54 protein-coding genes (2 of these 54 cut by a window edge) are annotated in these 57,671 nt (G+C 75.5%); 33 read left to right on the top strand and 21 right to left on the bottom strand.

Annotation, left to right across the window (positions count from 1 at the left end; genetic code table 11):
* The 5 genes from BMW27_RS05025 to BMW27_RS05005 all read left to right on the top strand — a co-directional run.
* Nucleotides 1-179, top strand: partial view of a hypothetical protein gene (locus BMW27_RS05025; protein WP_091440180.1) — the 3' portion only. It extends 55 nt beyond the left edge of the window; the window shows 179 of its 234 coding nt (coding positions 56-234); its start codon lies off the left edge, out of view; it ends in the stop codon at nt 177-179.
* A 136-nt stretch (nt 180-315) separates the two neighbouring features.
* Complete coding sequence (locus BMW27_RS05020; protein ID WP_091440176.1) at nt 316-1,002, top strand: hypothetical protein; 687 nt, start codon at nt 316-318, stop codon at nt 1,000-1,002.
* A gap of 133 nt (nt 1,003-1,135) precedes the next feature.
* Complete coding sequence (def, locus tag BMW27_RS05015; RefSeq protein ID WP_091440172.1) at nt 1,136-1,669, top strand: peptide deformylase; 534 nt, start codon at nt 1,136-1,138, stop codon at nt 1,667-1,669.
* Complete coding sequence (gene fmt / locus BMW27_RS05010; RefSeq protein WP_245743314.1) at nt 1,636-2,604, top strand: methionyl-tRNA formyltransferase; 969 nt, start codon at nt 1,636-1,638, stop codon at nt 2,602-2,604. Before def ends, fmt begins: the two co-directional genes overlap by 34 nt.
* On the top strand, nt 2,601-3,983 hold the full coding sequence (locus BMW27_RS05005; RefSeq protein WP_091440169.1) for an RsmB/NOP family class I SAM-dependent RNA methyltransferase: 1,383 nt from the start codon (nt 2,601-2,603) through the stop codon (nt 3,981-3,983). The genes fmt and BMW27_RS05005 overlap by 4 nt, the downstream gene beginning before the upstream one ends.
* 16 nt (nt 3,984-3,999) lie before the next feature.
* Here BMW27_RS05005 and BMW27_RS05000 read toward each other — a convergent pair whose 3' ends face one another.
* Genes BMW27_RS05000 through BMW27_RS04990 form a run of 3 tightly spaced genes read right to left on the bottom strand, consistent with a single transcriptional unit; the run spans nt 4,000 to nt 6,832 of the window.
* On the bottom strand, nt 4,000-4,926 hold the full coding sequence (locus tag BMW27_RS05000; protein WP_091440163.1) for a hypothetical protein: 927 nt from the start codon (nt 4,924-4,926) through the stop codon (nt 4,000-4,002).
* Nucleotides 4,923-5,570, bottom strand: coding sequence for a response regulator (locus tag BMW27_RS04995; RefSeq protein WP_091440160.1), 648 nt, complete (start codon nt 5,568-5,570; stop codon nt 4,923-4,925). The genes BMW27_RS05000 and BMW27_RS04995 overlap by 4 nt, the downstream gene beginning before the upstream one ends.
* The gene (locus BMW27_RS04990; protein WP_175486373.1) at nt 5,567-6,832 is read right to left on the bottom strand and encodes a sensor histidine kinase; all 1,266 of its coding nucleotides are present in this window, start codon (nt 6,830-6,832) and stop codon (nt 5,567-5,569) included. Before BMW27_RS04990 ends, BMW27_RS04995 begins: the two co-directional genes overlap by 4 nt.
* A gap of 263 nt (nt 6,833-7,095) precedes the next feature.
* On the opposite strand from BMW27_RS04990, the gene BMW27_RS04985 reads away from it, so the two are divergent.
* The 8 genes from BMW27_RS04985 (at nt 7,096) to hisG (ending at nt 13,433) form a co-directional block, all read left to right on the top strand.
* Nucleotides 7,096-7,785, top strand: a complete 690-nt coding sequence (locus BMW27_RS04985) for a DUF1775 domain-containing protein (RefSeq protein ID WP_139206829.1) — start codon at nt 7,096-7,098, stop codon at nt 7,783-7,785.
* 25 nt (nt 7,786-7,810) lie between these two features.
* Complete coding sequence (gene rpe / locus BMW27_RS04980) at nt 7,811-8,485, top strand: ribulose-phosphate 3-epimerase (protein WP_091440152.1); 675 nt, start codon at nt 7,811-7,813, stop codon at nt 8,483-8,485.
* Complete coding sequence (gene ribD / locus BMW27_RS04975; RefSeq protein WP_217638043.1) at nt 8,482-9,558, top strand: bifunctional diaminohydroxyphosphoribosylaminopyrimidine deaminase/5-amino-6-(5-phosphoribosylamino)uracil reductase RibD; 1,077 nt, start codon at nt 8,482-8,484, stop codon at nt 9,556-9,558. Before rpe ends, ribD begins: the two co-directional genes overlap by 4 nt.
* Before the next feature lie 2 nt (nt 9,559-9,560).
* Nucleotides 9,561-10,187, top strand: coding sequence for a riboflavin synthase (locus BMW27_RS04970; RefSeq protein ID WP_091440150.1), 627 nt, complete (start codon nt 9,561-9,563; stop codon nt 10,185-10,187).
* Between the two features lie 73 nt (nt 10,188-10,260).
* Nucleotides 10,261-11,568, top strand: a complete 1,308-nt coding sequence (locus BMW27_RS04965; protein ID WP_091440147.1) for a bifunctional 3,4-dihydroxy-2-butanone-4-phosphate synthase/GTP cyclohydrolase II — start codon at nt 10,261-10,263, stop codon at nt 11,566-11,568.
* Nucleotides 11,569-11,641: 73 nt separating this feature from the next.
* On the top strand, nt 11,642-12,166 hold the full coding sequence (gene ribH / locus BMW27_RS04960) for a 6,7-dimethyl-8-ribityllumazine synthase (protein WP_091440146.1): 525 nt from the start codon (nt 11,642-11,644) through the stop codon (nt 12,164-12,166).
* Nucleotides 12,163-12,426, top strand: a complete 264-nt coding sequence (locus BMW27_RS04955; protein ID WP_091440142.1) for a phosphoribosyl-ATP diphosphatase — start codon at nt 12,163-12,165, stop codon at nt 12,424-12,426. The genes ribH and BMW27_RS04955 overlap by 4 nt, the downstream gene beginning before the upstream one ends.
* A gap of 140 nt (nt 12,427-12,566) precedes the next feature.
* Nucleotides 12,567-13,433 carry an ATP phosphoribosyltransferase gene (gene hisG / locus BMW27_RS04950; RefSeq protein ID WP_091440139.1) on the top strand — a complete coding sequence of 289 codons (867 nt, stop codon included), beginning with the start codon at nt 12,567-12,569 and terminating at the stop codon, nt 13,431-13,433.
* A gap of 351 nt (nt 13,434-13,784) precedes the next feature.
* On the opposite strand, the gene BMW27_RS04945 is transcribed toward hisG, so the two are convergent.
* Entirely contained in the window at nt 13,785-14,630 is an 846-nt protein-coding gene (locus tag BMW27_RS04945; protein ID WP_245743313.1) for an oxamate carbamoyltransferase subunit AllH family protein, read from the bottom strand.
* 528 nt (nt 14,631-15,158) lie between these two features.
* Here BMW27_RS04945 and BMW27_RS04940 point away from each other — a divergent pair.
* The 3 genes from BMW27_RS04940 (at nt 15,159) to BMW27_RS04930 (ending at nt 18,608) form a co-directional block, all read left to right on the top strand.
* Nucleotides 15,159-17,015, top strand: a complete 1,857-nt coding sequence (locus BMW27_RS04940; protein ID WP_091440131.1) for a PucR family transcriptional regulator — start codon at nt 15,159-15,161, stop codon at nt 17,013-17,015.
* A 7-nt stretch (nt 17,016-17,022) separates the two neighbouring features.
* Nucleotides 17,023-17,766 carry a DUF5995 family protein gene (locus BMW27_RS04935; protein WP_091440127.1) on the top strand — a complete coding sequence of 248 codons (744 nt, stop codon included), beginning with the start codon at nt 17,023-17,025 and terminating at the stop codon, nt 17,764-17,766.
* A gap of 83 nt (nt 17,767-17,849) precedes the next feature.
* Nucleotides 17,850-18,608: an SDR family NAD(P)-dependent oxidoreductase gene (locus tag BMW27_RS04930; RefSeq protein ID WP_091440124.1), complete on the top strand. Its 759-nt coding sequence runs from the start codon at nt 17,850-17,852 to the stop codon at nt 18,606-18,608.
* 73 nt (nt 18,609-18,681) lie between these two features.
* On the opposite strand, the gene BMW27_RS04925 is transcribed toward BMW27_RS04930, so the two are convergent.
* On the bottom strand, nt 18,682-19,410 hold the full coding sequence (locus BMW27_RS04925; protein WP_091440120.1) for a GNAT family N-acetyltransferase: 729 nt from the start codon (nt 19,408-19,410) through the stop codon (nt 18,682-18,684).
* Nucleotides 19,411-19,419: 9 nt separating this feature from the next.
* Nucleotides 19,420-20,991 carry a helix-turn-helix domain-containing protein gene (locus tag BMW27_RS04920; protein ID WP_245743312.1) on the bottom strand — a complete coding sequence of 524 codons (1,572 nt, stop codon included), beginning with the start codon at nt 20,989-20,991 and terminating at the stop codon, nt 19,420-19,422.
* A 79-nt stretch (nt 20,992-21,070) separates the two neighbouring features.
* Between BMW27_RS04920 and BMW27_RS04915 the strand changes: the two genes are divergently transcribed.
* Nucleotides 21,071-21,820, top strand: a complete 750-nt coding sequence (locus BMW27_RS04915) for an SDR family oxidoreductase (RefSeq protein ID WP_091440115.1) — start codon at nt 21,071-21,073, stop codon at nt 21,818-21,820.
* A gap of 202 nt (nt 21,821-22,022) precedes the next feature.
* Nucleotides 22,023-22,937, top strand: a complete 915-nt coding sequence (locus BMW27_RS04910) for a DMT family transporter (RefSeq protein WP_217638042.1) — start codon at nt 22,023-22,025, stop codon at nt 22,935-22,937.
* 52 nt (nt 22,938-22,989) lie between these two features.
* Here BMW27_RS04910 and BMW27_RS04905 read toward each other — a convergent pair whose 3' ends face one another.
* Complete coding sequence (locus BMW27_RS04905) at nt 22,990-23,868, bottom strand: universal stress protein (protein ID WP_091440111.1); 879 nt, start codon at nt 23,866-23,868, stop codon at nt 22,990-22,992.
* Between the two features lie 126 nt (nt 23,869-23,994).
* Here BMW27_RS04905 and BMW27_RS04900 point away from each other — a divergent pair, with 126 nt between their 5' ends.
* Entirely contained in the window at nt 23,995-25,002 is a 1,008-nt protein-coding gene (locus BMW27_RS04900) for an Acg family FMN-binding oxidoreductase (protein ID WP_091440108.1), read from the top strand.
* A gap of 85 nt (nt 25,003-25,087) precedes the next feature.
* Here BMW27_RS04900 and BMW27_RS04895 read toward each other — a convergent pair whose 3' ends face one another.
* From BMW27_RS04895 to BMW27_RS04880, 4 genes are all read right to left on the bottom strand, one after another.
* Nucleotides 25,088-25,891 (bottom strand): DUF998 domain-containing protein, encoded by an 804-nt coding sequence (locus tag BMW27_RS04895; protein ID WP_091440106.1) that lies wholly within the window; start codon nt 25,889-25,891, stop codon nt 25,088-25,090.
* The gene (locus tag BMW27_RS04890; protein ID WP_091440103.1) at nt 25,879-26,313 is read right to left on the bottom strand and encodes an EVE domain-containing protein; all 435 of its coding nucleotides are present in this window, start codon (nt 26,311-26,313) and stop codon (nt 25,879-25,881) included. Before BMW27_RS04890 ends, BMW27_RS04895 begins: the two co-directional genes overlap by 13 nt.
* A 23-nt stretch (nt 26,314-26,336) precedes the next feature.
* Nucleotides 26,337-26,534, bottom strand: coding sequence for a hypothetical protein (locus BMW27_RS04885; RefSeq protein ID WP_012949134.1), 198 nt, complete (start codon nt 26,532-26,534; stop codon nt 26,337-26,339).
* A 73-nt stretch (nt 26,535-26,607) separates the two neighbouring features.
* Nucleotides 26,608-26,913 (bottom strand): hypothetical protein, encoded by a 306-nt coding sequence (locus BMW27_RS04880; protein ID WP_245743311.1) that lies wholly within the window; start codon nt 26,911-26,913, stop codon nt 26,608-26,610.
* 250 nt (nt 26,914-27,163) lie between these two features.
* On the opposite strand from BMW27_RS04880, the gene BMW27_RS04875 reads away from it, so the two are divergent.
* The gene (locus BMW27_RS04875; RefSeq protein ID WP_139206828.1) at nt 27,164-29,446 is read left to right on the top strand and encodes an ExeM/NucH family extracellular endonuclease; all 2,283 of its coding nucleotides are present in this window, start codon (nt 27,164-27,166) and stop codon (nt 29,444-29,446) included.
* A gap of 152 nt (nt 29,447-29,598) precedes the next feature.
* On the opposite strand, the gene malQ is transcribed toward BMW27_RS04875, so the two are convergent.
* Nucleotides 29,599-31,431 carry a 4-alpha-glucanotransferase gene (malQ, locus tag BMW27_RS04870; RefSeq protein ID WP_091440094.1) on the bottom strand — a complete coding sequence of 611 codons (1,833 nt, stop codon included), beginning with the start codon at nt 31,429-31,431 and terminating at the stop codon, nt 29,599-29,601.
* Nucleotides 31,432-31,635: 204 nt separating this feature from the next.
* Here malQ and BMW27_RS04865 point away from each other — a divergent pair, with 204 nt between their 5' ends.
* Nucleotides 31,636-32,622: a tripartite tricarboxylate transporter substrate binding protein gene (locus tag BMW27_RS04865; RefSeq protein ID WP_091440091.1), complete on the top strand. Its 987-nt coding sequence runs from the start codon at nt 31,636-31,638 to the stop codon at nt 32,620-32,622.
* Between the two features lie 24 nt (nt 32,623-32,646).
* On the opposite strand, the gene BMW27_RS04860 is transcribed toward BMW27_RS04865, so the two are convergent.
* Nucleotides 32,647-33,561 carry a LysR substrate-binding domain-containing protein gene (locus BMW27_RS04860; protein ID WP_091440089.1) on the bottom strand — a complete coding sequence of 305 codons (915 nt, stop codon included), beginning with the start codon at nt 33,559-33,561 and terminating at the stop codon, nt 32,647-32,649.
* Nucleotides 33,562-33,680: 119 nt separating this feature from the next.
* Between BMW27_RS04860 and BMW27_RS04855 the strand changes: the two genes are divergently transcribed.
* The 12 genes from BMW27_RS04855 (at nt 33,681) to BMW27_RS04805 (ending at nt 46,610) form a co-directional block, all read left to right on the top strand.
* Nucleotides 33,681-34,181: a tripartite tricarboxylate transporter TctB family protein gene (locus tag BMW27_RS04855; RefSeq protein ID WP_091440085.1), complete on the top strand. Its 501-nt coding sequence runs from the start codon at nt 33,681-33,683 to the stop codon at nt 34,179-34,181.
* Nucleotides 34,178-35,788 carry a tripartite tricarboxylate transporter permease gene (locus BMW27_RS04850; protein ID WP_091440082.1) on the top strand — a complete coding sequence of 537 codons (1,611 nt, stop codon included), beginning with the start codon at nt 34,178-34,180 and terminating at the stop codon, nt 35,786-35,788. Before BMW27_RS04855 ends, BMW27_RS04850 begins: the two co-directional genes overlap by 4 nt.
* Nucleotides 35,785-36,753, top strand: a complete 969-nt coding sequence (locus BMW27_RS04845) for a Bug family tripartite tricarboxylate transporter substrate binding protein (protein WP_091440079.1) — start codon at nt 35,785-35,787, stop codon at nt 36,751-36,753. The genes BMW27_RS04850 and BMW27_RS04845 overlap by 4 nt, the downstream gene beginning before the upstream one ends.
* Entirely contained in the window at nt 36,734-38,428 is a 1,695-nt protein-coding gene (locus BMW27_RS04840) for a thiamine pyrophosphate-binding protein (RefSeq protein ID WP_091440076.1), read from the top strand. Before BMW27_RS04845 ends, BMW27_RS04840 begins: the two co-directional genes overlap by 20 nt.
* On the top strand, nt 38,425-39,090 hold the full coding sequence (locus BMW27_RS04835) for a 3-oxoacid CoA-transferase subunit A (RefSeq protein WP_091440072.1): 666 nt from the start codon (nt 38,425-38,427) through the stop codon (nt 39,088-39,090). Before BMW27_RS04840 ends, BMW27_RS04835 begins: the two co-directional genes overlap by 4 nt.
* The gene (locus tag BMW27_RS04830) at nt 39,087-39,785 is read left to right on the top strand and encodes a 3-oxoacid CoA-transferase subunit B (RefSeq protein WP_281244741.1); all 699 of its coding nucleotides are present in this window, start codon (nt 39,087-39,089) and stop codon (nt 39,783-39,785) included. The genes BMW27_RS04835 and BMW27_RS04830 overlap by 4 nt, the downstream gene beginning before the upstream one ends.
* Before the next feature lie 28 nt (nt 39,786-39,813).
* Complete coding sequence (locus BMW27_RS04825) at nt 39,814-40,794, top strand: tripartite tricarboxylate transporter substrate binding protein (RefSeq protein ID WP_091440065.1); 981 nt, start codon at nt 39,814-39,816, stop codon at nt 40,792-40,794.
* Between the two features lie 65 nt (nt 40,795-40,859).
* Entirely contained in the window at nt 40,860-41,498 is a 639-nt protein-coding gene (locus tag BMW27_RS23230) for a hypothetical protein (protein ID WP_175486372.1), read from the top strand.
* 74 nt (nt 41,499-41,572) lie between these two features.
* On the top strand, nt 41,573-43,123 hold the full coding sequence (locus BMW27_RS04820; RefSeq protein WP_175486371.1) for a putative bifunctional diguanylate cyclase/phosphodiesterase: 1,551 nt from the start codon (nt 41,573-41,575) through the stop codon (nt 43,121-43,123).
* 226 nt (nt 43,124-43,349) lie between these two features.
* Nucleotides 43,350-44,399 carry a TIGR03885 family FMN-dependent LLM class oxidoreductase gene (locus BMW27_RS04815; RefSeq protein ID WP_091440058.1) on the top strand — a complete coding sequence of 350 codons (1,050 nt, stop codon included), beginning with the start codon at nt 43,350-43,352 and terminating at the stop codon, nt 44,397-44,399.
* Nucleotides 44,396-44,929 (top strand): GNAT family N-acetyltransferase, encoded by a 534-nt coding sequence (locus BMW27_RS04810; protein ID WP_091440055.1) that lies wholly within the window; start codon nt 44,396-44,398, stop codon nt 44,927-44,929. The genes BMW27_RS04815 and BMW27_RS04810 overlap by 4 nt, the downstream gene beginning before the upstream one ends.
* A gap of 10 nt (nt 44,930-44,939) precedes the next feature.
* Entirely contained in the window at nt 44,940-46,610 is a 1,671-nt protein-coding gene (locus BMW27_RS04805; RefSeq protein WP_091440052.1) for an alpha-amylase family protein, read from the top strand.
* Here the strand turns inward: BMW27_RS04805 and BMW27_RS04800 are convergent.
* The 8 genes from BMW27_RS04800 to sbnA all read right to left on the bottom strand — a co-directional run.
* Nucleotides 46,556-47,290, bottom strand: a complete 735-nt coding sequence (locus BMW27_RS04800) for a 4'-phosphopantetheinyl transferase family protein (RefSeq protein WP_091440049.1) — start codon at nt 47,288-47,290, stop codon at nt 46,556-46,558. The two genes, BMW27_RS04805 and BMW27_RS04800, sit on opposite strands and share 55 nt — an antisense overlap.
* A gap of 78 nt (nt 47,291-47,368) precedes the next feature.
* Complete coding sequence (locus BMW27_RS04795) at nt 47,369-48,583, bottom strand: DUF418 domain-containing protein (protein WP_091440047.1); 1,215 nt, start codon at nt 48,581-48,583, stop codon at nt 47,369-47,371.
* Nucleotides 48,580-49,737 carry a pyridoxal-phosphate dependent enzyme gene (locus tag BMW27_RS04790; protein ID WP_175486370.1) on the bottom strand — a complete coding sequence of 386 codons (1,158 nt, stop codon included), beginning with the start codon at nt 49,735-49,737 and terminating at the stop codon, nt 48,580-48,582. The genes BMW27_RS04795 and BMW27_RS04790 overlap by 4 nt, the downstream gene beginning before the upstream one ends.
* A gap of 19 nt (nt 49,738-49,756) precedes the next feature.
* Entirely contained in the window at nt 49,757-50,791 is a 1,035-nt protein-coding gene (sbnB, locus tag BMW27_RS04785; protein ID WP_091440042.1) for a 2,3-diaminopropionate biosynthesis protein SbnB, read from the bottom strand.
* Nucleotides 50,792-50,823: 32 nt separating this feature from the next.
* Nucleotides 50,824-51,810: a TauD/TfdA family dioxygenase gene (locus tag BMW27_RS04780; protein WP_091440039.1), complete on the bottom strand. Its 987-nt coding sequence runs from the start codon at nt 51,808-51,810 to the stop codon at nt 50,824-50,826.
* Nucleotides 51,810-54,335, bottom strand: coding sequence for a non-ribosomal peptide synthetase (locus BMW27_RS04775; RefSeq protein WP_091440035.1), 2,526 nt, complete (start codon nt 54,333-54,335; stop codon nt 51,810-51,812). Before BMW27_RS04775 ends, BMW27_RS04780 begins: the two co-directional genes overlap by 1 nt.
* On the bottom strand, nt 54,332-57,502 hold the full coding sequence (locus BMW27_RS04770) for a Pls/PosA family non-ribosomal peptide synthetase (RefSeq protein WP_245743310.1): 3,171 nt from the start codon (nt 57,500-57,502) through the stop codon (nt 54,332-54,334). Before BMW27_RS04770 ends, BMW27_RS04775 begins: the two co-directional genes overlap by 4 nt.
* A gap of 1 nt (nt 57,503) precedes the next feature.
* A protein-coding gene (gene sbnA, locus BMW27_RS04765; RefSeq protein ID WP_091440032.1) for a 2,3-diaminopropionate biosynthesis protein SbnA crosses the window boundary here: on the bottom strand, nt 57,504-57,671 show its final stretch. 924 nt of this gene lie beyond the right edge of the window; only the last 168 of its 1,092 coding nucleotides appear in the window; the start codon falls outside the window, past its right edge; it ends in the stop codon at nt 57,504-57,506.

Here is a 57,671-nt window from a genome sequence, read left to right as displayed (position 1 = left end):
GCTCCGCGGACGACCCCGGTGACCTGCGCCGCTGGCTGCGCCGCATCGTGCTCGGTCTGGTCCTGCTGGTCGCCGTCTTGACCATCACGGTGTCGATCAGCCGGTGCGGCCCCGACGACGGGCCCAGCGGCGGGGAGCCGCAGGGGCTGCAGGTGGTGACCTCGACCTCATCCGGCTGACCCGGTTTACGTCGTAAACGAGGTCGGGTAGGTGGGCGGGGCCCCGATCCGGGGCCTGTGACGAGACGCAACCGCCCGAGCCCCAGGTGCTCGGTGGAGGTCGTCCGCGCGGACGACCTGAACCGAGGAGCACCGAGTGAGTGAGTCACGCACGCCGTCGACCGGACCCGGCCAGCAGCAGGGGGCCACGCCCGTGGGCGGTGCCACCCGCGGTGGCCGGCGCCGGCGGGGTCTGCTGTTCGGAGCGCTGCTGCTGGCCGCGCTCGTCGTCCTGGCGCTGCTGCTGAGCCAGTGCAGCGGCAGCGACCCCGAGGCGGGCTCCGACCCCGCGGCACAGACCTCGCAGAGCGCCGGGACCCCGTCCGGGCCGGCGTCCTCGAGCCCGTCGTCCGGCTCGGCCGCGCCGAGCTCGTCGGGCGCCCCCGCCGGCGGGTCCGCGGCCGGCGGCTCGGTCGAGACGGCCGACGGCCGGTCGGTGCTGGCGCTGGCCGCCGGCCCCGACGCCGGCACCGCGCTGGGCGGTCTTGCCGACCAGCCGGTGACCGCGACCGGCGCCCGGGTGCTCTCCGTCCCGGCCGACGAGGGCTTCTGGCTCGGTGCGTCGGACGCCGAGCGGGTGTGGGTGCAGCTGACCGGCGAGGCCGGCGAGTCCCCGTACCAGGTGCGCGAGGGCGACCTCGTCGACCTCGAGGGTGCCGTGGTCACGCACGACGCGGGCTTCCCCGCGGAGGTCGGCGTCGACGACGCCGAGGGCGCCCAGCAGCTGGCCGAGCAGGCTGCTCACCTCACGGTGGCCAAGTCCTCGGTGCGGCTCTCCGCCTGAGGGAGGACCCCCGTCCGCCCCACGCTCCGGAGAAGGGCCCCCTGCGCGTCACCGCTCGCGAACCTCGCGACGGGACCCGGCAGGGGGCCATCGGGCGCGGGGACGCCCTGGGAGGGGCCTCTAGGATCGACCGGTGAGCGTGACCCCCATCCGGCTGCTGGGCGACCCGGTGCTGCGCACCCCTGCCGCTCCGGTCGTGGACTTCGACCAGGAGCTGCGCCGGCTGGTCGCCGACCTCACCGACACCATGTTCGCCGCCGGCGGCGCGGGGCTGGCCGCCCCGCAGATCGGGATCGGGCTGCGGGTCTTCACCTGGTACGTCGACGGCGAGGTCGGCCACCTGGTGAACCCGGAGGTGACGCCGGTGGGGGAGGAGACCGAGGAGGGCCCGGAGGGCTGCCTGTCCATCCCCGGATACACCTTCGACTGCCGCCGGCACCTGTACGTCGCGGCCACCGGGTTCGACCTGCACGGCGAGCCGGTGCGGGTCGAGGGGTCGCACCTGCTGGCCCGCGCCGTGCAGCACGAGGTCGACCACCTCGACGGTGTGCTGTTCGTCGACCGGCTGGACGCCGAGGCCCGCGCCGCCGCGCTCGCGGCCATCGGCGAGGCCGAGTGGGCCGGCGCCGGCGCGTGGGTCCCCCGCGTGGAGGTGAGCCCCCACTGAGGCTCCTGTTCGCCGGGACGCCGGAGGTCGCCGTCCCCTCGCTGGAACTGCTGCTCGCCTCCGACCACGAGGTCGTCGCCGTCCTCACCCGGCCCGACGCCCGGTCCGGCCGCGGCCGGAAGGTGAGCCGCTCCCCGGTCGCCGAACGCGCCGACGCCGCCGGCGTCCCGGTGCTGCAGCCACGCTCCCCGCGCGAGCCGGAGTTCCTCCAGCGGCTCACCGAGCTGGCCGTGGACAGCGCGCCGGTCGTCGCCTACGGCGCCCTGGTGCCGCAGGCGGCGCTGGACCTGCCGCGGCACGGCTGGGTCAACCTGCACTTCTCGCTGCTGCCGGCCTGGCGCGGCGCCGCACCGGTGCAGCACGCGATCATGGCCGGCGACGAGGTGACCGGCGCCTCGACCTTCCGGCTGGAGGCGGGCCTGGACACCGGCCCGGTCTACGGCGTGGTCACCGAGCCGATCGCGCCGCGGGACACCGCCGGCGACCTGCTGGGCCGGCTCGCGGTCAGCGGCGCGCGCCTGCTGCTGGCCACCCTCGACGGCATCCAGGCCGGCACGCTGCAGCCGGAACCGCAGCCGGCCGAGGGGGTCAGCCTCGCACCGCGCATCGAGCCGGCCGACGCCCGCGTCGACTGGTCGCTGCCGGCCCACGTCGTCGACCGGCGGGTCCGCGGGGTCACCCCCGCGCCCGGCGGGTGGACGACGTGGCGCGGCGACCGGCTCCGGCTGGGTCCGGTCGAGCCGCTGCCCACGTCCCTCGGCCTGACGCCCGGCGAGGTCTCGGCCGGCTCCACCGGTGTGCTGGTCGGGACCGGCCGGGGCGCGGTTCGGCTCGGCGACGTGCAGCCGGCCGGCAAGCGGCTGCTGCCGGCGCCCGACTGGGCCCGCGGGGCACGGCCGGCGCCGGGCGAGCGGCTCGGCGGCGACCCCTCGTGAGTGCTCCCCGGCGCGGCAACCGGCGTCCGCCGTCCCGCCGCTCCCGGCCGGTGCTCGACGGTGCGCGGCTGACCGCCTTCGACGTCCTCGACGGTGTCTCCGGCCGCGGCGCCTACGCCAACCTGCTGCTGCCGCAGCTGCTGCGCGAGCGCGCCGCCGACCTCGGCGAGCGCGACGCCGCGTTCGCCACCCAGCTGGCCTACGGCACCCTGCGCGCCACCGGCACCCTCGACGCGGTGCTGGCTCCGCTGGTCTCGCGGCCGCTGGCCGAGCTCGACCCGCGGGTGCTCGACCTGCTGCGGTTGGGCGCCCACCAGCTGCTGGACCTGCGGGTGCCCGCGCACGCCGCCGTCGACACGACCGTGGCGCTGACCCGGGCGATCGTCGGCACCGGCGCCTCCGGGCTGGTCAACGCGGTGCTGCGCAAGGTGGCCGCGGGTGGCGACCGCGCGGCCTGGGTCGAGCGGCTCGGCGGGGACGGTGACCAGCGGCTGGCCCTGGTCACCGACCACCCGCGCTGGATCGTCGAGGCCTGGCGCGACGCGCTGGGCGACGAGGCCGAGCTCGAGCCCGCGCTGCTGGCCGACGACGCCGCGCCCGAGGTGCACCTGGTCGCCCGGCGGGTGCCCCGCGAGCAGCTCGCCGCGGAGTCCGGCGGGCAGCCCGGTCCGTGGTCGCCGTACGCCGTCCGGCTCGGGGGCGGTGACCCCGCCCGCGTCCCCTCGGTGCGCGCGGGCCGGGCCGCGGTGCAGGACGAGGGCAGCCAGCTGGCGGCCCTGCTGCTGGCCCGCGCGCCGCTCGAGGGGCCGGACGCCGCCTGGCTCGACGTCTGCGCCGGCCCCGGCGGCAAGGCCGGCCTGCTGGCCGCCGTCCGGCCGGAGGGGGTGCGGCTCACCGCGGCCGACCGAGCGCCGCACCGCGCCGAGCTCGTCCGCCAGGCGCTGCGCGACGAGGACGACGTCGAGGTGCTGGTCGCCGACGGGCGGACGCCGCCGTGGGCGCCGGGCTCCTTCGACCGCGTGCTGCTCGACGCCCCCTGCACCGGCCTGGGAGCGCTGCGCCGCCGCCCCGAGGTGCGCTGGCGGCGCACCGCGGACGACGTCCCGCCGCTGGTCGAGCTGCAGACGGCGCTGCTGGACGGCGCACTGGCCTCGGTCCGCACGGGCGGCGTGGTGGCCTACGTGACCTGCTCGCCGCACAACGACGAGACGGTCGCCGTGGTCGACGCCGCCGCCGGGCGGGACGACGTCGAGGTGCTGCCGGTCGCGCCGCTGTTCCCCGAGGTGCCGGGGCTGGCGCGTGGCGACCACGGGCAGCTGTGGCCGCACCGGCACGGCACCGACGCGATGTTCATGGCCCTGCTCCGCCGCACCCGCTGAGCGGGCCGGCGCGCGCTCAGTCGGCGGCAGTGCCCGACGAGTCCCCCTTCGCCATCGCCTTGGCCTTCGTCTTGCCCTTCCCCTCTGCCTCGGCCGTCGGGGTCGGGGTCGCACCGGGGGAGGGCGCGGCCGTGCCGCCGGAGTCGTGGTCCTCGTCGGCCTTGCCGTAGCCGTAGTCGTCGTGGTCGCTGCCGCTGCCGCTGCTCCAGCCGTCGTCCCCGTCCCCGTCCCCGTCCCCGTCGTCGTCCGGCTGCGACGAGGGTGAGGGAGTGGCGGTCGTGGCGAGCGCCTGCGGTGTCGCCGGTGCGGGGGCCGGTGCCGGTGTCGCGGGTGCCGGTGCGAGGGTGGGTGCCGGCTCCGCCTCGGCGGGCGTTCCGCTCGCCGTCGCGGGGTCCTCCGTGGCACCGGTCGGCTCCGCCGCGACGGGCGCCGGCGCGGCAGGGGCCGCGGTCGCCGGCCGGCGGAGCGGCGGAGCGGTCGCCGACACCGCGTCGGACGGCGGCTGGGCGGAGGACGGGCCGCCCGCGGGCGGCGCCGCCGTGAACGGCTCGGAGGGCGCTCCCGACCGCCGCTGCGACTGGTCCGGCGGTCTGCGCTCCGGCAGCACCGCGGCCGGTCCGTCCTCCGGTGGCGGAGGCGCTGCTGCGCCCACCTCCGGCGCCGGGTCGACCGGCTGCGTCCCGCCGTCCTCACCCTCCTCGATGGCCGGCCGGGCCGGCGCGCCCGGCGCGCCGAGCAGGGAGAACCCGGCCCAGGCCCCGGTGAGCGTGGCCGTGCCGATGGCGGCCAGCACGGCGATGGCCCCGGCGACCAGGGCCAGCCGCTCGGACCACCGCCGCCGGACCGGTCTCCTGGTCGCGGCGTAGTGCAGCAGGACCGGGCGCCGCTGCGGGTCCGAAGGCAGCCCATCGCGCCCGGGCCGGTGCCGGCCGGCGCCGGTCATCCCGTCGTCCGGTGGGGGGGCTCGTTCGGGCGCAGGCGGCGCTCGGCCCACAGCGCCGCCTGGGTGCGGTCGGTGGCGCCGATGCGCTGCAGGATGCGGGTGACGTGGGTCTTCACCGTGGCCTCGCTGATCCGCAGCCGCCGGGCGATCACCTTGTTGGGCAGGCCCTGGCGGACCAGCTCCAGCACCTCCTTCTCGCGGTCGGTGAGCAGGTCGCCCTGACCGCGGTCGCGCAGGTCGGCGAGCACGGCGGCGGTCACCATCGGGTCGACCGGTGCCCCGCCCGCGGCGATGCACCGCACCGCGTCGAGGATCGACTCGCCGTCCTGGTACTTGAGCAGGTAGCCGTCGGCGCCGGCGACCAGGGCGGGCAGCACCAGGTCGGGCTCGCCGAAGGAGGTGAGCACCAGCACCGGGGTCCGGTGGCCGCGCTCCCGCAGGACGCGGATCACCGTCACGCCGTCCCGGCCCGGCATGGACAGGTCCAGCAGCAGCACGTCGGGGTCCAGCTGCTCGACCAGCTCCAGGGCGCTGTCGCCGTCCCCGACCGCGCCGACGCACTCCAGCCCGTCGGCGGCGGCCAGCAGGCTGGAGATGCCCCGCCGCACGACGGCGTGGTCGTCGACCACCAGCACCCGGATCACCGTGCCGCTCCGGCGGGCACGGCGGTGGCCAACGGCACGGTCGCGACCAGCCGCGTGCCCTCGCCCGGGGCGCTGGACAGCGTCAGCGAGCCGCCGGCGTCCACCAGCAGCTCCCCGAGCGCCCGCAGCCCGACGTGCCCGGCCGCGGCCCGCTCGGCGAGCCGGCTCTCGTCGAATCCCTGCCCGTCGTCCTCGATCTGCATCGTGGCGACCCCCTGGTCCTGCGTGACGGCGACCTCGACCGAGGTCGCGCGGCTGTGCGTGACGACGTTGCGCAGCGCCTCCTGGGCGCAGCGGTAGAGCAGTGCGGCCGTCGACCCGGGCAGGTCCCGGGCGTCGTCGGCGTGCACGGTGACCCGGATGCCGGAGCGGGTGAGCTCCTGGGCGAGCAGCTGCAGCGCCGGGAGCAGCCCGCCGCGGAAGCCGCCCCGGGCCGGGATGAGCGCGACGAGCAGGGAACGCAGGTCCTCGACCGTCTGCCGCACCCCCTGCGCGGTCCGCTCCAGCAGCTCGGCGTCCTCGGCGTTGCGGGGTGCGCCGCGCATCTGCGCGGCGTCGATCTCGAAGGCGAGGGCGGTGAGGTCCTGGACGGTGTGGTCGTGCACCTCGCCGGCGATCCGGCGCCGCTCGGCGTCCGAGGCGTCCACGGCCGCCCGGAGCAGCGCGTCCTCCGACTGCCGGGACCGGCGCAGCTTCGAGGCCAGCCGCCAGGCCAGCGGCACCTGGAGCACCTGCAGCAGCGCCAGGGCGCCCAGCGCGGCCGGCGCGAACCGCATCCAGGTGCGCTGCGCGAGGTCGGTCACCTCGGTGTAGCTCTCGTGGAACTCGACCAGCAGCGGGGTGCCGTGCACGTCCGACACCCCGACCCAGGCCACCAGCACCCGGCCGCTGCTGCGACCGGCGACCACGCCCGGGTCCCCCGGGTCGGCCGCCAGCGAGGTCACCGAGCCGGTCCGCAGGGCGCGTCGCGCGTCGTCCGGCAGCGCGTCCGTCCGGCCGACGACGCTGCTGTCGTCGGCCCAGAGCACCTGCCCGCTGCTGGAGCGCACCCGGACGGCGACCACCGGGCCGGCCTTCACCAGCGCGTCGACGTGGGTGCGCAGGTCCGCGGTCGGGTCGGGGGGCAGGCCCGGGTCACCGTCCAGGGCCGGGGTGAGCGTGGCGGCGGTGACGCGGGCGAGGTTCTCGAACGACCGCGTGCCCTGTTCCACACCGGCCCGGCGGGCGAGCACCCCGGTGAGCAGGGCCAGCGCGAGCGTCACCGCGAGGCCGGCACAGGTGAACCAGGCAACGGAAACGGCGACCGAGGCGCCCCGTCGCGCTCGGTGTCCCGCCGTCCGCCTTCTCAGCCGGCCCACGGTGAGCACCATAGGGAGGAGCAGTTCCGTATCGGGGGTCTCGGAGCGCGGTGCGGTGTCGAGCAGACCAAGTGGGTGGGCGCGCACGGTGGACCGGCACGGACGGCGATGCCCCGGCCACCGTGCGGGACGGGAACCAGGGGCGTCCGGCCGACGACCACTGCACCGTGACCAGTCGCTGCCCGGCCGCGCGCCGGACCACCGCCGCCGTCCTGATGGGGGCCGTCCTGTTCGCCGCAGGCACGGGGACGGCGGCCGCCCACGTCCACGTGGACGCGCCCGGGGCCGTGGCCGGGACCGGGCCGGTCACGCTGGAGTTCTCCGCCGCCTCCGAGGCCGGCGCGGGCATCACCGCGATGCGCACCCGGCTGCCCGCGGGCATCGCCCCGGCCGGCGTCTCGCTGGCCTCGGGGCCGTCCGGTTGGACGCTGACCCCCACGGCCCAGGGGTTCGAGGTCGGCGGGCCCGCGCTGCCCTCCGGGGAGGATGCCGAGTACGCGGTGACCGTGGCGGGCCTGCCCGCGGGGGTGACCGAGCTGGCCTTCCCGACGGTGCAGGTCTACGCCGACGGCACCGAGGACGCCTGGATCGAGCAGGAGGTGCCCGGCGGGCCGGAGCCGGAGCTGCCGGCGCCGGTGCTCACCGTCGCCCCGGGGGTGCCGGCGCCCCAAACGCCGGCACCCGCGTCCCCGACGGTGGTGGCCGAGCCGACGGCACCCACCGCGTCGGCCCCGGCGGTCGCCGCGGCGGCCGACGAGGGCACCGGCAGCGGCCGGCTGCTGGCGGTCGCGGCCGTCGCCGGGCTCGCCGCCGTGGCCGGTGGCCTCTGGTACCGCCGCTCCGGCGCGGGACGGTGATCACCCCCGCCTAGACTCGGCGGACGTGTCCCGCAGCCCCCTGATCGCGCCCAGCCTCCTGTCGGCGGACTTCGCCCGGCTGGCCGAGGAGTCACAGCGGGTCGCCGACGCCGACTGGCTGCACTTCGACGTCATGGACGCGCACTTCGTGCCGAACCTGACCTTCGGGCTGCCGGTCATGCAGGCGGTCCGGGCGGTCAGCCCCGTGCCGCTGGACTGCCACCTGATGATCGAGGCCCCCGAGCGGTGGGCACCGGGCTACGCGGAGGCCGGCGCACGCAACGTCACGGTGCACGCCGAGGCCTGCGAGGGCGACCCGCGTGCCGTCGCCCGTGACCTGCGCGCCGCCGGGTCGCTGGCGGGCCTGGCGCTCAAGCCCGGCACCCCCCTGGAGGAGTACCTCGACGTGCTCCCGGTGTTCGACACCCTGCTCGTCATGACCGTGGAACCAGGCTTCGGCGGCCAGCGGTTCCTCGCCGAGACGCTGCCCAAGGTGCGCCGCGCGCGCGAGCTGGTCGACACCGGCCACCTCACGCTGCTGGTCGAGGTCGACGGCGGGATCAACACCGACACCATCGAGCAGGCCGCCGCGGCCGGCGCCGACGTGTTCGTCGCGGGGTCGGCCGTCTACGGCGCCGACGACCCGGCGCGCGCGATCGCGGGCCTGCGCGCCCAGGCCGCTGCGGCGCGGCAGGGGTGACCGCCTCCGCGGCCGAGCTCTCCGCCATGGCCCGGGCACGCGAGCTGGGCGCGAGCGTCCTCGGCACCACCAGCCCCAACCCCGCCGTCGGCGCGGTCGTGCTCGCCGCCGACGGGACGCCGGTGGGAGAGGGCGCGACGGCACCGCCCGGCGGCCCGCACGCGGAGGTCCGGGCGCTGGAGCAGGCCGGCGCGCGGGCCCGGGGCGGCACCGCCGTCGTCACCCTCGAGCCGTGCGCGCACACCGGCCGCACCGGGCCCTGCGCCGACGCGCTGCTCGCCGCGGGCGTCGCCCGCGTGGTGGTCGCCGTTCCCGAGCCCACGCAGCTGGCCGGGGGCGGCGCCGCGCGGCTGCGCGCCGCCGGCGTCGAGGTCGAGCTGGGCGTGGCGCAGCAGGCCGCCGAGGAGGGCGCGCTGGGCGCGTGGCTGACCGGCGTGCGCGAGGGGCGCCCGTTCGTCGTCTGGAAGGTCGCCGGCACCCTCGACGGGCGGGTCGCCGCCGCCGACGGCAGCAGCCGCTGGGTCACCGGCCCGGACGCCCGCGCCGCCGTCCACCGGCTGCGGGCCAGCTGTGACGCGGTCGTCATCGGCTCGGGGACGGCGCTGGCCGACGATCCGCAGCTGACGGTCCGGAACGCCGACGGCCGGGACGCCGCCCGTCAGCCGCTGCGCGTGGTCCTCGACCGCCGCGGCCGCCTGCCGAGGACGGCCCGGGTGCTCGACGGCGCCGCTTCCACGCTGGTCAGCACCGCCGCCTCACCGCGGGAACTGCTCGGCGAGCTGTTCGCCCGCGACGTGCGCCGGGTGCTGCTCGAGGGCGGCCCGACGCTGGCTGCCGCCTTCCTGCGCGACGGCCTGGTGGACGAGGCGGTGGTGCACCTGGCGCCCAAGCTGCTCGGCGCCGGTGCCCCCCTCGTCGGTGACCTGGGAATCACCGGGATCGGGAACGCGCTGACCCTCACGGTCACCGGCCTCACCCAGCTGGGCGGGGACGTGGAGATCCGGCTGCGGCCCAACCGGCACACTGGGGACCGGCGCGTCGCGGACCACCACGGCGCGACCGGAGGGAGTTGAGCGTGTTCACCGGCATCGTCGAGGAGATCGGCACCCTGCTGGCCCGCGAGGGGCTCGGAGAGGCGGGCGGCGAGGCGACGGCCGCCCGGCTGCGCATCCGGGCGCGCACGGCGCTGGAGGGCGTGGCCCTGGGCGACTCGATCGCCGTCAACGGCGTCTGCCTCACCGTCACCGGATCGGACGGTGAGGAGTGGACCACCGACGTCATGGCCGAGACCCTCCGCCGGAGCAGCCTGGGCGCCCTGGGCGCCGGCGACCCGGTCAACCTGGAGCGCGCCGTCACCCCGCACACCCGGCTCGGCGGGCACCTCGTCCAGGGCCACGTCGACGGCGTGGGCACCGTCCTCACCCGCACCCCCGGCGAGCACTGGGAGGTCGTGCGGGTCGGGCTGCCGCCCGGGCTGGCGCGCTACGTCGTGGAGAAGGGCTCGATCACCGTCGACGGCGTCTCGCTCACCGTCAGCGCCGTCAGCGCCGCCGACGACCCCGAGCCGTGGCTCGAGGTCAGCCTCATCCCCACCACCCTGCGGGAGACCACGCTGGGTGCCGTTCCTCCCGGGAGCCCGGTCAACCTGGAGGTCGACGTGATCGCCAAGTACGTGGAACGCCTGTTGGGAGCACGCACGTGAACGAGCCGGTGAGCTCGGGCAGGGACACCGCACCCGTGGGCACGGAGCCGACGAGCGCCAGCGAGGAGGGTTCGTGACCGCCACCATCCGCCTCGACACCGTCGAGGACGCCATCGCCGCGGTCAAGAGCGGCCGCCCGGTCGTCGTGATGGACGACGAGGACCGCGAGAACGAGGGCGACCTGATCTTCGCCTCCGAGCTGGCCACCCCCGAGCTCGTCGCGTTCATGGTCCGCTACACCTCGGGCTACATCTGCGTGGCCGTCTCCGAGGAGGACGCCGACCGGCTGGACCTGCCGCCGATGTTCCGCGTCAACCAGGACCGTCGCGGCACCGCCTACACCGTCACGGTCGACGCCCGCGAGGGCGTGACGACCGGCATCTCCGCCGCCGACCGCGCACACACCATCCGGCTGCTGGCCTCGGCGGAGACCGACTCCACCGACCTGGCCCGCCCCGGGCACATCGTGCCGCTGCGCGCCCGCGACGGCGGCGTGCTGCGCCGGCCCGGCCACACCGAGGCCGCGGTCGACCTCGCGGTGCTCGCCGGGCTGCGCCCCTCGGGGACGCTGTGCGAGGTGGTCAGCGAGAAGGACCCGGTCGGCATGGCCCGCGGCGACGAGCTGCGGGTCTTCGCCGACGAGCACGACCTGTGCCTGATCTCCATCGCCGACCTCATCGCCTACCGGAAGCGCTTCGACAAGCTCGTCGAGCGGGTGGCCGAGGCGACCGTGCCGCTGGCCCCGGGCACCTTCACCGCCGTCGGCTACCGCAGCTCCTACGACGAGCGCGAGCACGTCGCCTTCGTCTACGGCGACATCGGCGACGGCGAGGACGTGCTGGTCCGCGTGCACTCCGAGTGCCTCACCGGCGACGTGTTCGGCTCGCTGCGCTGCGACTGCGGCCCCCAGTTGCAGGCCGCGCTGGCCGCGGTGGCGCAGGAGGGCCGCGGGATCGTGCTGTACATCCGCGGGCACGAGGGCCGGGGCATCGGCCTGCTGCACAAGCTGCAGGCCTACCAGCTGCAGGACAGCGGCATCGACACCGTCGACGCCAACCTCGACCTGGGCCTGCCCGCCGACGCACGCGACTACGGCACCGGCGCGCAGATCCTCGTCGACCTGGGCGTGCACACCATGCGGTTGCTCACCAACAACCCGGCCAAGCGGGCAGGGCTGGAGGGTTACGGGCTGCGGGTGACCGGCCGGGTACCGCTGCCCAGCCACGTCACCGCGGAGAACCTCGCCTACCTGCGCACCAAGCGCGACCGGATGGGGCACCTGCTGGACATCATCGAGCCGGAGACCGAGTCCGGCCCGGCCGACGCCGCGACCGTGCCCGGCACCGACGTCCCGCTGCGCCAGACGGAGCAGCAGCTGTGAGCGTCGCGGGTGCACCGATGGGCACGGCAGCGGTCCCGCGGACGCGGCCGGCGGGCGCCGGCGAGGAGGCCAGGTGAGCGGGAAGGGCGCACCGGAGGCGCAGGCGGTCGACGCCACCGGGCTGACGATCGGCGTCGTCGCCACCACCTGGCACGCCGAGATCACCGGTGCGCTGCTGGACCGCGCGGTCGCCGCGGCGGTCGCCAGTGGGATCCCGTCGCCGACCGTCGTCCGGGTCCCGGGCGCCGTCGAGCTGCCGGTGGTCGCCCAGGCGCTGACCGAGCGGCACGACGCCGTCGTCGCCCTGGGCGTGGTCATCCGTGGTGGCACGCCGCACTTCGAGTACGTCTGCGACGCGGTCACCGCCGGGCTCACGCGGGTCGCCCTCGACGCCGGCAAGCCCGTCGGCAACGGCGTCCTCACCTGCGACACCGAGGAGCAGGCGCGCGACCGCGCCGGCCTGCCCGGCTCGGCGGAGGACAAGGGCTGGGAGGCGGCCGTGGCCGCCCTGGCCACCGCCCTCACCCTGCGCCGCCTGCGCGGGGCCGCCGGGCCCACCGGCTTCTCGATCCGACCGGCCGACGGGAGCCGCGCGTGAAGACCTTCGACCAGCTGTTCGCCGAGCTCTCGGCCAAGGTCGCCGCCGGCGACCCGGCGTCGGGAACGGTCACGGCCGTCCGCGACGGTGTCCACGCCGCGGGCAAGAAGGTCGTCGAGGAGGCCGCCGAGTCCTGGATGGCCGCCGAACACGAGGGCGCCGAGCGCACCGCCGAGGAGGTCAGCCAGCTCCTCTACCGGGTACAGGTCCTCATGCTGGCCCGCGGGCTGACCCTGGACGACGTCTACACCCACCTCTGAAGAAGGACCCTCCTGCCCCCACCGTGGAAGGACCCCGTCCCGCCCACCCCTCGCACCCTCGGGGTGAGCCTCCGGACGGAGCCAGCGGCGGGACCCTCCAGGAGGGCCGGCAGTCCACCACCGAACGAAGGAGTCCCTCCGTGCTGCGCATCGCCGTGCCCAACAAGGGGGTCCTGAGCGAGCCCGCGGCCGCCATGCTCACCGAGAGCGGTTACCGGCAGCGCCGCAGCACCAAGGACCTCGCCGTCTACGACCCCGACAGCGACACCGAGTTCTTCTACCTGCGGCCCCGCGACATCGCCGTCTACGTCGCCGCCGGCACCCTCGACGTCGGCATCACCGGCCGGGACATGCTGCTGGAGACGGCGCCGGCCGTCGGCGAGGGCGCCGCCGCGGTGGAGGTCATGCCGCTGGGCTTCGGCCGCTCCTCGTTCCGCTTCGCCGCCCCGCTGGAGTCCGCCATCGAGACCGTCCCGCAGCTGGCGGGCAAGCGGATCGCCACGGCCTACCCGGTGCTCCTGCAGCGGTACCTCGACGAGCAGCGCATCCCGGCGTCGGTCGTCAAGCTGGACGGCGCGGTCGAGACCGCCTGCCGGCTCGGTGTCGCCGACGCCGTCTGCGACGTGGTCGAGACCGGGACGACGCTGCGCGCGGCCGGGTTGCACATCATCGGTGAGCCGGTGCTCAGCAGCGAGGCCATCCTGGTCCGGCGGGCCGGGGCCGAGGAGATCCCGGCGGTGGCGCAGCTGCGCCGTCGGCTGCGCGGGGTCCTGGTCGCGCGGCAGTACGTGTTGCTCGACTACGACTGCCCCAACGACCTGCTGGAGAAGGCGACCGCGCTGACCCCGGGTCTCGAGGGGCCGACGGTCAGCCCGCTGCAGACCGAGGGCTGGTCGGCGGTGCGGGCGATGGTCGCCCAGAACGACACCAACCGGGTGATGGACGAGCTGTGGGAGCTCGGCGCCCGCGCCATCCTGGTCACCAGCATCCACGCCTGCCGGCTGTGACACTGCGGTCCTACCGGACCACACCGCGGCCAGGAACCGTGCCCCACGGCCGCTGAGCCCAGGACTCCGGTCCCTGCTCGGGGGAGCCTCCGGCCCCCCGCTCCCAGGGACCGGTACCGCGACTCGGGTCCGGCGGTGACCATCGGCGGCTGGTGGCCGCTGCCGGCCTGCCGGCCAGCCGCTCGCCGGTGTCCACGGGCCCGGACCGCCCATGACGTGCGGGAGCCCCCGTCCGCCTGGACGGGGGCTCCCGCACGTTCCCTCGGTCGGCCCCGTCCGGAGGCTCGCCGCCCGCCCCGTCCAGGGCACCGCCCTGAGCGGAGCGAGAGGCTGGGAGGACGGGGTCCTTCGTCAGCGGGGGCGCATGGTCCGGTCGACGAGGTCGATCGCGGTGCACAGTCCCAGCGCCATGGCCCGGCCGCTGGTGGCGCCGGTGGCCAGCAGCCCGTCGATCGCCGGGGCCAGCGGCCGCTCACCGACCAGCCCGTGCAGCACCGCGGCGTACTCGGCGCTGACCCGCCCGGCAGCGGCGTGCCGCAGCAGCGCCCGCGACAGCTCCGTCGTCCGGCCGGCGGCCAGTGCGGAGACCGCGGCGGAGAACCGCTCGGCGGCGGGGTGCCCCAGCAGCACCAGGCCCGCCATCGTCCCGGCCATCACGTCGTCCCCGGCCGGGGTGAGACCCGGGCCCAGGCCGATCAGCCGGGTGGCCGTGCGCAGCGCGGCGTCCAGGTCGGCCCGGCGCACGGCACCGCGCAGGGCGGCCAGCGGACCACCGGGACCGGCCGGCAGGCCCGGGAGGGTGAAGGCGCTGTGCGGCACGCCCTCGCCGTAGAGGGCGTTGCGCAGCTGCCGCACGCCCTCGGGCAGCAGGGCCGGCCGCGGGCGCGGCAGCCGGGGGCGCGGGTCCCACCAGGCGGCGGCGCTGACGGCCAGGTCGCCGACGACGATGCGCCCGCCGCCGACCTCGGCCGGCGCGTCGGGTGGCAGCGCCACCAGCGGGCGGCCGTTGCTCGGGCGGAAGAGCACGCATGCCAGCGGGAGACGCGCGGCGTCGTTGGTGAGGACGCCGACGACGTCGCCACCGCGCTCGGTGGGCACCTGGAGGTAGACGGCAGCGGGGACGCTGAACAGGACGCGTGCGGGGCGGACCGGGCCGCGCAGGAGGTCGGCGACACCGGTGCTCGCGGAGGCGGGCACGGCGGTGGCGGCACGGGCCGGGGGAGCGGTGCGCGCGGTCGCCTGGGCGGACTCGCGTGGCAGGGGGATGGTCGGGAGTCCGGCCCGCGCGGCGTGGCCGCGCGGGGGCGTCTGAGCCCCAGGGCGGCTCCCGCCCGGGCCTGCGGTCTGGTCGATGGTGCGCATGGCGACCTCTCACGCTGGGGACCACGGGAGGCGCCGTCGGCTCGAGACCCCCCGCCCAGGCCCTGCCCCAACCGCTGGAGGGGCTGGGCGGCACCCTGGGAGGGAACCGGCCTACCATCCACCGGGCGGGGTGGAACCGGGTCTCGAACCTAAGCGGCGCGTCGCACGCCCAAGTATGGCGGATGTCGCCAAGAATGGGATGTCGCGTCCAGGCACTCCTGACAGAGGGCCGGGGTGTAGCCGTGTGCATCAGCAACCGAAAAGGTGTATGTCGTGACCCAGCGTGAAGCCTCGGTCGTCGCCCCCACGCTGGGTGAGGGCGCGGTTCCACCTCGGCGTCACCTGTCGACAGCGGAGGCGTCGGTGAGCGAGAGCCGCGGTGAGCGGCCCAGCTGGCAGGAGCGGCTTGGTCTGACCCTGGCCGAGGCGCTCCGGCTGCCCGGCCTGGCGGGGACCGAGGTCGTCGCCGGGGGTGGGGGACTGGACCGCGTCGTCCGCTACATGGTGGTCGACGACCCCGCCGACCCGCTGGCCGTCGCCGGCCCCGACGTCCTCGTCGTGCTCGGCGCGCGGCTGCCGCCGGCCGACGCCGCCAACTGCCGCGCCCTGGTCGAGCGGCTGGACTCCATGGGCACCGCGGCGCTGGCCTACCGCCAGACCGAGGGCCCCCCGCCCGTGCCGGCCGACGTGCTGACCGAGGCCGACCGCCGGGCGCTGCCGGTGCTCGCGCTGCCGGCCGGGGTCCGGATGGGCGAGGTCCTCTCCGAGGTGCTCGGCGCCGTCATCGGCAAGCAGAGCGAGGCGCTGGCGCTGTCCAACCGCATGCACGACCAGTTCATCGACGTCGCGCTCAGCGGCGGCGGACTGGCCGAGGTCACCGAGCAGCTCGCGCACTCCCTGGAGGGCGCCGCCGTCCTGGGGCTGGGGCCCGACCGGGAGATCGTCACCAGCGCCGGTCCGACCGAGGACGTCGCGGAGATCAGCGACTGGCTGTGGCTGCTGGACGCCGAGGCCGAGGACGAGATGGCGATGATGGCGCCGTCCCGCCGGCTCTCGGGCCTGCGCGCCGACCAGATCGTCGTCACCCCGGCCGACGTGCTCGCCGACGCCGACCTCTCACCGGCCGACGGGATCCTGCTGGTCCCCGGGCACCACGAGCTGCCCGGCGGGGTGGGGGAGTACGCGGTCGCCCCGATCATGGCCGGCGACCAGCGGCACGGCTGGCTGGTGGCGGTCCACCGGAGCGGGCCGATGCTGGTCGGCGCCGGTGCGGTGCTGGAGCGGGCGGCGGTCGTCTCGGCGCTGTCGGTCATCCGCCAGCAGGCGGTGCACTCCGTCGAGCTGCGCTTCCAGGGCGACCTCGTGCGCCGGCTGGTCGCCGGGGCCCTGCGGCACACCGAGCGGGCGCTGGCGCAGACCCGCTCCTTCGGCTGGCGGCTCGACGGCCCGGTCGTCGTCCTGGTGACCGCCACCGAGACCGCCGCCGACCCGCAGGCCGACCCGACCCGGGCCCTCGACGTCCTCGACCGGCTGGCCGACGGCTGGCGCGCCGCCCTGGAGACCGAGGTCTCCGGCGCGGCGGTGGCCGGCCTGTCGACCGAGATCGTCACCGTGCTGCCCCTCGACGGGCGCACGCCGGAGGAGATCACCTCGCTGGTGACCGCGGTGACCGGGCGGGTCAACGCCCGGGTGCGCCGCGTCGGGCGGGTGCTCGGCACCGGCATCGGTCGCCCGGCCGGCTCGCTGTCGGCGCTGGGCGAGGCGCACCAGCAGGCCTCCCGGGCCCTCGGCGTCGGTCAGGAGATCCACGGGCCGCAGGCGGTCACCCACTTCGACCAGCTCGGCGTCTTCCGGCTGCTGTCGCTGATCCCGGACAGCACCGAGTTGCGCAACTACGTCGACGAGGTGCTGGGCACCCTCGCCGACGCCGGCGACCCCGACTCCGCGGACCTGCGCGAGACGCTGCGGGTGCTGCTGGAGACCAACCTCAACGTCGCGGAGTCCGCCCGGCGGCTGCACTTCCACTACAACACGATGCGGTACCGGATCGGCAAGCTCGAGCGGCTGCTCGGCCCCTTCACCAGCGACCCGACGCTGCGGCTGAACCTGCTGCTGGCCCTGCACGCGGCCCGGATGCGCGGCCTGGACCAGCCGCACCGCCCACCGGTGGACGCCGCGATGACGCTGCCCCCGGACGACGGCCTCGACGCGCTCATCTGACCGCGCCGTGGGGAGGAGCGTCGCGGCGCTGGTCGCGCACATGGAGGAGCAGCTCGGGTCGCTGGAGGCCGAGCGCGACCCGGGCCGCTTCTTCCTCGGCGTCTACCTGCGCACGACCGTCGCGGTCGGGGCGGCGATCGACGCGGGCGCCTTCGAGGACCCGGCCTGGGTCGAGGAGTGGGACGTCGACTTCGCCGGCCTGTACCTCGACGCGCTGACCGCGCACCGCCGCGACCCGGCGTCCGCGCCCCGGCCGTGGCGGCTGGCCTTCGGCGCCCGGCCGGAGCTCCCGCCGGAGGCGCACGTGCTGCTCGGCATGAACGCGCACATCAACCTCGACCTGCCGCAGTCGCTGGTGCGGGTGATCCCGCCGGCCGAGTTCGACGACCCGGCGACGTCGGACCTCCGCCGGCGCGACCACGAGCGGATCGACCGGGTGCTCGCCTCCCGGGTCGCCGCCGAGGACGCCGAGCTGCACCGCGCCGGGGGACGGCGGACCCGCCTGGACCGGCTGCTGGCGCCGGTGAACCGGACCGCCAGCCAGGTCTTCCTGCGCGAGTCGCGGCGGAAGGTGTGGGCCAACGCCCGGCACCTCGACGCTGCACGCCGCCGGGGACCGGAGGAGTACGCCCGGCGGCTGGCCGAGCTGGAGACCGTCGCCGCGGCCGGGGTCGACGACCTGCTGCGGCCCGGGCCGGTGCTGGTGCGGCTCGCCGTCCGCGGTTTCGGCGTCACCCTGCCGCCGGGCTGAGCCGCCCCGCGCTGCCGGGACCAGCGGCATCGGCGAGGCTGGGAGGACGGCCGCGCCCGGCGGCCACTGGAGGAGGTCGTCGCATGACCGAGGTCGCCCGCCCGCTGTCCGGCAAGGTCGCGCTGGTCACCGGCGCGTCGTCGGGGATCGGGGAGGCCACCGCCGTGGCCCTGGCCGAGGCCGGTGCCGCCGTCGCCATCGGGGCGCGCCGACGGGACCGGCTCGACGACCTCGCCGCGCGGCTCTCCGACGCCGGCGGGGAGGTCGTCCCCCTCGACCTCGACGTCACCGACGAGGCGTCCTGCCGCGACGCGGTCGCCCGCACCCGGGCCGAGCTCGGCGGGCTCGACGTCCTGGTGAACAACGCCGGTGTGATGCTGCTGGGCACGATCGTCGGCGCCGATCCCGAGGACTGGCGACGCATGCTCGACACCAACGTGCTCGGCGTGATGTACCCGACGCACGCCGCGATCGACGGGATGCTCGAGCAGGGCTCGGGCGACATCGTGAACATCTCCAGCACCGCCGGCCGTACCGCCCGTGCCGGCGCCGGCGTCTACAACGCCAGCAAGTGGGCGGTGAACGCCTTCAGCGAGTCGCTGCGCCAGGAGGTGACCGCCCGGGGCGTGCGGATCTCCCTGGTCGAGCCGGGCGCCGTCGAGACCGAGCTGCGCTCGCACATCACCCAGCCCGAGGCGAAGGCGGCCGCGCTGGCGCACTCCGAGGGCATGCGGTCGCTGCGGCCCGAGGACGTCGCCCGCGCGATCGTCTACGTGGTCACCCAGCCGCCGCACGTGGCGGTCAACGAGGTGCTGGTGCGCCCCACCGACCAGGAGCGCTGAAGACGCGGGGTCCCAGCCGACCTCCCGGGTCCCGCCGCGCGCTCCGGAGTCGCGGGGAGCAGGGGGTCCTTCGTCAGCCGACCGGCGGGATCGGCGTGCGGACGGCGTAGAGGACGTCGTCGCGCTCGGGCACGAAGCCGAGACGGGCCGCGACCGCCAGGCTGGCCCGGTTGTCGGGGCTCGTCGTCCAGGTCGGTGTGCGACCCCGGGAACGGACGTCGGCCACCACCGCAGCGGCGCACGCCGTCGACAGGCCGCGGCCCCGGGCTCCCGGTTCGGTGGCGACGCCGAGGTCCTCGAACCGCCGGCCGACCAGGAACGGGCACGCGACGGAGACCGGCCGGTCGCCGTCGAACGCGGCCCACGCCCACCCGGACGCCGCGAGCCCGGCCGCGCCGCCCCAGGTTGCGCAGATCCAGGCGATCGAGGGGGAGAGCCCGGCCAGTGCCGGCGCGTCGCCCGCTCCCAGCCGCCGGACCGCGGCGACCGAGGGCGGTGGCTCCGCCGTGGGTGGCAGGACAGCGATCACCCGCGGCCAGATCGCGGTGCCCGGGTCGATGCCGCGCAGCGTCGGCAGCCACTCGGGTGGCGCCTCGACGAACCCGGCCAGCCCGTCGACCTCGCGCGGCACCCCACGCAGCGCGACGTTGCCGCCCGACTCGGCCATGACGGTCCGCGGCGCGGGCCACCGGTCGACCCGGCAGACCCCCACGCCGGTGTGCGCGATGTGCTGCTGGACCGGCGGGCCGGGCCGCTCGGGCTCGAAGAAGCCCGCCACGTCGGCTGCGGCGACCTCGAGCACGGCGACGGCCTAGTCGTGGAAGACCTCGATGCGGGCGCCCATCTCCACCAGCCGCTCGTAGAGCTGCTCGTAGCCGCGGGCGATGATGTCGACGTTGCGCAGCACCGACGTCCCCTTGGCCGCGAGCATCGCCAGCAGGATGCACACCGCCGGGCGCAGCGCCGGCGGGCAGACCACCTCGGCACTGGACCAGTGGGTCGGGCCGGTCACCAGCACCCGGTGCGGGTCGAGCAGCCGGACGTCGGCGCCCAGCCGGGTCAGGTCGGACAGGTGGATGGCCCGGTTGTCGTATACCCAGTCGTGGATCAGCGTCGAGCCGGTGGCCGCGGCCGCGATGACGGCGAAGAACGGCAGGTTGTCGATGTTGAGGCCCGGGAAGGGCATCGGGTGGATCTTGTCGATCGGCGCCTTGAGCCGGGACGGCGAGATGGTGACGTCGACCAGCCGGGTGTGCCCGTTGTCGGCCCGGTACTCCGGCGACAGGCTGTAGCGCAGCCCCATCTCGGCGAGGGTGGCCAGCTCCACCTCGAGGAAGTCGATCGGCGCCCGGCACACGGTCAGCTCCGAGTCGGTGACGATGCCGGCGGTCAGCAGGCTCATCGCCTCGACCGGGTCCTCGCTGATCGTGTAGTCGACGTCGGCGTCGAGCACCGGCCTCCCGTGCACGACGAGGGTGGTGGTGCCGAGCCCCTCGACGCCGACGCCGAGCAGCTGCAGGTACAGGCAGAGGTCCTGGACCATGTAGTTGGAGCTGGCGTTGCGGATGGTCGTCGTCCCGTCGGTGCGCGCCGCGGCCAGCAGCGCGTTCTCGGTGACGGTGTCGCCCCGCTCGGTGAGCACGATGGTGCGGTCCGCCGTGCCGGGCGCGGTGACGACCGCGTGGTACTGCCCGCCGCGGGCCTCGACCTCCAGGCCGAAGGGGCGCAGCGCGATCATGTGCGGCTCGACGGTGCGGGTGCCCAGGTCGCAGCCGCCGGCGTAGGGCAGGTCGAACTCCGGCGCCCGGTGCAGCAGCGGGCCGAGGAACATGATGATGCTGCGGGTCCGGCGGGCGGCGTCGGCGTCGATGCCGGCGAGGTCCAGCTGCTCGGGGACGACGAGGGTGAGGTCGCGGCCGGCCGCGTCCCAGGTGGCCGAGACGCCGATCGAGCGCAGCACGTCGAGGATCCGCTCGACCTCCACGATCCGGGCCACGTTGCGCAACGTCGTCCGGCCGCGGTTGAGCAGGGCTGCGCACAGCAGCGCGACGGCGGCGTTCTTGGAGGACTTCACGACCACGCTGCCGCGCAGCGGCACGCCGCCGGAGACCCGCAGGTGGGTGGGGCCGGCCGGACCGACGCTGAACAGCTCGCGCTCGAGGGCCTCGGAGAGCCGGCCGAGCAGCTCGAGGGTGAGGTTCTGCCCGCCCTGCTCGATGCGCGCGACGGCGCTCTGGCTGGTGCCCAGCCGCTCGGCGAGCTGCTGCTGGGTGAGCCCGCGGTGCCGCCGGGCGTCGCGGACGAGCATGCCGATGCGCTGCATCGCGGTGGCCTCGAGCGCCGGGGTGCCGGCGCTGTCGGTGGTGGGATCGGTGACCGTCACGAGCAGTCACGGTATCTCGCATGTGAGATCACGCGGTCCTGGCGCGCCGGGACGGAACGGTCCGGCCAGACTGCCGGGCATGGACGTTCTCGTGACGGGAGGGACGGGGCCGCTCGGTCGGCTGGTCGTCGAGCGCCTGCAGGACGACGGCCACCGCGTGCGGCAGATGTCGCGGCGGGGGACCGGCCCGGGCGGGGTGCGCGGCGACCTGGCGACCGGCCGCGACCTGCCGGCGGCGCTGGCGGGTGCGGAGGTCGTCGTGCACACGGCCACGGGCGTCCGCGACCGCGCCTACTGGGAGGTCGACGTCGCAGGCACCCGGCGGCTGGTGCAGGCGGTCGACCGGGACCGGTTGCGCCACCTCGTCTTCGTCTCGATCGTCGGCGTCGACCGCATCCCCTACGGCTACTACCACGCCAAGTACGCCGCCGAGCAGGTGCTGCTGGCCTCGGGGCTGCCGGTGACGCTGCTGCGGATCACCCAGTTCCACGACTTCGTCGACCAGCTGCTGGAGACCGCCCGGCGCGGTCCGCTGCTGCCGGTGCCGATGAGCTGGCGGCTGCAGCCGGTCGACGTCGCCGAGGCCGCTGCCCACACCGCCGAGGTCGCGGTCGGGTCGCCGGCCGGGGGCGTCGTCGAGTTCGGCGGGCCGGAGGAGCTCACCGCGGCGGAGGTCGCGCGGGCGTGGGTCGCCGCCCGCGAGCCGGGCACCCACGTGGTGGCCACCCCGGTGCCCGGCCGGCTGTCGACCGCGGTCCGGGACGGCGCTGCGCTGCCCACCCGGGGCCCGCGCGGGCGGCGCACCTACGCCGAGCACCTGCGCGGCTGAGGAAGGAGCTCCCCGGCCCGGCCCCCTCGCGGGGCCCGCCGCGAGCTCGCGACAGGTGGGGAGGGGGGGTCGCCGTCCTCCCCGCCCCTCGCGAGCTCAGGGCGGGGCCCGGAACGGGGCCGTTCCTGCCGGATACCGCAACGGGGAGGACGACGTCCGGAACCCGCCGGGCAGGGCCGGTGCGCCGACCTAGGGTCGCTGCGTGCCCCCCCGCTCCGCCGTCCCCGTGCTGGCCGCCGTCGTCGTCACCGTGCTGGCCTGGGCGTCGGCCTTCATCGCCATCCGTGCCGTCGGCGCCGACCTCTCGCCGGGGCCGCTGGCGCTGGGCCGGCTGCTGGTGGGCACCGCGGTGCTCGGGGTGCTGCTGGGCGTGACCCGGGGTCCGTGGGTGGCGCCCACCGGGCGCGAGTGGCGGCTGCTCGCGGTCTGCGGGGTCGGCTGGTTCGGCGTCTACAACGTCGCGCTCAACGCAGCCGAGCAGCACCTGGACGCCGGGACGACGGCGATGCTGGTCAACGTCGGGCCCATCCTCATCGCCGTCCTGGCCGGGCTGTGGCTGGGAGAGGGGCTGCCGCGCCGGCTGGCCGCCGGCCTGGCGGTCGCCTTCGCCGGCGTGCTGCTGATCGGCGTGTCCACCCGTGGTGCTGATGCCGACGTCGGAGGCGTGGTGCTCTGCCTGGTCGCTGCCGTCACGTACGCGGTCGGCGTCGTGGCGCAGAAGCCGGTGCTGCGCCGGCTCCCCCCGCTGCAGGTCACGTTCACCGCGTGCGCCTCCGGCACGCTGTGCTGCCTGCCGTGGGCGGGGTCGCTCGCCGCGGAGCTGGGGCAGGCGCCGCCCGGGTCGGTCGCCGGCCTGGTCTACCTGGGCGCAGTGCCGACCGCGCTGGCGTTCAGCACGTGGGCGTACGCCCTGGCGCGGACCGATGCGGGGCGGCTCGGCGTCACCACCTACCTCGTGCCGCCACTGGTGGTGCTCATGGGCTGGCTGTTGCTCGGCGAGGTGCCGCCGGCCCTGGCCGTCGTCGGCGGCGGAGTGTGCCTGGCCGGGGTGGCGCTGTCCCGCCGCCGCTCGCCGGTGCGCCGGCCGCAGCTGCAGCGGGCCGGCGCGGGCGCCTGAGCGCGACCCCCCACCGCTCGCGGGCTCGCGGCGGGAGCCTGCGGGGGCCGGCTCAGCTCGCGGGACGGGTGGGCACGACGAGCACCGGCCGGTGCGCGCAGTGCAGCAGCGCGCGCGCCACGTGCCCGACGAGGGTGTCCCGGGCGCCGCCCCGGCCGCGGCTGCCCACGACGAGGACGGCTGCGCCACGGCGCGCGGCCTCGTCGGCCAGCGTCGAGGCCGTCGCCCGCGGCTTGCCGGCGCGCCCGGAGCAGCGGACGGTGACCAGCTCGGTGCCCTCGACGCCCGTCGGGGCGGGGGAGTTCGCCTGCTCCTCGACGGCGAGCAGCAGCCGCTTCCGGTGCGGGAAGAGCGTGGTGGCGGCGTTGAGCGCCCGCTGGGCGTGGTCGGAGCCGTCGGTGCCGACGACGACCGGCCCGGAGGCGGCGGCCGTCCACTCGACGGTGGTCAGGGGGTGCGGGACGACGAGCACCGGCACCGGGCTGACGTGCACGACCAGCTCCGAGACGCTGCCCATGGAGGCGCGCATGCCGCTCATCCCGCGGGAGCCGACGACCATCAGGTCGGCGTCCAGCTCCTCGGCGGTGCGGGCGAACTGGTAGCCGTCACCGCCGAAGGTGCGCTTGACCAGCGCCTCGGCCTCCCAGCCCGCGGCCCGCGCGAGCTTCACGCCGTTGCCGGCCAGCCGTTCGGCCTCGGCCCTGCCCTCGCTCTCCAGCAGCCGGCCCAGCGCCTCGGCGTTGGCAGCGCGCTCCATGACGCGGTGCCGCAGCTCGGGGGAGGTGAACGGCGGCTCCCACAGGTTCAGGATCGAGGCGGTGGCCGAGGGCAGCAGCGTGGCGGCCGCCTCGATCGCGTTCACCGCACTGGGTGACCCGTCGTAGCCGACGAGGACGCGCGGGCTCCGGACGCCGGTGTCAGGTGAGCTCATGGCGCGCATCGTCCTCCGGCGGCGCCGGGATCGGGAGGGGCTCGGGACCGTCGACCTGTGGCCGCTGATCCGCTAGGCAGGGGACGGGCCGCGGTGGTCGTCGGCCCCGGGCGAGGAGGAGCGGGGATGGACCAGCAGCAGTGGACGGCGGTGGTGGCCGCCGCCACCCGGGCACCGTCGGTGCACAACACCCAGCCGTGGCGCTTCACCGCCGTCGCCGACCGGCTGGACCTGCACCGGGACCGCGAGCGGGCGCTGCCGGTGCTCGACCCGACCGGCCGGCAGCAGGTGATCAGCTGCGGCGTGGCCGCGGAGTTCGCCGCCGTCGCGCTGCGCGGCACGGGCGTCGAGGCGGACGTCGAGCTGCTGCCCACGCCGGAGGACCCCGACCACCTGGCCACCGTGCGCGCCGGGTCGACCTGCGACGTCACGCCCGCGGACACGGCGCTGGCCGAGGCGATCGCCCGCCGGCACACCGAGCGGGCGCCGTTCCTGCCGCGCGCCGTCCCGGACGAGGTGGTCGAGCGGTTGGCGGCCGACGCCGGGCGGCTCGGCGTCTGGCTGAAGGCGGTCACCGGCTCCGAGGAGGAGGTCGCCACCGCCTTCCTCGTCTCCCGTGCCGAGGAGCTGGAGCGCAGCGACCCCGGCTACCTCGCCGAGCTCGAGCGGTGGCTGCGGACCGACCCGGCCGCGGTGGACGGCATCCCGGTCGGCGCGGTCCCCGAGGAGGACCCGGCGACGCGGCCGTCGAACTGGCTCGTCCGCGACTTCGTGGCCGGCAGCCGCGCTCCGCGGACCTTCCTGCCGCCCGGCGACCCGGCGGCGCCACCGCCGGAGGTGGAGCGTCCCACCGTCGTCCTGCTGGGGACCGACGGCGACGACGCGACGGCCTGGCTGCTCGCCGGGCGGGCACTGGGCCGGCTGCTGCTGACCGCGACGACGGAGGGCCTGGCGGCCTCGCCGCTGACCCAGGCGCTGGACTGGCCGGTCACCCGCACCCGGATGCGCGCCCGGCTCTCGCTCATCGGCCATCCGCAGATGCTGCTGCGCATGGGCTACCCGTCGACCCAGGGCGGCAGCGTCTCGGGACGGCGCCCGGTCGGCGACGTGCTCCGGTTCGAGCCCGCACGCTGAGAGGAGGACCCCGTCCTGCCCACCCTGCGCAGGCCCGGGACGGGGCGGCAGGACCCTGCACGGGGTGAGGAGGGGGTGTCCTCCCTCAGGTGCGGCGGCGGGAGGCGGCCCAGGGGTCCTCGGGGTCGAAGTCGTCGTCCGGCTCGGCGTCGGACGGGGCGCGCTGTGGCCGGGCGGGGTCGGGCAGGCCGACCGCGGCCTCCAGCGCCGCGTCCCGCTCGCGGGCGCGCTCGGCGCGTCCGGCCCGCTCCCCGGCGCGCAGCTCGCGGCGGGACGGACGCGGCTCGGCCTGCGGGCGCCGGCCGAGCGCCCAGAGCCCGGCGCCGGCCAGCGCCAGCCCGATCGGGACCGGGTAGGCCGACGCGCGCTCGGTCCCGCCCTCGCCGAGGAACGACGTGATGCCGAGGGCGAAGAAGACGGTCATCGCGGTGCTCAGCAGGCCCAGCAGCGCCAGCGCCGTCCCCAGGGCCTCCGAGCGCGGCCGGACCGCGTAGGCCAGGGCGAGCAGCGCGAGGCCCCCGCCGAGCAGGTGCAGCCCGGCGCCGGCCTGGTGCAGGTCCTCCTGCCCGTCGAGCGGGAAGAACCCGACGAGCACCACGCCGACCGCGGCCGCGGTGAGGGAGGCGGCGGCCGTCCGGCCGCCGAGGCCGGCCAGGGCCGGGCGCAGCAGGGCGGCGCCCGCGCCGATCAGCAGGCCCTGGACGACGAACGACGCGTTCATCAGCAGCGGCGCCGCGGAGGCCGACGTGCCGAGCTCGCTGATGACGTCCTCGGCGCGGCTGTGGGCGCCGGTCTGCAGCTGGACGACGGTCTCGACGACGAAGAACTGCAGGGTCAGCAGCCAGGCGATCGCGCCCCAGCGGTACCGGGTGGGAGTCACGACGGCCATGGTCCCAGCGCGGGCAGGTGGGCGAGGACGGCGGCGTACTGCTCCGGGGAGAGCCACGAGGGGTTGCTGCCCGCCGGCATCCGCAGCACCTCGGCGTCCCGGGCGGCGGGGTCGGCCAGCAGGTCCGCGCGCGCGACGGGGGCGGGCAGGCGGGTCAGCCGGACGGCGACGACCGGGCCGCCGTCGCGCTCGTCGGCCTCGCCGGTCACCTCGCCGAGCGCGTGCACACCGGGGGCGGTGCGGCCGCTGACCCACAGCAGGCAGGGCTGGCCGGGTCGCACCAGGTCCAGCCGGTAGGAGCGCCGGACGCAGCGGGTCAGCTCACGGGCCGTGCCCACCCGCCAGCCGGGCTCGATCAGCTCCGGCGGACGGGTGGACTTCAGCACCCAGCAGGCGACGTCCGCGGGCCCGAGCGGGCTCACCGGAACGGCTGTGCCACCGCAGGTCAGTCGGTGGCGGAGTGGGTGTCGGCGCCGGCGGGGTCGGCGTCGTCGGAGTCCACCATCTGCCGCTCCTGCTCGGTGCGGTGCTGCAGCTCGTCGTCGGAGCGGGTGTAGCCCCCGGCGTGCTGCTGGCGGTCGCGCGGCGCCGACTCGGTGGGGGTCATGACGTCGTCGAGGTTCGGGCGGTCGGGCTCGCTCACGGGTCTCTCCACTTCGTCGGGGACGGTGCGTCGGGTGAGGCCATAGCCACCCGGCGGCGGCGGTAACCCGCGATCAGCGCTGCTCGAGCAGCGCGGCGGGGACCCAGGCCTCGACGAGCACCGTCCCCTGCGGCCCGGCGACGGCGTAGGTGACCCGGCCGTGCCAGCCGCCGTCGGCCTGGCGCCACTCGACGAGCAGCCCCGGCCACACGCCGGGGGCGCCGGGCGGGTCGTGCACCCAGCAGTGCCGGCCGCGCGCGCGACCCTCGCGGGCTGCCGGGCCCGCCGGGCGGGGCGGCTCCGGCTGGCCGACGCCCGAGCGCGCCGCGCGCTCGCCGAGGGAGCGACCGGACCGCCCGGGGTGCATGCCGCCAGCCACGGGCAGAGTGTCGCACGAGGTCGAACGCCTGTTCGACGCGAGCGCACGGCGGGCGGCCGGGCCACCCGGGCCGGTGAGCACGGCGGACGCCGCCCGTACCCGGCGCCCCACGGGTGGTGGATGCGGTGACGCCGGGTGACGCGTGATCTCCGTTGGGCGTGTCATCGATCACTCACCTAACGTCACCGATGGGTCCGCGTCGCGCCCGCGGCGTCCGGTCGTCCCCGCCGCTCACCGGAGGTGCTCCACCGTGCACACCCCAGCCCGCCGCCCGGGCCGCGGAGCCGTTCGCGCCGCCGTGGGCGTCACCGTCGTCTCCCTGGCCGTCGTCGCCCTGCCGGCCCCGGCGTCGGCCGCGCCGTACGTCGCGGAGATCCACCACGACGACGCCGGTGGCGGCAGCGGGGAGTTCGTCGAGGTCACCATCCCGCCCGGCACCACGTCCGCAGGCCTGCCGGCCGACCCGGCCACCACCCGGCCGCAGGCGCCGGCGACGGGCCCCTGCGGCGTCCCCGCGGGCGAGGTCACGGCGATCGGCGCGGTCCAGGGCAGTGGCACGGCGACGCCGCTGGACGGTCGGACGGTCACCGTGCGGGGCACCGTCGTGGCCGACCTGCAGGGCGAGGGCGGCCTCGAGGGCTTCCACCTGCAGGACGCCGGGGACGACGACGCCGCCACGTCCGACGGCGTCTTCGTCCTCAGCACCGTCCCGGTCGCGCTCGGCGACGAGGTCGCGGTCACCGGCGTGCCGACCGAGTCCTTCGGCCAGACGCAGGTCACGGCGCCGACCGACGTCGCCGCCTGCGGGGACGACCTGCTGCCCGAGCCCGGGGCCGCGCTCCTCGACCTGCCCGCCGGGGACGACGTCCGCGAGCGGCTGGAGGGGATGCGCGTCGAGCCGGCCGACCCCCTGACCGTGAGCGAGGTCTTCGCGCTCACCCGCCGCGGCGAGCTGACGCTGTCCGAGGGCGGCGTCCTCGTGCAGCCGACCGAGCTGGCCCGGCCGGGCACCGAGCAGGCCGCCGCGGTCGCCACCGCCAACGCCGCCCGCAGGATCGTGCTCGACGACGGCCGAGACGACTCGACCAGCGTGCGCGACCGGCCGTACCTGTCGCCGTCGTCGCCGGTTCGGGTCGGGGACGTCGCCCGGTTCGAGGAGCCGCTCGTGCTGGGCTACGGCTTCGGCGACTGGCGCCTCCAGCCCGCCGACGGCACGGCCGACGGCGTCCTCGCGCCGCAGGACACGCGGACGGGGGCTCCCGGGCCGGTCGGCGGCGACGTGCGGCTGGGCACCTTCAACGTGCTCAACTACTTCCTCACCTGGACCGGCACGGACGCCCGCGGCGCCCGCAACGCCGGCCAGTTCGAGAAGCAGGCCGACAAGATCGTCAGCGCGATCACCACGCTGGAGGCCGACGTCGTCACGCTGCTGGAGGTCGAGGACACCGACTCCACCGGCTGGACGCCCGGGAACGCCGACACCGCGCTGGCCGACCTGGTGGACCGGCTCGACGAGGCCGCCGGGGCGGACGTGTGGGCGTTCGTCCCGATGCCGCGGGACCTCTACGCCGTCGACCGCGACGTCATCCGCAACGGGATCGTCTACCGCACCGACGTCGTCCAGCCGGTCGGGGAGCCGGTCGGCCTGGCCGACGAGAGCGTGTGGGCCAACGCCCGCGAGCCGCAGGCGCAGACGTTCGGCAAGGACGGCGACGTCTTCACCGTGGTCGCCAACCACTTCAAGTCGAAGAACGACAGCGAGCCGCCGCAGTCCGGCAACGACAACGCCGACTCCGGCGACGGGCAGGGGGCCTTCACCGGCGACCGGGTGCGGCAGGCCCGGTCGGTGGCCGCCTTCGCCGGGCGCCTGGCCGAGGAGACCGGCGACCCCGACGTCGTCCTCATGGGCGACCTCAACGCCTACACGCGGGAGGACCCGGTCGAGGTCCTGCGGGAGGCCGGGTACACCGACCTCGGCGAGCAGTTCGACCCCGGCCGGTACAGCTACGTGTTCGACGGGCTGTCCGGCTCGCTCGACCACGCCATGGCCACCGCGTCGCTGACCGCCAAGGTCGAGGGCGTCGCGCACTGGGCGATCAACTCGGTGGAGTCGTCCGCCTACCAGTACACCGGCGACCCGGACCTCTACGCCGGCGACCCCTACCGGTCCAGCGACCACGACCCGCTGGTCGTCGGCATCGACCTCGAGGAGCGCTGCCAGGGACTCGTCCCGACGATCCGCGGCACCGGGTGGGACGACGTGCTGCGCGGCAGCAACGGTCGCGACGTGGTCATGGGCTTCGGCGGGGACGACGTCCTGCACGGCGGCAACGCCGACGACGTCCTCTGCGGCGGCGCCGGCCGGGACGCCGTCTCCGGTGGCAACGGGGCCGACGTCCTGGCCGGCGGCCTCGAGGACGACGTCCTGCACGGCGGCGACGGCGACGACGCCCTGGTCGGCGGCCCCGGCGAGGACGTCCTCGAGGAGGGGCAGGGCAGCGGCACGCGGCAGCCGGAGGGGCCGGAGTCCTGAGGAGGGACCCTCCTGCCCCCGGCCCCCGTCCCGAGGCCCACCCCGAGCCTGCGAGGGGTGAGGAGGACGGGGGCCTCCCCCTGCGGGAGGGCCGTTCCAGCACGTCGCCCGGCCGGCGCGGACCCCGCAGCGGGGTCCGCGCCGGCCGTGTCTCAGGACTCCTTCACGCCCTCGGCCAGGGTCCGGGCCACGGTCTGCAGCAGCGGGTGGGCGGGCAGGTCCTCCACGAGCACCGGCAGCGGCAGCGACCAGTTGGGCCGGTCGGTCGTGCCCGGCATGTTGGGCCGGCGCCGCTCACCGACGGCGTCGTCCAGGGTGGCCGACAGCAGCAGGGACGGGGCCTGCGCGAGCAGCTCGTGCGCCCGCTTCACCGCCGTCTCCGGCTTGGCGTTCCTCCGCAGGCCGGGCAGCTTCTCCAGCAACGACGTCCGGCCGCCCTCGAGCTCCTCGTCGGTCCCGGTGCCGCGCTCGCGCTGCTCCTCGAGGTCCGCGCCGGTCCACAGCCCCGCCACGGTGGGCAGGTCGTGCGTGGTGATCGCGGCCATCGCCGTCTCCGGCCACGCGGCCGGCGACTCCTCCTCGAACCACAGCAGCCGGTAGCTGAGGATGCCGTGCTCGGCCATCGCCTCCCGGACACCCTCCTCGACGGTGCCCAGGTCCTCGCCGACGACGACCGCGTGCGCGCGGGAGCTCTCCAGCGCGACGATGTCGAGCAGGTCCTCGGCCGGGTAGCGCACGTAGGCGCCGTCCGCGGCGCTCTGGCCGGCGGGCACCCACCACAGCCGGAACAGCCCCATGACGTGGTCGATCCGCAGGCCGCCGGCGCCGGCCATGGTGGCCCGGATCGACTCGACGAACGGCTCGTAGTCCGCGGCGCGCAGCTGCCAGGGGACCAGCGGCGGGGAGCCCCAGTCCTGGCCCTGCGAGTTGAAGGCGTCCGGCGGGGCGCCGACGCTCGCGCCCTGCGCCAGCACGTCCTGCCAGGTCCAGGCGTCCGCACCGCCGCCGGCGACGCCGATCGGCAGGTCCTGGATGACGGTCATGCCCTCGGTGGCCCGCTCCAGCTGCAGGTGCAGCGCCCACTGCAGCCACGCGTGGAAGGCGACGTCGCGCTCGTGCCCGGCGACGAAGTCCCCGACGGCGCCGCTGCGCGGGTCGCGCAGCTCCTCCGGCCAGGTGTGCCAGTCGGGGCCGTGCTCGTCGGCCAGCGCGCACCAGGTGGCCCAGTCCTGCAGCTTCTGGCCCTGGTACCACCACCACTCGGGGAAGGCGGGGTCGTCGCGGCCGGCGGCGTCGAAGACGCGGCGCAGCACCTCCCGCTTGCGCGCCCAGATGGCGTCGCGGTCGATGAGCTCACCGTCGCCCAGCGCGTGGCCGGCCTCGGCGTCGAGGTCGACGGCGTCCGCGCCGGGCACCTCCTCGACCCGCAGGTACACCGGGTTGCGGAACCGCCGGGTGGCCGGCAGGTAGGGGCTGGCCTCCTGCTGCGGCGTCGGGGCGACGGCGTGCAGCGGGTTGATGAGCACGAACCCGGCGCCCTGGCCGGCGGCCATCTCGCGGACGGCGCGCAGGTCGGCGAGGTCGCCGATGCCCCAGCTGCCGCGGCTGCGGGTGGCGTACAGCTGCACCGCCCAGCCCCACGCGCGCTCGTCGGGCAGCCAGCACCGGCCGGGGGAGACGATGAGCCGGCGGCGCGGGCCCCCGGGGGCCTGCAGCCAGTGGTAACCGAGCGGGAAGTCCTCGGGCAGCTCGCCGTCCACGTGCCGGCTCGAACCGTCCTCGAGCGTCACCTCCGCCTCGTCGACCTCCAGCACGTCGCCGGGGCGGGCCACGATGGGGGCCCGGTCCTCGAGGTCGGCGGGCGGGGTGCCGATCACCTCGCGCAGGCGCTCGATGGTGGCCTCGGCCACCTGGTGTTCCTCGTCGAGGGCGTCGAGCCAGGTGGCGTCGATGCCCCACTCGTCGGTGCTGGGAGTGCGCGTCACCCCCCGATACTCCCCAGCGCACCCGCCGCCCACACGGCAGGCGGCGCGTGGTGCCGCTCTCGGTCGCCCGCGTCTCCCATGAGGCTGGTCACAGCTTCATGACGGTTGCCCGCTCCGGATGACACGCGTGTAACCCGCGCAGCAGGCTCCGGACGACGGCGCCCACCGCGGCGTCCCCGTCCGAGTGCACCCGTGGAGGTACGCATGAGACACCCCCGGTCATCCCTGCCCGTCCTCGCGGCGGCGTCCGCCGTCCTGCTCACCGCCTGCGTGGCCGAGCCCGGGGAGGAGGGCGGGGCGGCAGCCGAGGCCTACCCGGCCGAGGACATCACCCTGTACGTGCCGTACGCGCCCGGCGGCCCCACCGACCTGGCCGCGCGGACCGTCGGCGACTGCCTGGCCGCGGACTTCGGCCGGTCCGTGGTCGTCGAGAACCGGGAGGGCGCCTCCGGGTCGCTCGGGATGCAGGCGATGATCCAGGGCGGCGCGGACGGCTACAGCCTGTCGCTGATCGCGGTGCCGGCGTCGGCGACCAACCCGCTGCAGGAGGAGGTCGGCTACACCAACGACGACTACGTCCCCATCGCCGCGGTCACCGAGATCCCCTCGGTGCTGGCCGTGGGGCAGGGGTCGCGGTTCCCCGACGCGCAGGCGCTGTTCGCCGAGGCCCAGCAGAACCCGGGCCGGGTGACCGTCGGCGTGCCCGGCGCGACGACGTCCCAGGCCATGGAGCTGCAGCGGCTGGCCCAGGAGTACGGCGTCGAGCTGTCGCTGGTCCCGTTCACCGGCAACGCCGAGATGACCACCGCGGTGCTCGGCGGGAACGTCGACGCCGTCTTCATCAACGCCTCGCGGGACGTGCTGGAGAACATCGGGGCCGGCAGCTTCGTGCCGCTGGCGATCAGCCCGGAGGAGCGCGTCGACTACCTGCCCGACGTGCCGACGCTCGCCGAGCTCGGCTACCCCGAGCTCACCAACAGCGTGTCGGTCTTCGGCCTGGCCGCTCCGGCCGGCACGCCCGACGAGGTCCTGCAGACCCTCGAGGACGGCGTCGCTGCGTGCCTGGAGCAGCCGGATGTGGTCGAGACCCTCGGTGACCAGTACGTGCCCGAGCAGTTCATCGGCCGGGACGACTTCCGGGCGCGGATCGACGAGATCGTCGAGGTCTACGGACCGCTGCTGCAGGAGTAGGCCGCGATGGCGTCCGGGTGCCGGTCAGCGCTCGCCCGACCCCGGTCCGGGGCTGGGCAGGACCTCCTCGGCGGTGGTGAGGAAGCCCGCGAGCACCGGCGAGGGGTCCCCCTCGCGCCACGCGAGGGCGATCGGCACCCGGACGTCGACGCCGCCGGCGATCGGGGTGAAGACGACGCCCTCGATCTGCAGCGTCTCGGCCGACGCCGGCATCAGGGCCACGCCGACCGCGGCACCGACCAGCGCCACCACGGTGTGCGTGTCGGGCGCCTCCTGGACCACGCGGGGCGTGAAGCCCGCGCTGAAGCAGGCGTGCACCGCGGCGTCCCGCAGCGCCGAGCCCTGCATCGAGACGTAGCTGACGAACTTCTCGTCGGCCAGGTCGGCCAGGTGGACCTCCGGCTCGCCGGCCAGCGGGTGGTCCTGGGGCAGCACGGCCATCAGCGACTCGTTGAGGATGACCCGGCTGGCCAGCGGCCCCGCGGGCACCGGCGCGCGCAGGAACCCGACGTCGATCCGGCCGTCGATGAGCGCGCTCACCTGGGCGGCGCTGAACACCGACGGCCGCAGCTCCAGCCGGACGTGCGGATAGCGCCGGCGGTAGGCGCGGGCCATGCGGGGGAGCAGCCGCCAGGTGATCACGCCGGTGACCCCCACCCGCAGCTCACCGCGCTCGCCCCGTTCGGTGACCAGCACCGACTCGCGGGCCAGCTCGGCCTCCCGCAGGACGCGGTGGGCGTGCTCGAGGAACACCGTGCCCGCGCCGGTGAGCCGCACCTGTCGGGTGGTCCGCTCGAGCAGCACCGCGCCGACGTCCTGCTCGAGCTGCTTGACCTGCTGGCTGAGCGCCGGCTGGGCGAGGTGCAGCCGGCGGGCCGCCCGGCCGAAGTGCAGCTCCTCGGCCACGGCGGTGAAGGCCCGCAGGTGGCGCAGTTCCACGGAGCCTCCGGATTGATGCGCAGGCGCTATCGGCGACGTGCCGATTCGAAATTGGACCACACGCAATGACCCCTCCTAGTGTCGGGCGTCACACCCGGCCGCGACCCGACGAGGAGCCCATGTCCGCGTCTCCTTCAGCACCGGCGCCCGCACGGCACCGCCGGCCGGCCCGGTCCCAGCTGCGCCGGATCGCTCCACTGCTGCTCCTGGCGCTGGGGATCGCGGCCCTGCTCACGGCTCGGGACATGGGCCTCGGCGAGCTCACCGCGCCCGGGCCCGGTCTGTGGCCGGCCATCGCGGCCGCGCTGCTGAGCGCCACGGCCTTCGTGCTGCTCTTCCTCGACCCGGCTGAGGACTACGAGCCCTGGACGGCCGGGACGGCGCGCATCGTCGCGGGCCTGGCCGGACTGGCGCTGTTCGTCGTCCTGTTCCAGACGATCGGCTTCGTCATCCCGGCGTTCCTGCTGCTGTTCGCCTGGCTGCGCCTCCTCGCCGGCGAGTCCTGGCGGATGGCGCTGGTCCTCGCCGTGGCCGGGGCCCTCGTCCTGCACCTGGTCTTCGTGGTCGCCCTGGGCGTGCCGTTCCCCGCAGGCCCCGTCGACCAGCTGCTGGGGGCGTGACGGTGGGGATCTCCGACGGCATCGCCCAGGGGTTCGCGGTCGCCCTCGACCCGACCAACCTGCTCTACGTCTTCGCCGGCGTGCTCATCGGCACGGTCATCGGCGTGCTGCCCGGGCTCGGCCCCACGGCCACGATCGCGCTGCTGCTGCCGCTGACCTACACCATCGAGCCGGCCACCGCGGTGATCCTGCTGGCCGGCATCTACTACGGCTCGATGTACGGCGGGACGATCACCTCGGTGCTGCTGCGCCTGCCCGGCGAGGCGGCCTCGGTCGTCACCACCTTCGACGGCTACCAGATGGCCAAGCAGGGCCGGGCCGGGCCGGCGCTGGGCATCGCCGCCATCGGCTCGTTCGTCGGCGGGATCCTCTCGGTCCTCGGCCTGATGCTGCTCGCGCCGCCGCTGGCGGACCTGGCGGTCTCCTTCGGCCCACCGGAGTACGTCGCGCTGACCGCGCTGGGCATCCTGCTGGTCACCTACCTCGGCAGCGGGACGCCGCTGAAGAGCCTGTCGATGGCGGCGCTGGGCCTGCTGCTGGCCACCATGGGGCAGGACCCCATCACCGGCACCACCCGGTTCACGTTCGGCTCGATCGCCCTCTTCGACGGGCTGGACTTCGTCGCGGTGGCCATGGGCCTGTTCGGGGTGGGCGAGATCCTGCACAGCCTGGAGCGCACCGACAAGGTGCAGGCGGTCACCCGCAGGATCACGCACATCTGGCCCTCGCGGCAGGACATCCGGGACTCCTCCGGCGCCATCGCCCGCGGCTCGGTGCTCGGCTTCGTCATCGGGGTGCTGCCCGGCGGCGGCGGGGTGATCTCCTCGCTGGCGTCCTACGCGCTGGAGAAGCGGCGCGCCAAGGACCCCAGCCGCTTCGGCAGGGGCGCCATCGAGGGCGTGGCCGGGCCGGAGACGGCGAACAACGCGTCCTCCACCTCCGCGTTCATCCCGCTGCTGACCCTCGGCATCCCGGCCAACGTGGTGCTGGCGCTGATCTTCGGTGCCCTGCTGGTGCAGGGGGTGACCCCGGGGCCGCAGCTGATCAGCGAGGAGCCGGAGATCTTCTGGGGGGTCATCGCCTCGATGGTCGTCGGCAACGTGATGCTGCTGGTGCTGAACATCCCGCTGGTCGGGGTCTTCGTGCAGCTGCTCCGGGTGCGGGCCGGCATCCTCGCCGCCTTCGCGCTGCTGGTGACCATGGCCGGCGTCTTCTCGATCAGCAACGACTCCTTCGACATGTGGGTCGTGCTGGTCTTCGGCGTCATCGGCTGGCTGATGAAGAAGACCGGCTTCGAGCCCGGTCCGCTGGTCCTGGCCTTCGTGCTGGGCGAGATCATGGAGACCGCGTTCCGGCAGTCGATGCTGCTGTCCGGCGGCAGCCTGGACATCTTCGTCACCCGGCCGCTGTCCGGCGGCCTGCTGGCCGTCATGGCCGCGGTGGTCGTCATCAGCGTGGTCCTGGCCCGGCGGCGGCGTGCCGCCTTCCGGCAGGTCGACCCCGACGAGGAGGCCGGCCCCGATCCCGAGCCGGCGCCCGGGCACGAGGCCCGCCGCACCGCTGCCGACGTCGACACCGACGTCCCGTCCGCACCTGGAGACCGATGAGACCCCCGCGCGCCCTCGCCGCCCTGCTGGTCACGACCGCCGCCCTCGCCGGGTGCGCCGAGGACTCGGCCTCCGTGGCCGCCGCCGACTACCCGTCGGAGGACGTCCGGCTGCTGGTGCCCTACACCGCCGGTGGCCCGACCGACATCGCGGCGAGGGCGGTGGGTGCGCACCTGGAGGGAGAGCTCGGCCGGCCGGTCGTGGTCGAGAACCTGCCCGGCGCCTCCGGTGCCACCGCGTACGTCGAGATGATCTCCGCCGAGCCCGACGGCCACACGCTGTCGATGACGGCCCTGCCCACGGCGGTGCTGAACTACCTGTCCAACGACGTCGGCTACACCCGCGAGGACCTCGCGCCGGTCGGCGTGGTCACCCAGGTCCCCTCGGGCATCGTCGTGCCCGCGGACTCGCCGTACCAGGACGTGGAGTCGCTGTTCGAGGCCGCACGGCAGGACCCCCAGGCGATCACCGTCGGTACGCCGGGCGCCACCAACACCCACGCCGCCGAGACCAGGCGGATCACCCAGCTGTACGACATCCCGCTGACGGTCGTCCCCTTCGAGGGCAACTCCGAGGTGCAGACGGCGCTGCTGGGCGGCAACGTCGCCGCGGGCTTCGCCAACCTCTCCCAGGACCTCCTCCCGGCGATCGAGGCCGGTGGCCTGCGGGTGCTGGCCGTCGGTACCGAGGAGCGGCTGGACTACGTCGACGCGCCGACCCTCGTCGAGGCGGGCTACCCCGAGCTGGTGCAGAGCACGACGACGTTCGGCGTGATCGCGCCCGCGGGGACGCCGGAGGAGGTGGTCGCGACCCTCGAGGACGCCCTGCGCAGCGCCGGCGAGGACGAGGCGGTCGTCGAGGCCCTGGACCCCCGGTACGTGCCGGAGGAGTTCCTGGGCAGCGCGGACCTCGCCGACCTGTTCGCCGAGACGGAGGAGACCTTCCGTGGCGTCGTCGGCGACTGAGGCGACCGGGGTCGCGGCGGAGGACCGCTCCGGAACGGGCGCCGACGCCCTGGTCGCGGCCCTCCGGGACCTCGGCGTGCAGACGGTGTTCGGGCTGCCCGGCGTGCACAACCTCGCGGTCTGGGAGGCCGCCGACGCGGCCGGCCTGCGGGTGGTCGGGGTCCGGCACGAGCAGGCCGCGGTGTACGCGGCCGACGGGTACGCCCGCGCGACCGGCCGGCTCGGCGTCGCCGTCGTCACCACGGGGCCCGGGGCGGCGAACACGCTCGGGGCCACGGGCGAGGCGATGGCCTCGGGTGCGCCGGTGCTGGTCGTGGCGACCGACGTCCCGTCGACGCTGCGGCGCCCCGGCGTGTACCGCGGCGTCCTGCACGAGACCCGCGACCAGGCCGCGATGTTCGCCCCGGTCACCAAGGCCACCGTCGTGTCGGCGGCGGCCGGGGACCTCCACGCCGACACCGTCCGCGCCGGCTCGGTCGCCCTGCGGGCGTCCACCGGGCCGGTCTACCTGGGCGTGCCCACCGACCTGCTGAGCGCCCCGGCCGGCAGCCCCGGACGGGCGCCGGCGCCGCGCGACCCCGAGCAGCCGGTCGACGGCGACCAGTTGGCCCGCGCCCGCGAGCTGCTCGCCGGCGCCCGGCGCCCGCTGGTGTGGGCCGGCGGGGGAGCGCTGCGCTCGGGTGCCGGCGACCTCGTCGGCGAGCTCGCCGAGCGCCTCGCCGCGCCGGTGGTCACCACCTTCGGCGGGCGCGGCCTGCTGCCCCCCGACCACCCCTGCCTGGTGCCCGGCCCGCCGCACGTCCCCCCGGTCGGCCGGCTGTGGGACGAGGCGGACCTGGTGGTCTCCCTGGGCAGCGACCTCGACGGGACCAACACGCAGAACTGGGCGATGCCGCGGCCGCCGGCGCTGCTCGCGGTCAACGTCGACGCCGCCGACGCCGCCAAGAACTACCCGGCCGACGTCGTGGTGACCGGCGACGTGGCCGCCGTGCTCGGCGCCCTGCTCGACGGCCTGCCGCAGCGGGACGGCCTGCCGGCCCTCCGCGAGACCCTCGACGCGACGGCGCAGGAGGTGCGGGCGCTGGTGCGCGCGGACGAGCCCCGGGCCGCGGAGCTGCTCGACGCGCTGGACCGGGTCTCCGACCGGACGGGGGTGCTGCTCGCGGACATGTGCATCGCCGGGTACTGGGCCGCCGGCTTCGCCCGGGTGCCGGGGCCGCGGCGGCTGGCCTACGCACTGGGCTGGGGGACGCTCGGCTACGCCTTCCCGGCCGCGATCGGCGCCGCCCTGGCCGGCCGGGGGCGGGCCGTGGCCCTCGTCGGGGACGGCGGCTTCCTGTTCGCCTGCGGCGAGCTCGCCACCCTGGCCCAGGAGCAGCTGCCGGTCACGACGGTCCTCGTCGACGACGGCGGCTACGGGATGCTCCGGTTCGACCAGGTGCACTCCGGCGTCCCCACCCGCGGCGTGGACCTGGTCACCCCCGACTTCGTCGCCCTCGCGCGGTCCTTCGGCGTCCCGGCGCGGGCGGTCGACGGCTTCGGCGAGGAGTTCGCCGCCGCGTTGTCCGAGAGCCTCGATGCCACCGGCCCGGACGTCCTGGTGGTCCGGGCGGCCCTCACCCCGCCGCCGTCCACCTCGCCCCGCTGGTACCGGCGCCGCCAGGGGGGCTCGTGATCGACAAGCGGGTCGCGACGCTCGCCGAGGCCGTCGCCGACGTCGCCGACGGTGCCACCGTGCTCGTCGGGGGCTTCGGCAACTCCGGCGTCCCCGTCGAGCTGGTGCACGCCCTGCTGGAGCAGGGGGCCCGGGACCTGACGGTGGTGACCAACAACGCCGGCAGCGGGGAGACCGACATCGCGGCGCTGATCCGCGAGCACCGGGTCCGCCGGATCATCTGCTCTTACCCCCGCTCGGCCGGCTCGGTGTGGTTCGAGCAGTTCTGGCGCGCCGGCGAGATCGAGCTGGAACTGGTCCCGCAGGGCACCCTCAGCGAGCGGATGCGTGCGGCCGGCGCCGGCCTCGGCGGCTTCTTCACGCCGACCGGCGCGGACTCGCTGCTCGCGGAGGGCAAGGAGGTGCGGGTTCTCGACGGCCGCCGCCAGGTCTTCGAGCGGCCGCTGCCGGCCGACGTCGCGCTCATCAAGGCCGACCGCGCCGACCGCTGGGGCAACCTCGTCTACCGCACCGCGGCGCGGAACTTCGGCCCGACGATGGCGACGGCGGCCGCGCTGACCGTCGTGCAGGTGCGGCAGTTCGTGGAGCTGGGGGAGCTCGACCCCGAGGCGGTCGTGACGCCGGGCATCTTCGTCGACCGCGTCGTGGAGGTGGCCCCGTGACGGACGAGCGCCGGCGAGGAGGGCTCGTGGTCCGCCCGCTGTCCCCGACCGACGTCGCCCGCCGGGTGGCCCGCGACATCCCCGACGGCTCCTACGTCAACCTCGGGATCGGACTGCCCACGCTGGTCGCCGACGTGGTGGGGCCGGACAAGGAGATCGTCTACCACAGCGAGAACGGCATCCTCGGGATGGGCCCGGCACCGGCCGCCGGCGAGGAGGACTCGGAGCTGATCAACGCCGGCAAGCAGCCGGTGACCCTGCTGCCGGGCGGCTCCTTCTTCCACCACACCGACGCGTTCGTGATGATGCGCGGCGGCCACCTGGACGTCTCCGTGCTGGGGGCGTTCCAGGTGTCCGAGACCGGCGACCTGGCGAACTGGGCCACCGACGAGGCGGCGCTGCCACCGGCCGTGGGCGGTGCGATGGACCTGGCGGTGGGCGCCCGGCGGGTCCTCGTCGTGACCACCCACACCACGCGGGACGGGCGCCCCAAGCTCCTGTCGCGCTGCACCTACCCGCTCACCGCGGCGGCCGTCGTGGACCGGGTCTACACCGACCTCGCCGTCCTCGACGTCGGCCCCGAGGGCTTCGTCGTCCGGGAGGTGGCGCCCGGCGTCACGCCCGACGGCCTGCAGGCGGTGACCGGCGCGCCGCTGCGGTTCGCACCCGACCTCGCCGTCGTCCACCCCGACTGAGACCACCCCGACGTCCCTGGAGGCGACGATGCCCCTGACCCGTCCGGTCCGGACCCTCACCGCGCTGACCGCCCTCGGCCTGCTCGCCGCCTGCGCGGAGCAGGGCGGGGGCGCGACCGATGACGCGGCCGCCTACCCGAGCGAGGAGATCCGGCTGCTCGTCCCGTACGCGGCCGGCGGCCCCACCGACCTGACCGCCCGCGCGTACGGCACCTCGCTGGAGGAGCAGCTGGGGCAGACCGTGGTGGTCGAGAACCTGCCCGGTGGTTCCGGGGCGCTCGCCACCCAGGAGCTGATCTCCGCCGAGCCCGACGGGTACACCCTGTCGCTGGTGACCGCGGGGACGCTGGTCCTCACGCCCCTGGCCAACGAGGTGGTGTACACCAAGGACGACGTCACGCCGATCGGGGTCATGTCCGAGGTGCCCTCCGTCCTGGCGGTCGGCGCCGACTCCCCCCACCGGTCCGCCGAGGACTTCTTCACGGCCGCCGAGCAGCAGCCGGCCGTCCTCACCGTCGGCGTGCCGGGCGCCTCGACCCCGCAGGGCGTCGAACTGCGGCGGCTGAGCGAGGAGTACGGCGTCGAGGTGACGGCGGTGCCGTTCAACGGCAACGCGGAGATGACGACGGCGCTGCTCGGCGGGAACGTCGACGCCGTCCTCATCAACGCCTCCTCCGACGTCACCGCGAACATCGACGGCGGGCAGTTCCGGCCGCTGGCGGTCTCCTCGGCGGAGCGGCTGTCCTGGCTGCCGGACACGCCCACCCTGGTCGAGTCCGGCTTCCCGGAGCTGACCCTGTCCGGGTCGACGTTCGGCCTCGCCGGCCCGGCCGGGCTGCCCGACGAGGTCGTCACCGTCCTCGAGGACGCGCTGCGCACCGCGCACGAGGACCCGGCGGTCGTCGAGCAGGTCGGCGAGGAGTACATCGACGAGGAGTTCCGCGGCGCCGACGAGCTGCGTCAGGTCCTCGACCGGACCCAGGAGGTGTACGAGCCCCTCCTCGGCTGACCGGTCCCGACCGTCCAGCCCCGGTCGGCCGACGGCCCGGCGCCGAGGGCCGCCAGACTGAGGTCGTGTCCTCCTGGCTGCTGGTCCACCCGCCGCTGCTCGGCCCGGCGGTGCTGCAGCCGCTCGCCGCGGAGCTGCGGCAGCGGGGGAGCAGCGTCGCCGTCCCGGACCTGCGGGCGGCGGTGGAGACGGCGCCCGGCTGGCCGCAGCGGTGGGCCGCCGCCGCCGCGGCGGCCGGGCCGGCGGAGGTCGTCGTCGGCTTCTCCGGGGCGGGGATCGTGCTGCCCGCCGTGGCAGCCGCGGTCGGCGCGCGGCGGGTCGTCTGGCTCGACGCCGTCCTGCCGACCGGCACCTGGCCGGACGACGTCCGCGAGCTGACCGCGCCGCTGGTGCGCGACGGCCGGATCGCCGACTGGACCGCCTGGTGGGGGCCGGACGCGATGACCGGGCTGCTGCCCGACGAGCGGCTGCGGGCGGCGGTGCTGGCCGAGGGGCACGAGCTGCCGGCCGACTTCTACGACGTCGCCGTCCCGGTGCCGGACCGGTGGCCGGACGACGACGTCCGGTACGTGCACCTGTCCCCGGCCTACGGGGAGGAGGCCGCCGCCGCGCGGGCCCGCGGCTGGCCGGTCGTCGGGGACGGCGCCGGCGAGCACCTGGACGTGGCCAACGAGCCGGCGCGGGTCGCCGACCTGATCGGCTGAGTCGGCTCACCCGAGGGGGTGACGGCCGGTGCGGACCGCTGGAGCCGGCACCCCGATCCGCCGAAGCCGTCGGTGTGGACGACGCACCGGCACGGCCCCCTGCCCGCCTCCGGGTCGCGGTCCTCTCCGGGGTCCTGGCGGCCGCGCTGGCCGCCGCGCACCTCCTCGTCGCGCGGGTCCCGTCGGGCGGCTCCGAGCAGGTGCTGCTGCACGTGCTGCTCAGCGGCACCGCGGCTGCCGGCGCCGCCGTCCTCGCCGCCCGGCGGGTGCGGCGCACCGAGGCCGACCTGGCCGCGCTGGCCTTCTCCGACGTGCTGACCGGGCTGGCCAACCGGGCGCTGTTCACCGACCGGCTCGACCTCGCGCTGCGCCGCACCGCGCGCAGCGGCGGCGAGGTGGCCGTCGTCTTCCTCGACCTCGACGGCTTCAAGGCCGTCAACGACAGCCTCGGTCACGCCGCCGGCGACCAGCTCATCCGCGAGGTGGGTGCGCTGCTGCAGTCCGCCGTCCGCTCCGAGGACACCCTCGCCCGCCTCGGCGGCGACGAGTTCGCGATCCTCGTCGAGCGGTCGCCGGGCGTGGAGGAGGCCACCCGGATCGCCGAGCGGGTGCTCGCCGCGCTCGCCGGCCCGGTCGACCTCGGTGGGCAGCGGGTCACCGTCTCGGCGAGCATCGGCATCGCCACCGGGGACGTCGCGGCGACGGCGTCGTCCCTGCTGCGGGACGCCGACAGCGCCATGTACTGGGCCAAGGGGGCCGGCCGTGGCCGCTACGTCGTGTTCAACCCGCAGATGCGCTCGGCCGCCGCGGAACGCCGCCAGCTGGAGGCCGACCTGTGGGCCGCCCTGGGCGGGGACCAGTTCCGGCTGGTCTACCAGCCCGTCGTCGACCTCGGCAGCGAGCGGGTCACCGGCTTCGAGGCGCTCCTCCGCTGGGACCACCCGGAGCTCGGCGTGGTGCTGCCCGAGCGGTTCCTGCCGGTGGCCGAGGAGATCGGGCTGGTGCCCGACATCGGCCGGTGGGTCATCACCCAGGCGTGCACGGCCGCGGCCGCGTGGCGCCGCGACCACCCGGCCGCGGCCGGCCTGTCGATGGCGGTCAACGTCTCGCCGTCCCAGCTCGGGTCGCCGGGCCTGCTCGCCGACGTCCGGACGGCGCTGGCCGCCAGCGGGCTGCCGCCGTCGGCGCTGGTCCTGGAGCTGACCGAGTCGGTGCTGGTGCACGACCCGGTGCTGGCCGCCGAGCGGCTGCACGAACTGCGCAGCCTGGGGGTGCGGGTCGCCCTGGACGACTTCGGCACCGGCTACTCCTCGCTGTCGCACCTGCGGCAGTTCGCCGTCGACATCCTCAAGATCGACCGGTCGTTCGTGAGCACCATCGACGACGCCGAGGCGATGCCGGCCATCCTGCGCGGGCTGATCGACCTCGGGCGCACCCTCGACCTGGAGATCGTCGCCGAGGGCATCGAGCAGGAGCGCCAGCGCACGCAGTTGCGCGACGGGCAGGTCGGGCTCGCCCAGGGCTACCTGTTCGCCGCGCCGCTGGAGCACACGGATGCCGAGCTGCTGCTGCTCGGCGGCGCCAGCACGCCCACCGAGGGGACCGGCACCGCCGCCCCGGCCTGACGCCGTCCCCGGGGCGTACCGGCGTCCTCGGTCTCGGCCCGCCGCTGCGGTGATCACGGGGTTGTCGCCGCTCGGCGCGGCGTGTCCGCGCGTGTCACCGGCACCGACCCCGTGATCGACCCACCGGGGTGGGTGCATCGCGCTCGTACCCGCTCCGGCCGGCCCCGGGGAGCGGCTCCGCTGATTGCGCAGGTAGAGGCGTCGGCAGTGGGGTAGGTGGCCCCGCATGACGGTGATCGGGTTCCACAACTCGCACGAGCAGGTGCACCCCGCCGAGCTGCTGCGGGCGGTGCAGCACGCCGAGGAGGTCGGCTTCACCGCGGCGATGTGCTCGGACCACTTCGCCCCCTGGAACCAGGCGCAGGGGCACTCGGGCTTCGCCTGGTCCTGGCTGGGCGCCGCGCTCGCCAGCACCGACCTCCCGTTCGGTGTGGTGAACGCGCCGGGGCAGCGGTACCACCCGGCGATCATCGCCCAGGGCGCCGCGACGCTCGCGGCGATGTTCCCCGGCCGCTTTTGGATGGCCCTGGGCAGCGGCCAGGTGATGAACGAGCGCATCACCGGCACGCCGTGGCCGCCCAAGCGGATCCGGGACGCGCGCCTGCGCGAGTGCGTCGACGTCATCCGCGCCCTGCTGGCCGGCGAGGAGGTGACCCACCGCGGACTGGTCGACGTCGAGCGGGCGAGGATCTGGTCGCTGCCGGAGCAGCAGCCCGCCCTCATCGGGCCCGTGATGAGCGTGCCGACGGCGCGGCGGCACGCCGACTGGGCCGACGGCTTCATCACCATCAACCAGCCGCACGAGACGCTGCGCGAGCTGACCGGCGCCTACCGGGACGCCGGCGGCCGCGGCCGGCTCGCTCTCCAGGTGCACCTGTGCTGGGACCCCGACCTGGACCGGGCGAAGGCCATCGCCTACGAGCAGTGGCACACCAACACGTTCCCGCCGCCGCTGTGCTGGGACATCGACGGACCCGAGGCCTTCGAGCAGGCCAGCCAGCACGTGCCGCAGGAGGCGGTCGAGGGCGCCGTCCTGGTCAGCTCCGACCTCGGGCAGCACGCCGAGTGGATCGCCGGGTACGTCGACCTTGGCTTCGACGAGATCTACCTGCACCACGTCGGCAAGGAGCAGCTGCCCTTCCTCGACGCCTTCGGCGAGCACGTCCTCCCGCAGCTCGACGTCACCCGGCCGGCCCCGGCGGTGGCCCTCGACCCGGCCGGCCCGCTGCAGCCGCGCCGTCCCGACCAGGCACCGCAGCCGGCCGTGCTCCCGTGAGCGGGCAGGTCGCCGTCCGCCTCGTCACCCCGGACGACGTCCCGGCCCTGACCGCCCTGCTCGCGGCCAACCGCGACCACCTCGCGCCGTGGGACCCGCTGCGCCCGGACGACTACTGGACCGAGGGGTTCCAGCGGCACGACACCGCCCGGCTGCTGGACCTGCACCGGCTCGGCGGCATCCTGCCCGGGGTGGTCCTCCTGAAGGGCGAGCCGGTGGGGCGGATCACCGTGAACAACGTCGTCCACGGGCCCTTCCTCTCCGGCGACCTCGGCTACTGGGTCTCCCGGCACGCCACCGGCCGCGGGGTCGCCACCGCCGCCGTCGCCGCGATGGCCCGGTGGGCGTTCGGCGAGGCCGGCCTGCACCGGCTGCAGGCCGGCACCCTGCTGCACAACGCCGCGTCGCAGCGGGTGCTCCGCAAGAGCGGCTTCACGCCGATCGGCGTCGCCCCGCGGTACCTGTGCATCGCCGGCCGGTGGCAGGACCACGTGCTGTTCCAGCTGCTGCACGAGCCCGGGATGCGGTAGGGACGCCCTCATGCGGATCACCGACACCGCCGACCTGTGGTGGAAGAACGCCGTCGTCTACTGCCTGGACGTCGAGACCTACATGGACTGGAACGGCGACGGCTGCGGCGACCTGGCCGGCCTCGCGCAGCGCATCGACCACCTGGCCGACCTCGGCGTGACCTGCCTGTGGCTGATGCCCTTCTACCCGACCGCCGAGCGCGACGACGGCTACGACATCACCGACTTCTACGGCGTCGACCCGCGGCTGGGCACCCACGGCGACCTGGTCGAGGTCATCCGCACCGCCCGGGACCGCGGCATGCGGGTCATCGCCGACCTGGTGGTCAACCACACCTCGATCGAGCACCCGTGGTTCCAGCGGGCCCGGCAGAGCCGCGACGACCCGTTCCACGACTTCTACGTCTGGCGGGACGACGAGCCGCCGGACACCTCCGACCAGGTCGTCTTCCCCGACCAGGAGCAGGGCCTCTGGAGCTTCAACGAGCCCACCGGCGAGTGGTACCAGCACCGCTTCTACAAGGAGCAGCCCGACCTCAACGTGGCCGATCCACGCGTGCGCGACGAGGTCGCCAAGGTCATGGGCTTCTGGCTGCAGCTGGGCCTGTCCGGCTTCCGCGTCGACGCCGTCCCCTTCCTCCTCGAGGTGGAGCCGGACGACGCCGGGGACCTGCCCGACCCGCACCAGTACCTGCGCGCGCTGCGCCAGGTCGTCGGCCGCCGCACCGGCGACGGGATCCTGCTCGGTGAGGTCAACCTGCCGCATGAGCAGCAGGTCGAGTTCTTCGGCGGCGCCGACGGCGACGAGCTGACGATGCTCTTCGACTTCGTCGGCATGCAGGCCCTCTACCTGTCGATGGCCCGCGGGGACGCCGGCCCGCTCGAGCGGGCGCTCCGCGACCGGCCCGCGGTGAGCCCGGACAGCCAGTGGGCCACCTTCGTGCGCAACCACGACGAGCTCACCCTCGACAAGCTCACCGACGACGAGCGGCAGGAGGTCTTCGCCGCCTTCGGCCCCGAGGAGCGCATGCAGGTCTACGGCCGCGGCCTGCGCCGGCGGCTGCCGCCGATGCTGGACGGCGACCCGCGGCGGGTCCGGATGGTCTACAGCCTGCTGTTCTCCCTGCCCGGCACCCCGGTGCTGTTCTACGGCGAGGAGATCGGCATGGGCGAGGACCTGGACGCCGAGGGGCGGCTCGCCGTCCGGACGCCGATGCAGTGGACGTCGGGCCGCAACGGCGGCTTCTCCACCGCCGACCCCGACCGGCTGCCCGGTCCGGTGGTCGACGGCGGGTTCGCCCCGGAGTTCGTCAACGTGGCCGACCAGCGCCGCGACGAGGACTCGCTGCTGTCGTTCACCAAGCTGCTCATCCGCCGCTACCGGGAGTCGCCGGAGCTGGGCTGGGGCGGGTTCGCACTGCTCGAGCAGCCCCACCGCGAGGTGCTGGCCCACCTGTGCAGCTGGGACGACGGCGCGCTGGTCGCGGTCCACAACCTGGGCCCCGAGCCGCGCACCGTGCCACTGACGCTCCCGGGCTGCGACGCCGGACACCGCCTGGAGGACCTGCTGGTCACCGGGACCACGCCGGTCGGCGAGGACGGCGGGGTCGAGCTGACCCTCGACGGCTACGGGTACCGGTGGCTGCGCGTCGTCGGGCCGGACGACCGCCGACTGGTCTGACGCAGCAGCGGCCCGGCGTCCCGGTGGACCACGTCGTCCGGTGGGGTCCCCAGCCCCGCCAGCGCGGCGATGAAACCGGCCGGTGCGGGGAGGTCCCGCAGCCACACCGGCTCCCGCCCGTCCCGGTGCAGCACGCGCGGCGGGGCGGACGGCGAGGTGAGGACCAGCCCCTCCGGGGGGACGTCGAGCCCCTGCCCGGTGGCCTTGAGCACCGCCTCCCGGCGCACCCAGCAGACGGTGAAGGCGCACGGCTGCGCGGCGGCAGGCAGCCGGGCCACGTGCTCGTGCTCCGCGTCGGACAGCGCGCACGCGGCCAGCTCCTCGAGCTCGCCGGGCGCGAACCGGCCGACCTCCTCGACGTCCACGCCCACCCGACCCCCCGGCAGGACGGCGACGACGACGCAGTGGGCCGAGTGGGAGATCGAGAAGTCCAGCCGGTCGGTGTCGGCCAGCCGGGGCCGGCCGTGCGGCGAGCCGCAGGTGGGGCAGGTCCGGTCGATCCGCAGGTCCGCCGGCGACGTCCCGAGGGCGGTCCCCAGCACCAGCCGGGCGACCGCCGCGCCCGCCGTCATCCGCTGCCGGTCGGCCGGGCGGGCCAACCGCGCCCGCCGGGCCAGGTCGGCCTCACCCAGCAGAGCGTCGTGCTCCGGGCGGACGTCGTCCGGCCGCGCCCACCACACCTGGCACACCCCGGGTAGCGGCGCGAGGTCGGGTCCGGATCGCGGCCAGGGTGGCCGCCCGTACAGCGGGCGCACGGCTCACCCCCGGTCCACGGTGCCCACGCGGGCCGCGGGGCTGCCGGACACCGCCCGCCGGGCACGTCCCGCAGCCCGGCCCACGAGCTCCTCCAACGGTCCCTGGGCCCGCCGACGACGCCAGAGGGAGGCGAAGAGCAGCGACCCGGTGACCAGGAACAGGTACAGCGCCAGCCCCCAGTCGTCGAACACCCCGACCGCGATGACCAGGATGTGCGCGCTGTAGAGCGTCAGCGTCATGGACCCCGCCGCCTGGAGCGGCCGCAGCAGGCGGTCGACGACGGGCACCCGGGTCAGCAGCAGCGCCGCACCCAGCACCGCGAGCGCCGACCCCGTCGCGTGGACGACGTCGAGCGTCGTGTGCGCGTGCGGGCCGGACAGCGCCAGGTACCACCACGACGACTCCTGCTCCGGCTCCCACAGCAGGGCCGTCGCGTCCTCCCCGGTGGTGGCCGCCAGCCGGTCCAGGCCGCCCAGTGGGTACAGGAGGACGTCGGAGACGGTCTTCGCCACGACGGCCAGGGTGAGGCCGCCGCCGAGCAGCCAGGCCGCCACCCGCCGCGAGGTCAGGTCGAGCCGGCCGACGGCCATCCCGGCGCACAGGTACGCCAGGTACACCACCACGGGATAGGGCCCGGTGAGGAACAGCGCGCCCAGCAGCCCCAGCGGCTCGGTCACCACGGTGAGCGGCGTCGGGTTGGTGGCGTGGAGGTGGGGGAGCTCCCCGTCGGCCGTCGCCACGAGCAGGACCGGGCCCAGCGTCGCGAACGCGGCCGCGAGGAGGCCCAGGACCGCGGACGACAGGCCCAGCAGCGGGACCGCGAGCAGGAAGAGCACGGCGTAGGCGGGCAGGATCACCTCGATGCCGGTCCCGAGGAGGCCGAGGAGGAGGCCGATCAGCCCGATGGCCAGCGCCCGGACCGCGATCCCCGCAGCAGCCGCCCCGCGCGCGCGGCCCTGCAGCCGACGGCGACCGCCGGAGAGGAACGCGATGCTCACCCCGGCCACCACCGCGAACATCGCGGCCGAACGCCCCCCGGCGACGACCGTCGACGGCGTGGGCGCGCCGTCCTCGATCGCGTCCCAGACGTGCACCGCCATCATCCCGAACAGGGCCACGCCGCGGGCGACGTCGACGCCGGTCACCCGACCGGGGCGCGCCGGCTCCACGGTCGGGGAGGGGGTCGACACCTGGGCCGGGCAGGGCTGCGCGCTCACCGGGCTCCCTCGTCCGCCAGTACCCGCGACACGTCGTCCAGGCTCTCGACGATCGCGACGCGGCGCGGGTCGGCCGGGCCCGTGGCGGCCTTGCCGCGACCGGTGACGAGCAGGACGACGGTCTCCGTCCGGTCCACCAGTCCCTGCGCCAGGGCGGCCTCCAGCCCGGCCAGTGCTGATGCGCCCGCGGCTTCGGCGCCCACGCCGGCACGGCGGGCCAGCGTCCCCACCGCATCGGCCAGTGCGTCCTCGGCGACCGCCACCATCGCCCCGCCGTCCCGGCGTACCGCATCCAGCACGGCTTCCCCGATCGCCGGCCGCAGCACCGCGATCCCGTCGGCCGCCGTCGCTGCGGGGTCCAATTCCTCAGGAGCGGCCGGCGTGCCGAGCCAGGCCTGCACCAACGGCTGGCAGTGCTCGGCCTGCACCCCGATCAGGCGGGGCCGCCGGGAGGCCAGACCGCAGCGGACGAGCTCGTCGAAGCCCTTGTCCAGCGCCACCAGCGTCGGGCCGTCGCCCACCGGGGCGACCACGACGTCCGGGACCACCCGGCCCAGCTGCTCCCACACCTCGAGGGCGACGGTCTTCTTGGCCTCGAGGGTGACCGGGTTGGCGCCGGTGTTGCGGTCCAGCCAGCCGAACGCCCGGGCGGCGTCCCGGGAGAGGTCGGTGGCGGCCGCGTAGCCGGCCGGCACCTGGAACACCCAGGCACCGGCCTGCGTCATCATGGCCACCTTCTCCGGCCGGCAGCCGAGGGAGACGAAGATGACCGCCCGCAGCCCGGCCGCGGCAGCGCCGAAGGCCGTGGAGATCGCCGCGTTGCCGGTGGAGGCGGTCGTGATCGTGTCGATCCCCCTCCGCAGGCCGTCCTCGATCACCAGCGCGGTGGCCCGGTCCTTGTTGGACGTGGTCGGGTTGCGCGTCTCGTCCTTGAGCCACAGGCGGGGGGCCGCGACCGTCCGGCGCAGCGCGGGGGCCGGCAGGAGCGGCGTGCCGCCGATCGGCAGCGGGTACCGCACCTCGCCGTCCGGCAGCGGCAGCAGGTCCCGGTACCGCCACATGGTGAAACTGGCCGGCCGGTCCTGCGGCAGCAGCGCCGGCCCGTAGTCGTACTCCAGCCACTCGCAGCCGGCCACGACGGCCGACCCGGTCATGCTCCCCACCGCGCCGTCCTCACCCGTACCGGCGCAGCTCGGTGAAGAAGTCGTCGACGACGTGCAGCTCGCCGGTGCGGGCCAGCTCGTCGTAGACGGACTTGCCGACCGCGAGGTCGAGCACGCCGAGGCCGAAGGGCGAGAAGACCACCGGCTGGTCGGACGGCACGGTGACCCGCCCGGACATGACGTCGTCCAGCGTGCCGAGCAGGAAGTCGCGGTTGCCCGTGAGCTGCTCGACGAGGTGTGGCGAGGTGTCGGCCTTCAGGCAGTGCTCGACGTCGTCGACCACGTTGACCGAGCGCAGCAGGATCTCCGGCGCGAGGTCGCGCAGCGACACGTGCAGCACCAGGGGGGCGTGGTCGAACCAGGACGGGTCGGTGACGTGCGGCTTGCCGGCGACCGTGGCGAAGACGACCAGGTCGCTGGAGCGGATCAGCTCCTCCGCGCTGTCGTGCACGGTCAGCCGGGCCCCGGTGCCCGACTGCTCCAGGTAGCCGGTGAAGCCGGCGGCGCTGTCCGAGGACAGGTCGTGCACGCCGATCTCGTCGAACGACCAGCCGGTCGCGGCCAGGTAGGTGTGGATGTAGCGGGCGATGAGGCCGACGCCGAAGAACCCGATGCGCGTCGGGCGCGGACGTCCGCGGCTGAGCCAGTCGGCACCCGCCGCTGCCGACGCCGCGGTCCGGGTGGCGCTGATGACCGAGGCCTCCATGCAGGCGAACGGGTAGCCGGTGTCGTGGTCGTTGAGGATCAGCACGGCCGAGGCGCGGGGGATGCCGGCCGCCACGTTCTCCGGGAAGCTCGAGATCCACTTCACGCCGTCCACCCGCAGTTGCCCGCCGATGGAGGCCGGCAGCGCGATGATCCGGGAGGACGGGCGGTCGGGGAAGCGCAGGAAGTAGGACGGCGGGTTGACCGAGTCCCCGGCACCGTGGAGCCGGTAGGTGGCCTCGACGAGTTCGACGATCTCCTTCTCGCGACCCTGCAGCGCGGACTGGACCTGCGCGCCGGGGACCACCGCGAACGGTGGCACGGTGAGCTGCTGTGACATGGGTCTCCTCGTGCGGGGCGGAACGGTGGGCGTCAGGCGGTCGGCGCGTGCTCGGCCAGGCGGGTCGGGTCGGCGATCCCGACGAGCACCTCGCGCGGTCCCTCGTACGCCTCCCGGCTGTGCGCGGTGCGGATGTTGTCGACCAGCAGCAGGTCGCCGGCCTGCCAGGGGTTCCGCGCGGTGTTGGCCTCGTAGACCTCGTTGACGACCTGCACGACGTCCTCGCCGATCGGGTCGCCGTTGCCGAACCGCGTGTTGAACGGCAACCCGTCCTCGCCGTACACGTCCACCAGGTACTCGCGGACCTCCTCGGCCAGCGTCCACTGGTTGAGGAAGGCGACCTGGTTGAACCAGCACCGCTGCCCGGTGACGGGGTGGCGGACGACGGCGCTGCGCCGCTGCCGGGTGCGCAGGCCACCGTCGGGTTGCCACTCGTACTCGATGCCGTTGGCCCGGCAGTAGTCCTCCACGGCGCCCCGGTCCTCGACGCCGAAGGCCTCCTCGATCGAGGCCCCGATCTCGTCGTTGAAGCTGCGGGTGAGCATCCAGCCCTCCCGCTCGAACCTCGCCACCAGCTCCGCGGGGAGGGCGTCGAGGACGGTCGGCGCGTCGGCGACCGCCGTCGCCCCGCCCGCGGTGGGGGCGGTGAGGCAGGCGAAGAGCATCAGGCCGGGCACCTCGAGGGTGTAGCTGAGCTCGTGGTGCATGCACATCGGCTGGTTGGCCGGCCAGGGCGTGGCCGAGAACAGGCCGCCGGGCTGCGGCTGCCGGGGCGCGAAGGCCTCCCGCTCGGCGACCAGCCGGTCGGTCAGCCGTCCCGCCACGGCGGCGACCGTGTCCGCGTCGGCCAGGCCCAGGCCGCGGACCAGCAGCGACCCGTGCTCCAGGACGGCGGCGCGCAGCGCGTCGCGGTGCTCGCCGGCCCAGGCCGCGGGGTCGCCGGCGCCGACGCGCAGCACCGGGGGGCTGCCCGGGCGCAGCTCCACGTCGAGCAGGGACGCCGGGGGGGACGACGACATCAGGAGGTCCTCTCGGGGGTTCGGGGCGAGGGGATGGGGGTCGTGCCGGCGCGCTCGTCGAGCAGCGTGGCGAGGGCGGCGAGGTCGGGGGCGGCCTGGAGCTCCTTCAGCGAGACCGCGCGACCCAGGGCGACCAGGAGCTTCACCGCCGACAGGGAGGTCCCGCCGAGGGCGCCGAAGGAGTCCCGCCGGCCGATCTGGTCGGCCGGGACGCCGAGCACCGTCGACCAGACGTCGGCCAGCCGGCGCTCGGTCGGCGTGACGGGCGCGTCGCGGTCCTGGCTGCCGGTGAGCAGCTCCCCGGCGAGGGCGGTCAGCGTGGTCCGGTCGATCTTGCCGTTGGGGGTCAGCGGCAGGGGGTCGCGCCAGTGGAAGGCCGACGGGACCATGTAGTCGGGCACGGAGCCGGCCAGCCGTTCGGTCAACTCGCCGACGTCGATCGGCGCCGGCCCGGAGTAGAAGGCCACCAGGTGCTTGGTCCGGTCGGCGCCCTCGGCGACGATCGCGGCACCGTCCCGCACGCCGGGCACCCGCAGGAGAGCGTTCTCGATCTCCCCGATCTCGATCCGGAACCCGCGGATCTTGACCTGGTTGTCGCGGCGGCCGAGGTAGTCCAGCTTCCCGTCGGGCAGCCAGCGGCCGTAGTCGCCGCTCATCATCAGCCGTTGCCCCGGCCGGTTGGGGTCGGTGGAGAAGGCGCGGGCCGTGCGCTCCGGGTCGTTGATGTAGCCCCGGCCGACGCACACCCCGGAGAAGACGATGAGTCCCGGAGCGCCCAGGGGGACGGGCGTCCCCTGCTCGTCGACCACGTCGACGTGCACGTTCTGGATCGGGCGGCCGAGGGGCACGCGGTCCCGGTCGGGCACCTCCGTCATGACCTCGTGGACGGCGTCGTCGGAGGTCTCGGTCAGGCCGTAGGTGTTGACGACCGGGATCCCGGGGTGGGCGGCGAACCAGCGCTGCACGAGCTCCTTCTTGAGGAAGTCGCCCGTGGGGCAGACCGTGTGCAGGTCGGGCAGCGCGCGGGGGTGGTGCTCCAGGTAGGTGAGCACGACGTCCAGGTAGGACGGCACCACCTGCAGCACCGCGGCCCGGCCGTCGACGAGCGTGTCGACCAACCGCTCGACGTCCAGCACGACCTCCTGCGGGACGACCAGCGTCCGTCCGCCGAGCACCAGTCCCGCGACCATCTGCCAGATCGAGATGTCGAAGCACTGCGGCCCGGTCTGTGGCACGACCTCCCCCTCGACGAGGTCGAGGTCCTCGATCTTGGCGAACAGGTGGTTGAGCAGGCCGGCGTGTTCGCACAGCACGCCCTTGGGCTCACCGGTGGAGCCCGAGGTGAACAGCAGGTAGGCCAGCTGGTCGAGCTCGACCGGGACGCCGAGGTCACCGTCGGCGTGCTCCTCCGCCCAGGCCGCGTCGACGGGGAGCCGCTCGACGCCGGGCAGCGTCTCGAGCGCCTGGTCCAGCGTGGTGCTGCTGCCCTCCTCGGTGAGCACCAGCCGGCACTCCGCGCGGGTGAGCGCCGTCCCGATCCGGCCCGCCGGGAAGTGCGGCTCGAGCGCCAGGTACACCCCGCCGGACTTGTAGACGGCGAGCACCGCGGCGACCCACTCGAGGTCGCGCTCCATGACCACCGCGACGACGTCCTCGCGCCGCACGCCGCGGGTCAGCAGCGCCCGGCCGAGCCGGTTGGCGCGAGCGTTGAGCTCCCGGTAGGTCCACTGCCGGTCGCCGCAGACCACGGCCACGGCGTCGGGCTGCTGCGCCACTCGCTCCTCGAACAGCTCGTGCACGGGGCGGTCGGGCAGCTCGCGGCACGGGCCGCCGAGGTCCTCGAGCTGGAAGCGCAGCTCCTCGGCCGAGAGCAGGCCGGTCCGACGCGGCTGGGCACCCGGGTCGTCCGCGAGCTGCTCCAGCGCCGTGCGGTGGTAGCCGGCGATCCGCGACGCAGCCCCGGTGTCCAGCACGTCGGTCCGGTACCGCAGTCGCAGGGCCAGCCGGTCGCCGTGGTGCGCCGGAGCGACCTCCAGGACGATGTCGCGGGGCAGTCCGGTGCCCGCGCCGGTCGGGTCGAACACCGTCTCGAACGACGGTCCGTCGGTGCCCAGCTCACGGCGGAGCTCGTCGACGGGGGCGTGCCGGTGCGCGAGCAGTCCGGCCTCGACCGCCGCGGCGCGCCGCACCAGCGCCCGCCACGAGTCGGCGTCCGTCGAGAGCCGGCACGGCAGGGGCCGGTCGCCGTCCCCGGCGACGTACCCGGTCGCCACCTCGTGCTCGCCGCTGAGTGCGGAGAGCACCCTGGCGTGCGCCGCGAGCAGCACGGATCCCAGCGGCACCGCCAGCCGGTCGGCCAGCCGGCGCAGCGCGACCCGGGTGGAGTCGGGGATCGTGACCTCGAGCTCGGCCGTGCCGGGTGCGGGCGCGGTCGACCACCGGGGGATGGTCGTCGACCCGCCGGCGGAGAGCACCTCGGCCCAGAACGCGCGGCCGACGTCCGTGGCCGTCCCGACGGCGGTCACCGGGACCCCGCCAGGTGACGCTGGCTGGCGCGGTGCCGGCCGCTCCTGCGCGGGACCGGGATGGCCGAGACCTCCCTGTCCTGGCCGAACAGCTGCATGAACTCCTCCACGGTCTGGGTGTCCTGCCCGGGGCGGGCGTCGTCGTGGGTGCCGAGCTCCGCACGCGGAGCCGGTGCGGTGAAGGCGGGGAAGGGGGTCGCGTCGAGCTCGGCAGCGGGGTTGCCGCCCCAGCGGGCGCCGGCCGGCACCTCCTCGCCCTTCATGAGGAAGGACTCCGGCCCGATGACGGCGCCGTCCCCCACGGTCACGCCGTAATGGACCATGGTGGCCACGCCGATCGTGGAGCCCGAGCCGATCGTGGTGGCGTCGGACTTGAAGGCGTAGTCCTCCTGCGAGTGGCACTGGATGTACGCACCCGCGTTGAGGATGACGTCGTCACCGATGGTCACGATGTTCTTCTCCGACATCCCGGCGCCCTCGTCGTACAGCCGCTTCCCGACCCGGACGCCGACCATCCGCCACAGCACGGACTTGAACGGGGTGCCGTTCATCAGCCGGTGCACGTTCGCCCGCGCGCAGAGCTTGAAGAAGCGCTCCGTCCGCCAGAAGTCGACGTCGTAGATGGAGCAGTACTTCGGCCGCACGCCCTTGAACCCGGTGGACGCCCGCTCGACGAACGCGAAGTAGCAGACGGTGAACAGGACCAGTGCGACGTTGGCCAGCGCGATCGCCCCGGCGCCGAGCGAGTGGTACAGGTCGACCATCGCGAAGGCGATGAGGATGAGGGCGAAGCTGAAGACCCACCGCGACAGCAGGAACAGCCCGATGCTGGCGAGGTTGTGCCGGTTCTTCGCGGCGAGCCGCTGCGGGAACTGCTCGTCGTGCGCCATCCGGATGAACTTGTCGTCCCGGGCGACGCTGCGGGGAATCTGGAAGGCCGGGGAGCCCAGCAGACCGACGCCCTCCCGGACCGGCCCGTCGATCGGGACCAGGACCTTCGTGGCCAGCAGGCAGTTGTCGCCGGTCCTGCCCTGCGGCGGGTAGACGATGTCGTTGCCGAGGAAGTTGTTCCCGCCGATGCGCGTCCGGGACACGCTGAACGACGTGCTGGAGTAGTTGGCGTTCACGATCGAGATCCCGCTGGCGACCACCGTCCCCCGACCGATGGAGGTCAGGTAGGGGCTGTCGTGCTTCACCTCGGTGCCGAAGTTCGACCCGGTCTGCACGACCGGCTGGAGCCGGTAACCGAGGGCTGACAGGTAGCCGACGATGTAAGAGCTGTCGCCGAACACCTCGTGGAAGAACTTCCGGTTGGTCAGCCGCGAGATCGCCCGGTGGAACACGTAGTGGATCCCGTACAGCCGGTAGACCCGGTCCGGCTCGATGACGAGGTCGAGCAGGCGCGGGACGACCATCACGACGAGCAGGCTGAGCAGGATGCCCCCGAAGTAGAGGACGAGGGACGTCAGCAGCGCGGTGCCGTAGAACGACGCGCTGGTGAAGGCCAGGGGGCCGCCCTCGAGCAGCCGGCCCATCCACGGGATCTCCGACACCAGGTAGGCCAGGACGCCGAAGGAGAACGGCAGGTACAGGCCGAACAGGTACAGCAGCTGCAGACCGGCGTACCGGGCCCTGCGCCACGGGCCGCAGTCGGCGGGAGCGACGCCCCGGTAGTCGGCCGTGGTCGGCTCTCCCGGCGATCCGTGCCAGTGCTCGCCGGCCGGCACGGCCTGTCCGGCCTGCAGGGAGGAGGCGTGGCCCAGCTGGGCGCCGTCGCCCATCGACGTCTCGATGTCGAGCACGGACTTCTCGCCGATGAACACGTCCCTGCCGAGCGTCACCCGGCCGGTCTGGATGACGCCGTCGACGGCCCGGTGGGTGCAGAGGAAGCCGTCCTTCTCGATGACCGTGCCGTCGCCGATGGTCAGCAGGTCGGTGCAGACGGGCACGTGCCGGCTGAAGACGACCACGCCGCGCCCGACCTTCGCGCCCAGGGCCCGCAGGTAGAAGCTGTAGATCGGCGAGCCGGCGAACAGGACCAGCGGGTTGGCGGAGACCAGCGTCTTGACGAACCAGAAGCGGAGGTAGCCCGCGCTCCAGATGCGGATCTGCTGGGGTCGCCAGCGGCCGATGAGCAGCCACTTCGCCAGGATCGGGAGCGTGCACGTCAGGATGAAGGCGGCCCCGCCCACGAGGGCCGCTCGGCGGTAGTCCTCGAGGAGGCCGCCACCGGCCCAGATGTACTCGAAGCCGCGCTGGAGCACCGTGCCCATGACCATGGCGTAGGCGAGGAACAGGGCCACCTGCATCGTGCCGGTGGCCACGTACTCGGCATGGCTCGCCCGAGCCACCGGGGAGCTCGCCGCGACAGGCGCCACGTCGGCCGGGACCGGGGCCTCGACCTCAGCCGGCGCCGGCGCGAGCGCCGTGGCCAGGCCGCGCACCGTCGGGTGCGCGTAGACGTCCTTGATCGAGACCGCCGGCAGGCCGGCCTGCTTGCGCACGCGGGCGCAGAAGCGGGCCATGACCATGGAGTCCGCGCCCAGGTCGTCGAAGACGTGCGCGTCGGGGTCGACGGAGGCCACGCCCAGCACCTCGGCCAGGACGGCGGCCAGCCCGTCCTGGACCGGGTTCGCGGCCGGCGCCGGCGCGAGCGCCGTGGCCAGGCCGCGCACCGTCGGGTGCGCGTAGACGTCCTTGATCGATACCGCCGGCAGGCCGGCCTGCTTGCGCACGCGGGCGCAGAAGCGGGCCATGACCATGGAGTCCGCGCCCAGGTCGTCGAAGACGTGCGCGTCGGGGTCGACGGAGGCCACGCCCAGCACCTCGGCGAGCACCGCCGCCAGGCCCGACGTCACCGGGTCGGCCGCCGGGGCCGGTGCCGGGGCGGGCGCGAGCGCCGTGGCCAGGCCGCGCACCGTCGGGTGCGCGTAGACGTCCTTGATCGAGACCGCCGGCAGGCCGGCCTGCTTGCGCACGCGGGCGCAGAAGCGGGCCATGACCATGGAGTCCGCGCCCAGGTCGTCGAAGACGTGCGCGTCGGGGTCGACGGAGGCCACGCCCAGCACCTCGGCGAGCACCGCGGCGTAGCCGTCGAGCACCGGGTCCACGGCCGGCGCGGGGGCGACCGCGCCGGCGGAGATGACGTCCACGGGGTGTCCCAGCACGTCAGCTCCCCGACCGCGGCAGGGGCAGCGGGACGACGTCGGCGTCCGGCGGGGAGGAGACCAGGGTGGCGCCACCCTGGTCGGCGCCCGCCTCGGCCGGCCGCGACAGGCTCTCCGGGAACGGGTGGGCGGCCTGGACCGGGCCCAGCACGTCCTTGCCGAAGAGGTC

It is taken from the genome of Geodermatophilus poikilotrophus (genome assembly GCF_900111455.1).
GTDB lineage: Bacteria > Actinomycetota > Actinomycetes > Mycobacteriales > Geodermatophilaceae > Geodermatophilus > Geodermatophilus poikilotrophus.
Note: the sequence above shows the minus strand (reverse complement) of the source record. Positions and strands in the feature narration are given on the sequence as shown.

Excerpts from the sequence above, each read along its gene's own strand:
- BMW27_RS05000 (WP_091440163.1), bottom strand. The coding sequence starts at position 4,926 with ATGACCGGCGCCGGCCGGCACCGGCCCGGGCGCGATGGGCTGCCTTCG.
- BMW27_RS04930 (WP_091440124.1), top strand. The coding sequence starts at position 17,850 with ATGACCGAGGTCGCCCGCCCGCTGTCCGGCAAGGTCGCGCTGGTCACC.
- BMW27_RS04915 (WP_091440115.1), top strand. The coding sequence starts at position 21,071 with ATGGACGTTCTCGTGACGGGAGGGACGGGGCCGCTCGGTCGGCTGGTC.
- BMW27_RS04905 (WP_091440111.1), bottom strand. The coding sequence starts at position 23,868 with ATGAGCTCACCTGACACCGGCGTCCGGAGCCCGCGCGTCCTCGTCGGC.
- BMW27_RS04900 (WP_091440108.1), top strand. The coding sequence starts at position 23,995 with ATGGACCAGCAGCAGTGGACGGCGGTGGTGGCCGCCGCCACCCGGGCA.
- BMW27_RS04895 (WP_091440106.1), bottom strand. The coding sequence starts at position 25,891 with ATGGCCGTCGTGACTCCCACCCGGTACCGCTGGGGCGCGATCGCCTGG.
- BMW27_RS04865 (WP_091440091.1), top strand. The coding sequence starts at position 31,636 with ATGAGACACCCCCGGTCATCCCTGCCCGTCCTCGCGGCGGCGTCCGCC.
- BMW27_RS04855 (WP_091440085.1), top strand. The coding sequence starts at position 33,681 with ATGTCCGCGTCTCCTTCAGCACCGGCGCCCGCACGGCACCGCCGGCCG.
- BMW27_RS04845 (WP_091440079.1), top strand. The coding sequence starts at position 35,785 with ATGAGACCCCCGCGCGCCCTCGCCGCCCTGCTGGTCACGACCGCCGCC.
- BMW27_RS04825 (WP_091440065.1), top strand. The coding sequence starts at position 39,814 with ATGCCCCTGACCCGTCCGGTCCGGACCCTCACCGCGCTGACCGCCCTC.
- BMW27_RS04815 (WP_091440058.1), top strand. The coding sequence starts at position 43,350 with ATGACGGTGATCGGGTTCCACAACTCGCACGAGCAGGTGCACCCCGCC.
- BMW27_RS04805 (WP_091440052.1), top strand. The coding sequence starts at position 44,940 with ATGCGGATCACCGACACCGCCGACCTGTGGTGGAAGAACGCCGTCGTC.
- BMW27_RS04790 (WP_175486370.1), bottom strand. The coding sequence starts at position 49,737 with ATGACCGGGTCGGCCGTCGTGGCCGGCTGCGAGTGGCTGGAGTACGAC.
- sbnB (WP_091440042.1), bottom strand. The coding sequence starts at position 50,791 with ATGTCACAGCAGCTCACCGTGCCACCGTTCGCGGTGGTCCCCGGCGCG.
- BMW27_RS04780 (WP_091440039.1), bottom strand. The coding sequence starts at position 51,810 with ATGTCGTCGTCCCCCCCGGCGTCCCTGCTCGACGTGGAGCTGCGCCCG.